Source organism: Bradyrhizobium sp. CIAT3101, from assembly GCF_029714945.1.
Taxonomy (GTDB): domain Bacteria; phylum Pseudomonadota; class Alphaproteobacteria; order Rhizobiales; family Xanthobacteraceae; genus Bradyrhizobium.
This window is the reverse complement of sequence record NZ_CP121634.1, coordinates 8,802,758-8,860,428: the sequence shown is the minus strand read 5'-3', so window position 1 is coordinate 8,860,428 and position 57,671 is coordinate 8,802,758. Positions and strand designations below refer to the sequence as shown.

The following is a 57,671-nucleotide window of genomic DNA, read 5'->3' as shown; positions in this document are numbered from 1 at the left end:
GACCGACTGTGCTGTGCGCCTCATCCTGGTAGGTGACGAGAATGAGGGCGGGTTTGAGATTCCGATTCCTATTCTGGCCATTGAGCCGATCATGGCTGGAACAGGGTGTAGTACCGATCCTGGCCTGGCATTGACCGCCGAGGCTCCGGCCTACGTGATGTACACCTCCGGGTCGACCGGCCTTCCGAAGGCCGTGGTTGTTCCTCATCGTGCTGTCAACCGTCTCGTCATCAACAACGGCTATGCGGAGTTCACCTCGAGTGATCGCGTGGCCTGGGTAGGCAATCCCGCGTTTAGCATCAGTACGCTGGAAGTTTGGGCGCCACTGCTGCACGGTTCCAGCCTAACTGTGATTCCACACACGGCTGTACTGCAGCCCGAGGTGCTGCGCACTCTGGTTCGGCGGCACCGCATCACCGTCCTGCATTTGACTGCCGGGTTGTTCAGCCGGAGCGTTGATGAGTTGGGCCCGGTGCTGGCGAGTTTGCGGTTTCTGCTAGTTGGTGGTGGCGCGGTTGATGCGGCGGCCGTGGCCCGGGTTTTGAGCCAAAGCCGACCGCAACATCTCTTGCACTGCTACGGTTCAACTGAGACGTCGACCTTTGCGACGGTCTGCGAGATCACCGCCATTGATCAGACAGTCCGACGACTCCCCATCGGCCGTCCGATCGCGAACACGCGGGTGTATCTGCTTGATGGACACGGTGCGCCGGTTCCGTTCGGCGCGGCGGGTGAGCTTTACATTGGCGGGGCGGGGGTGGCGCGCGGCTACCTGAACCGGCCCGAGCTGACCGCGGAGCGGTTCATGGCCAGTCCCTTTGTCGAGGGCGATCGTCTGTACCGCACTGGCGACCTTGCACGCTACCTGCCGGACGGCAATCTGGAGTTTTTGGGCCGCAACGATGACCAGGTGAAGATCCGCGGCTTCCGCATCGAGCCGGGGGAGATTGCGGCGCGGATTGCCGAGCACCCGTTCGTGCGCGATGCGGTGGTGGTGGCGCAGCAGGCCGGTGCCGGCGAGAAGCGGCTGGTGGCCTATGTGGTGTGCGCGCCGGAAGCTCAATCGGAGGAGCCGGACGGCGCTGGAGCTGAGTTGGCCGTCACGTTGCGCGCGCATGTGGGCGCGCACCTGCCGGATTACATGGTGCCGGCGGCGTTCGTGCGGCTGGCGGCGCTGCCGCTGACGGTGAATGGCAAGCTCGATCGCAAGGCGCTGCCGGCGCCGGACGATGAGGCGTATGCGCATCGTGCCTATGAGGCGCCGCAAGGCGAGGTCGAGATCACGCTGGCGCAGATCTGGGCCGAGCTGCTGGGGCTGGAGCGGGTCGGACGCCACGACCACTTCTTCGAACTGGGTGGCCACTCGCTCTTGGCGGTGCAGATGATCGAGCGGCTGCGGCGGCGGTCACTGCGCATCGAGGTGCGCACCTTGTTCCTCAAGCCGGTGCTGGCGGATCTGGCTGCAAGCCTGGGCCGCCATCACGAGGTGGCGGTCCCGGCCAACCTGATCAGCGAACAGAGTCCGGCGATCACGCCAGAGATGCTGCCGCTGACTGAGCTGACGCAGGGCGAGATCGACCGGATCGTCGCCACGGTGCCCGGCGGCGTCGGCAACATCCAGGACATTTATGGCTTGTCGCCGCTGCAGGACGGCATCCTGTTCCATCATCTGTTGACGACAAAGGGCGATCCGTACCTGCTGGTCTCGCGGATGGCGTTTGCGGACCGTGACCTGCTCGAGCGCTATCTTGCCGCGGTTCAGCGAGTGGTGGATCGGCACGATATCCTGAGGACGTCGTTTGTCTGGGAAGGCTTGTCGCGCCCGGCCCAGGTGGTGTGGCGCCGTGCGCCGTTGGAGGTAAGCGAGGTCGAGCTGGACGGGTCTTGCGGTCCTGGCGCCGCGCAGCTTAAGGATCGGTTTGATCCGCGCCGGCAGCGCATCGAGCTTGGCCGGGCGCCCTTGTTGCGGTTTGTGATCGCGCGCGAGCCCGGCAGTGCGCGCTGGCTGCTGCTGGAGCTGCAGCATCATCTGATCGGGGATCACACCACGCTGGAGCTGATGCATACCGAGGTCCGGGCCGTGCTGGAGGGACGCGAGCATGAGCTGGCAGCCCCGCAGCCGTTCCGCAACCTGGTGGCGGCGGTACGGCTTGGCGTGGGTGCAGACGCGCATGAAGAGTTCTTCCGGGGACTGCTGGGGGACATCGATGAGCCGTGCACGCCCTTTGGCTTGTGCGAGGTTCAGGGCGACGGCAGGGGGACCCGCGAGGCGCAGCGGATGCTGCCGCAGGCGCTCAACGTGCGGCTGCGGGTGCAGGCGCGGCGGCTGGGGGTGAGCCTGGCGAGCCTGTGCCATCTGGCCTGGGGCCAGGTGGTGGCGCGCAGCAGCGACCGCGAGCAGGTGGTGTTCGGCACGGTGTTGTTCGGCCGCATGCATGGCGGGGCGGGTGGCGACCGCGCGATGGGTCTGTTCATCAACACGCTGCCGCTGCGGCTTGACCTGGACGGGACCGGGGTCGAGGCGAGCGTGCGGACCACCCACGCGCGGCTGGCCGAGCTGCTCGTACATGAGCATGCCTCGCTGGCGCTGGCGCAACGCTGCAGCGGCGTTGCGGCGCCGGCGCCGCTGTTCAGCGCGCTGTTGAACTACCGCCACAACACGCCGGCGGCGGTCTCCGCCTCCGCAGCCGATGATGTGCTGTCCGGCATGGAATGGCTTGGCGGGGAGGAGATCACCAACTATCCGCTGACCTTGTCGGTGGAGGATTTTGGCGAGGCGCTCGGGCTGACGGCGCAGGTGGCGGAAGGCGTCTCAGCGGATCGGGTCTGCGGCTACATGCAGCACACGCTCGCGCAGCTAGCGGAGGCGTTGGAGCGGGCGCCGAACACGCCGGTGCGGGAGCTGGACATCCTGCCACCTGACGAGCGGGCGTATCTGTTGGAGGAGCTGAACCGGACGGCGGTGACGTATCCTGAGCAGCAGTGCATCCATGAGCTGTTTGAGGCCCAGGTGCGCCAGGCGCCGGATGCGGTGGCGGTGGTCTACCAGGACCAGCGCGTAAGCTATGGCGAGCTCAATGCGCGGGCCAACCAGCTGGCGCGTCATCTGATCGGGCTCGGGGTAACGCCGGACCAGCCGGTGGCGATCTGCGTTGCGCGCAGCGTGGCGATGGTGGTCGGGCTTTTGGCGATCCTCAAGGCGGGTGGCGCCTATCTGCCGCTGGATCCAGCCTATCCGTCGGCGCGGCTGCACCAGGTGCTTGCGGATGCGGCGCCGCAGCTGTTGCTGGCCGATGCGGCGGGACGATCGGCGCTGGGCGACGATGCGCTACTCGATCTGACGGTAGTGGATCTGGCGGCGGCGACGCCGGAATGGGCCAATCTGCCGGCAGCCGATCCGGACCCGCGCGCGCTCGGCCTGACCTCACGCCATCTGGCCTATGTGATCTACACCTCCGGATCCACCGGAACGCCCAAGGGCGTCATGGTCGAGCATCGGAGCCTAGCGCGTCTAGTGGCGGGGAACGACTTCGTCGAGATCTCGCCGCAGGACGTCTTTCTCAACGCATCCTCGCCGACATTCGACGCGACCACGTTCGAGCTCTGGGGGGCCTTAGCCAACGGTGCGAGTGTTGTGCTCTATCCTGAACGCTACCTCTCGACGGCAAGGCTGGCCCAGATCATCCAAGATCAAGGCATCACCATCGCCTGGATGACTGCCCGGTTGTTCGATACGTATACCGCAGAGGGGCGCGGCACTGATGGGCTGCAGCAACTGCTGGTCGGAGGCGAAGAGGTCTCCGTCACTTCCGTCAGAGCATGCCAGAAGCGACATGCGACTCTGCGGATCTCAAATGCCTACGGCCCGACAGAGAACACCACCTTCAGTCTCTGCTATCCGGTGCCTGCTGGCTTCGATGACCAGCAACGAGTGCCGCTGGGCCGACCAATTCGAAATTCGGTAGTCTATCTTCTGGACAGACACGGTGCGCCGGTTCCGTTTGGCGCGGTGGGTGAGCTTTACATCGGCGGGGCGGGGGTGGCGCGCGGCTACCTGAACCGGCCCGAGCTGACCGCGGAGCGGTTCATGGCCAGTCCCTTTGTCGAGGGCGATCGGCTGTACCGCACTGGCGACCTTGCACGCTACCTGCCGGACGGCAATCTGGAGTTTTTGGGCCGCAACGATGACCAGGTGAAGATCCGCGGCTTCCGCATCGAGCCGGGGGAGATTGCGGCGCGGATTGCCGAGCACCCGTTCGTGCGCGATGCGGTGGTGGTGGCGCAGCAGGCCGGTGCCGGCGAGAAGCGGCTGGTGGCCTATGTGGTGTGCGCGCCGGAAGCTCAATCGGAGGAGCCGGATGGCGCTGGAGCTGAGTTGGCCGTCACGTTGCGCGCGCATGTGGGCGCGCACCTGCCGGATTACATGGTGCCGGCGGCGTTCGTGCGGCTGGCGGCGCTGCCGCTGACGGTGAATGGCAAGCTCGATCGCAAGGCGCTGCCGGCGCCGGACGATGAGGCGTATGCGCATCGTGCCTATGAGGCGCCGCAAGGCGAGGTCGAGATCACGCTGGCGCAGATCTGGGCCGAGCTGCTGGGGCTGGAGCGGGTCGGACGCCACGACCACTTCTTCGAACTGGGTGGCCACTCGCTCTTGGCGGTGCAGATGATCGAGCGGCTGCGGCGGCGGTCACTGCGCATCGAGGTGCGCACCTTGTTCCTCAAGCCGGTGCTGGCGGATCTGGCTGCAAGCCTGGGCCGCCATCACGAGGTGGCGGTCCCGGCCAACCTGATCAGCGAACAGAGTCCGGCGATCACGCCAGAGATGCTGCCGCTGACTGAGCTGACGCAGGGCGAGATCGACCGGATCGTCGCCACGGTGCCCGGCGGCGTCGGCAACATCCAGGACATTTATGGCTTGTCGCCGCTGCAGGACGGCATCCTGTTCCATCATCTGTTGACGACAAAGGGCGATCCGTACCTGCTGGTCTCGCGGATGGCGTTTGCGGACCGTGACCTGCTCGAGCGCTATCTTGCCGCGGTTCAGCGAGTGGTGGATCGGCACGATATCCTGAGGACGTCGTTTGTCTGGGAAGGCTTGTCGCGCCCGGCCCAGGTGGTGTGGCGCCGTGCGCCGTTGGAGGTAAGCGAGGTCGAGCTGGACGGGTCTTGCGGTCCTGGCGCCGCGCAGCTTAAGGATCGGTTTGATCCGCGCCGGCAGCGCATCGAGCTTGGCCGGGCGCCCTTGTTGCGGTTTGTGATCGCGCGCGAGCCCGGCAGTGCGCGCTGGCTGCTGCTGGAGCTGCAGCATCATCTGATCGGGGATCACACCACGCTGGAGCTGATGCATACCGAGGTCCGGGCCGTGCTGGAGGGACGCGAGCATGAGCTGGCAGCCCCGCAGCCGTTCCGCAACCTGGTGGCGGCGGTACGGCTTGGCGTGGGTGCAGACGCGCATGAAGAGTTCTTCCGGGGACTGCTGGGGGACATCGATGAGCCGTGCACGCCCTTTGGCTTGTGCGAGGTTCAGGGCGACGGCAGGGGGACCCGCGAGGCGCAGCGGATGCTGCCGCAGGCGCTCAACGTGCGGCTGCGGGTGCAGGCGCGGCGGCTGGGGGTGAGCCTGGCGAGCCTGTGCCATCTGGCCTGGGGCCAGGTGGTGGCGCGCAGCAGCGACCGCGAGCAGGTGGTGTTCGGCACGGTGTTGTTCGGCCGCATGCATGGCGGGGCGGGTGGCGACCGCGCGATGGGTCTGTTCATCAACACGCTGCCGCTGCGGCTTGACCTGGACGGGACCGGGGTCGAGGCGAGCGTGCGGACCACCCACGCGCGGCTGGCCGAGCTGCTCGTACATGAGCATGCCTCGCTGGCGCTGGCGCAACGCTGCAGCGGCGTTGCGGCGCCGGCGCCACTGTTCAGCGCGCTGTTGAACTACCGCCACAACACGCCGGCGGCGGTCTCCGCCTCCGCAGCCGATGATGTGCTGTCCGGCATGGAATGGCTTGGCGGGGAGGAGATCACCAACTATCCGCTGACCTTGTCGGTGGAGGATTTTGGCGAGGCGCTCGGGCTGACGGCGCAGGTGGCGGAAGGCGTCTCAGCGGATCGGGTCTGCGGCTACATGCAGCACACGCTCGCGCAGCTAGCGGAGGCGTTGGAGCGGGCGCCGAACACGCCGGTGCGGGAGCTGGACATCCTGCCACCTGACGAGCGGGCGTATCTGTTGGAGGAGCTGAACCGGACGGCGGTGACGTATCCTGAGCAGCAGTGCATCCATGAGCTGTTTGAGGCCCAGGTGCGCCAGGCGCCGGATGCGGTGGCGGTGGTCTACCAGGACCAGCGCGTAAGCTATGGCGAGCTCAATGCGCGGGCCAACCAGCTGGCGCGTCATCTGATCGGGCTCGGGGTAACGCCGGACCAGCCGGTGGCGATCTGCGTTGCGCGCAGCGTGGCGATGGTGGTCGGGCTTTTGGCGATCCTCAAGGCGGGTGGCGCCTACCTGCCGCTGGATCCAGCCTATCCGTCGGCGCGGCTGCACCAGGCGCTTGCGGATGCGGCGCCCCAGCTGTTGCTGGCCGATGCGGCGGGACGATCGGCGCTGGGCGACGATGCGCTACTCGATCTGACGGTAGTGGATCTGACGGCGGCGACGCCGGAATGGGCCAATCTGCCGGCAGCCGATCCGGACCCGCGCGCGCTCGGCCTGACCTCACGCCATCTGGCCTATGTGATCTACACCTCCGGATCCACCGGAACGCCCAAGGGAGCACAGAATGAGCATCGGGCTATCGTCAATCGCTTGATTTGGATGCAAAACGCCTATGGTCTCAAGGCAACTGATGTCGTGTTGCAGAAGACACCATTTGGCTTCGATGTCTCGGCCTGGGAGTTCTTCTGGACGTTGCTTGAAGGGGCGACGCTGGTACTGGCGCCCACCGGTGCGCACAGAGATCCCGATGCACTGGTCGACTTGATCGTCAGCCACCGCATCACGACGGTTCACTTCGTGCCATCCATGCTGGTCAGTTTTCTGGATGCGAAGAGTGTTAACCGCTGCACGTCGCTGCGGCGTGTTTTATGCAGCGGCGAGGCGCTTCCTGCCGCCAGTGTGCATAAGGTTCGGCGCCTCTTGCCTTGGACGGGCCTGCACAATCTGTACGGTCCGACCGAAGCTGCGATCGACGTGACAGCGTGGAGTTGTCCGGATGAGTTTGATGGCGCCATTGTCCCGATCGGCCGTCCGATCGCGAACACGCGGGTGTATCTGCTTGATGGACACGGTGCGCCGGTTCCGTTCGGCGCGGCGGGTGAGCTTTACATTGGCGGGGCGGGGGTGGCGCGCGGCTACCTGAACCGGCCCGAGCTGACCGCGGAGCGGTTCATGGCCAGTCCCTTTGTCGAGGGCGACCGGCTGTACCGCACTGGCGACCTGGCACGCTACCTGCCGGACGGCAATCTGGAGTTTTTAGGCCGCAATGACGACCAGGTGAAGATCCGCGGCTTCCGCATCGAGCCGGGGGAGATTGCGGCGCGGGTTGCCGAGCACCCGTACGTGCGCGAGGCGGTGGTGGTGGCGCACGAGGGCCCCGGCGGCGAGCAGCGTCTTGTCGGCTATGTGGTGTGCGCGCCGGAAGCAGCTTCGAACGGGTTGGATGGAAGCGAGCTTGCGGGCGCCTTGCGTGCCCACATAAGTGCGCACCTGCCGGACTACATGGTGCCGGCGGCGTTCGTGCGGCTGGCGGCGCTGCCGCTGACGGTGAATGGCAAGCTCGATCGCAAGGCGCTGCCGGCGCCGGACGATGAGGCGTATGCGCATCGCGCCTATGAGGCGCCGCAAGGCGAGGTCGAGATCACGCTGGCGCAGATCTGGGCCGAGCTGCTGGGGCTGGAGCGGGTCGGACGCCACGACCACTTCTTTGCGCTCGGCGGGCACTCGCTCTTGGCGGTGCAGCTGTTGAGCCGGGTCTCGCTGGCCATTGGCTTCACACTGCCGCTGACCACGCTGTTTGCCAAACCGGTGCTGGCCGATCTGGCCGCGAGTATCATGGATGAGTTGAGCCGCTCCGGCGCGCAAGACCTGCCAGCCATTGTGCCGGTATCGCGTGAAGCGCCGCTTGTGCTGTCGTTTGCGCAGCAGCGGCTGTGGTTTTTGGCGCAGCTGGATCAGAGCAGTACGAACTATCACATTCCGCTCGGGTGGCGGCTCGAGGGTGGACTCGACCGCAGCGCCTGGCAGCGCAGCCTTGACCGTGTGTTGGCGCGTCATGAGGCGCTGCGCAGCGTGTTTGTCGCGCCGGAGGGCAAGCCCTGGGTGGAGCTGCTGCCGGAGGATGCGGGGCTGCCGGTTGTGGAGCACGATGTGCGGGACAGGCCGGATGCGGACGAGGCGCTATTGGGTCTGTGCATTGAAGAGGCGCGCACGCCGTTCGATCTGGCGCGTGGCCCGCTGATCCGCGGCCGGCTGATCCGGATCTCGGATGAGGAGCATGTCTTGCTGCTAACGCAGCACCACATTGTCTCGGATGGCTGGTCGCTGGGCGTGTTGGTGCGTGAACTCAGTCAGCTGTACCGGGCGTTCGTGGCCGGTGAAGGCGATCCGCTGCCGCCGCTTGCAATCCAGTATCCGGACTATGCCGCCTGGCAACGGCAGTGGCTGTCGGGCGAGCGGCTGCAGAGCCAGGCGCACTATTGGCGCAACAATCTATCTGGCGCGCCGGCCCGTTTGGCCTTGCCGACAGATCGGCCTCGGCCGGCAGAGCAGTCGTTTGCCGGGGCCAGTGTGATGGTCGTGATTGGTGCGGATCTGACGCGGGATCTGAAGCGGCTGAGCCGGCAGCATGACACGACCTTGTTCATGACGGTGCTGGCGGCCTGGGCGGCGCTGCTGTCGCGTCTGTCAGGGCAGGACGACCTAGTGATCGGGGTGCCGAGCGCCAATCGCGGTCGCCGCGAGGTCGAAGAGCTGATCGGCTGCTTCGTCAATACCCTGGCGCTGCGGCTTGACCTGTCGGGCGGGCCGAGCGTGGCGGAGCTGTTGGCGCGGACGCGACGCTCGGCCTTGGGAGCGCAGGAGCATCAGGACTTGCCGTTTGAGCAGGTGGTGGAGATCGTGCAGCCGCCACGGCGTCTTGATCACACGCCGTTGTTCCAGGTGATGCTGGCCTGGCAGAACAACGCCGCTGGGACGTTCGACCTTCCTGGGCTGCGTGTGGAGGCGGCGGCAGACGGCTTCGATCAGGTCAAGTTCGATCTGGAGCTGAACCTTTGCGAGCATGGTGAGGTCATCGCCGGGACGCTGGGCTATGCCACGGCGCTGTTCGATCAAGCGACCATCGAGCGGCACCGAGGCTATCTGCTGGCGCTGCTGCAGGCGATGGTTGCCGATGCGCGGCAAACGGTCGGGCGGATTGAGCTGCTGGCGGCCGACGAGCGGGCGTATCTGCTGGAGGAGCTGAACCGGACGGCGGTGACGTATCCTGAGCAGCAGTGCATCCATGAGCTGTTTGAGGCCCAGGTGCATAAGTCGCCGGATGCGGTGGCGGTGGTCTATCAGGACCAGCGCGTAAGCTATGGCGAGCTCAATGCGCGGGCCAACCAGCTGGCGCATCATCTGATCGGGCTCGGGGTAACGCCGGACCAGCCGGTGGCGATCTGCGTTGCGCGCAGCGTGGCGATGGTGGTCGGGCTTTTGGCAATCCTCAAGGCGGGTGGCGCCTACCTGCCGCTGGATCCAGCCTATCCGTCGGCGCGGCTGCACCAGGTGCTTGCGGATGCGGCGCCCCAGCTGTTGCTGGCCGATGCGGCGGGACGATCGGCGCTGGGCGACGATGCGCTACTCGATCTGACGGTAGTGGATCTGACGGCGGCGACGCCGGAATGGGCCAATCTGCCGGCAGCCGATCCGGACCCGCGCGCGCTCGGCCTGACCTCACGCCATCTGGCCTATGTGATCTACACCTCCGGTTCCACCGGAACGCCCAAGGGCGTCATGATTGAGCATGCGAGCACGGTGAACCTGCTGCATTGGAGCTGCGACGTGTTTGCGGCATCAGAGATCAGCCGCACCCTGTTTTCCACCTCGATCAGTTTCGATCTGTCCGTGTATGAGTGCTTCGTTCCGCTTTCGCAAGGAAGCACGCTCTACCTTGTCGAGAATGCGCTGGCGCTGGCCGAGAGGTCTTTGGATATCTCTTTGATCAACACAGTGCCCTCGGCGATCGCCGCCCTGGTTGACAACAAAGCCGTGCCGGTTTCCGCAAGCGTGATCAATTCGTGCGGTGAGCGGCTGAAGGCGGGCCTCATAGAGCAGGCCTTCGAGAGTAGCCGCGTAGAGAAGATTTATAACCTGTATGCGCCTTCTGAAACCACCACGTACTCAACCTGGATCTGCCTACTAAGGGGAGAGGCTGTCGTTGAGACAATCGGGCGTCCGATTGCGAACACGCGGGTGTATCTGCTGGATGGCTGTGGCGCGCCCGTGCCGTTCGGCGCGGTGGGCGAGCTTTACATTGGCGGGGCGGGAGTAGCACGGGGGTATCTAAACCGGCCCGAGCTGACCGCGGAGCGGTTCATCGCCAGTCCCTTTGTCGAGGGCGACCGGCTGTACCGCACTGGCGATCTTGCGCGCTATCTGCCGGACGGCAATCTGGAGTTTTTGGGCCGCAACGACGATCAGGTGAAGATCCGCGGCTTCCGCATCGAGCCGGGCGAGATTGCGGCGCGGGTTGCCGAGCACCCGTTCGTGCGCGAGGCGGTGGTGGTGGCGGCCCAGAACGGCGCCGGCGACAAGCATCTTATCGCCTATGTGGTCTGCGCGCCCGAGGCCGGCTCGGACCAGGGTGACGGAGGCGGGCTTGCGGGCGCCTTGCGGGCGCATTTAAGTGCGCGGCTGCCGGACTACATGGTGCCGAGCGCGTTTGTGCGGCTGGCGGCGCTGCCGCTGACGGTGAATGGCAAGCTCGATCGCAAGGCGCTGCCGGCGCCGGCCGATCAGGCCTATGCGCTGTCGGCCTATGAGGCGCCGCAAGGCGTGATCGAGACCGCGCTGGCGCAGATCTGGGCCGAGCTCCTTGGTGTCGAGCGCATCGGGCGCAGCGACCACTTCTTTGAACTGGGCGGCCACTCGCTCTTGGCCGTGCAGATGTCGAGCCGGCTGTCACAGGCGGTTGGGGTCGACCTGCCGCTGTCGACGCTGTTCGCAAGGCCAGTGCTGAGTGACCTGGCAGCGAGCACCGTCGAGCTGTTACGCTGCTCCGGTCCGCAAGAGCTGCCGTCGATTGCAGCCGTGTCGCGTCATGAGCCGCTTGTGCTGTCGTTTGCGCAGCAGCGGCTATGGTTTTTGGCGCAGCTGAACGAAGGCAGCACGAATTATCACATTCCGCTGGCCTTGCGACTGCGCGGGATGCTCGACCACAGCGCCTGGCAGCGCAGTCTTGACCGTCTGTTTGCGCGCCATGAAGCGCTGCGCAGTGTGTTTGTCGCGAGGCAGGGCAAGCCCCGGGTTGAGGTTCTGCCGCCAGATGCGGGACTGCCGATAGTTGAGCACGATCTGCGGGAGAGATCGGATGCGGAAGCGGCACTTTTGGACCTGCGTCATGAAGAGGGGCGCACGCCATTCGATCTTGCGCGCGGTCCGCTGATCCGCGGACGATTGGTGCGGATGTCGGACGAGGAACACGTCTTCCTGCTGACTCAGCATCACATCGTCTCCGACGGCTGGTCGATGGGCGTGCTGCTGCGTGAACTTAGCCAGCTCTACCGGGCATTCGAGGCTGGGCACGACGATCCTCTGCCGCCGCTTGCGATTCAGTATCCGGATTACGCCGCCTGGCAACGCCAATGGCTGTCAGGGGAACGGCTGCAGAAGCAGGCGCAATATTGGCACAGCGCCCTGGCAGGCACAGCCCGTCTTGTCTTGCCGACGGACCGTGCGCGGCCTGCCCAGCAGTCGTTTGCCGCGGCCACGGTCCCGATCATCGTCAATGCGGAATTGACGCGGGAGCTGAAGCGGCTGAGCCTGCAGCATGGCACGACGTTGTTCATGACGCTACTGGCGGCCTGGGCGGCGGTGCTGTCTCGTCTGGCGGGGCAGGACGATCTTGTGATTGGCGTGCCGAGCGCCAATCGGGGCTACCGCGAGATCGAAGGGCTGATCGGGTTCTTCGTCAACACGCTGGCGCTTCGGCTGGACCTGTCGGGCAAGCCGCGCTTGTCGGAGCTTCTGGAGCGGACACGGCGCACGGTGCTGGCGGCGCAGGAGCATCAGGACCTGCCGTTCGAGCAGGTGGTGGAGATCGTGCAGCCGCCCCGGGCTCTTGATCACACGCCATTATTCCAGGTGATGCTGGCCTGGGAGAACAATCCGGTTACGTCATTGGAGCTGCCGGGGCTGAGCGTCGAAACTACCGGGGAGGCGTTCGATCAGGTCAAGTTCGATCTGGAGCTGAGCCTTGGCGAGCATGGCGAGGAGATCGCCGGAACGCTGGGTTATGCAACGGCGCTGTTTGATCAGGCGACGATCGAGCGGCAGCGTGGTTATCTCCTGGCGCTGCTGCGGGCGATGGCTGCCGATGCTCAGCAAGCGGTCCACCGGATTGAGCTGCTGTCGACTGCCGAGCGCACGTATCTGCTGGAGGAGCTGAACCGGACGGCGGCGAGATATCCTGCGGAGCGGTGCATCCACGAGCTGTTCGAGGCGCAGGTGCACAAGTCGCCGGATGCGGTGGCGCTGGTCTGCGAAGACGAGCGGCTGAGCTATGGTGAGCTCAATGCGCGGGCCAACCGCCTGGCACATCACCTGATCGCTCTTGGGGTCAGGCCGGACCAGCCGGTGGCGATCGGCGTTGCGCGCAGCGTGGCGATGGTGGTCGGGCTTTTGGCGATCCTCAAGGCGGGTGGCGCCTATCTGCCGCTGGACCCGGCCTATCCGTTGGCGCGGCTGCATCAGGTGCTCGACGATGCTGCCCCGCTGCTGCTGCTGGCCGATGTGGCCGGCCGTGCCGCCTTCGGCGCGGATGTGCCGGCCAATGTGAGCGTGGTGGAGCTCGATGCTGCAGCGCCGACCTGGACCAGCCTCCCGGAAGCGGATGCTGACCCGCGCGTGCTCAGCCTGACCTCCCGCAATCTCGCCTATGTGATCTACACCTCGGGATCCACGGGCACGCCCAAAGGGGCACAGAATGAGCATCGGGCTATCGTTAATCGCCTTATCTGGATGCAGAACGCCTATGGTCTGAAGGCAACAGACGTCGTGTTGCAGAAGACGCCATTTGGCTTCGATGTCTCGGCCTGGGAGTTCTTTTGGACTTTGCTTGAAGGGGCGACGCTGGTACTGGCGCCCACCGGTGCGCACAGAGATCCCGATGCACTGGTCGATTTGATCGTCAGCCACCGCATCACGACGATTCACTTCGTGCCATCCATGCTGGTCAGCTTTCTGGATACGAAGAGTGTTGACCGCTGCAGATCGCTGCGGCGTGTTCTATGCAGCGGCGAGGCGCTTTCTGCCGCAAGTGTGCATAGGGTTCGGCGCGTGTTGCCCTGGACGGCCCTGCACAATCTCTACGGTCCCACTGAGGCCGCGATCGACGTTACATCCTGGAGCTGCCCGGCTGAGTTTGATAAGACCATCGTCCCCATCGGCCGTCCGATCGCGAACACGCGTGTGTATCTGCTTGATGGACACGGTGCGCCGGTTCCGTTTGGCGCGGTGGGTGAGCTTTACATCGGCGGGGCGGGGGTGGCGCGCGACTACCTGAACCGGCCCGAGCTGACCGCGGAGCGGTTCATCGCCAGTCCCTTTGTCGACGGCGACCGGCTGTACCGCACCGGCGATCTGGGGCGGTATCTGCCTGACGGCAATCTTGAGTTTTTGGGCCGCAACGACGACCAGGTGAAGATCCGCGGCTTCCGCATCGAGCCGGGGGAGATTGCGGCGCGGGTTGCCGAGCACCCGTACGTGCGCGAGGCGGTGGTGGTGGCGCACGAGGGCCCCGGCGGCGAGCAGCGTCTTGTCGGCTATGTGGTGTGCGCGCCGGAAGCAGCTTCGAACGGGTTGGATGGAAGCGAGCTTGCGGGCGCCTTGCGTGCCCACATAAGTGCGCACCTGCCGGACTACATGGTGCCGGCGGCGTTCGTGCGGCTGGCGGCGCTGCCGCTGACGGTGAATGGCAAGCTCGATCGCAAGGCGCTGCCGGCGCCGGACGATGAGGCGTATGCGCATCGCGCCTATGAGGCGCCGCAAGGCGAGGTCGAGATCACGCTGGCGCAGATCTGGGCCGAGCTGCTGGGGCTGGAGCGGGTCGGACGCCACGACCACTTCTTCGAACTGGGTGGCCACTCGCTCTTGGCGGTGCAGATGATCGAGCGGCTGCGGCGGCGGTCACTGCGCATCGAGGTGCGCACCTTGTTCCTCAAGCCGGTGCTGGCGGATCTGGCTGCAAGCCTGGGCCGCCATCACGAGGTGGCGGTCCCGGCCAACCTGATCAGCGAACAGAGTCCGGCGATCACGCCAGAGATGCTGCCGCTGACTGAGCTGACGCAGGGCGAGATCGACCGGATCGTCGCCACGGTGCCCGGCGGCGTCGGCAACATCCAGGACATTTATGGCTTGTCGCCGCTGCAGGACGGCATCCTGTTCCATCATCTGTTGACGACAAAGGGCGATCCGTACCTGCTGGTCTCGCGGATGGCGTTTGCGGACCGTGACCTGCTCGAGCGCTATCTTGCCGCGGTTCAGCGAGTGGTGGATCGGCACGATATCCTGAGGACGTCGTTTGTCTGGGAAGGCTTGTCGCGCCCGGCCCAGGTGGTGTGGCGCCGTGCGCCGTTGGAGGTAAGCGAGGTCGAGCTGGACGGGTCTTGCGGTCCTGGCGCCGCGCAGCTTAAGGATCGGTTTGATCCGCGCCGGCAGCGCATCGAGCTTGGCCGGGCGCCCTTGTTGCGGTTTGTGATCGCGCGCGAGCCCGGCAGTGCGCGCTGGCTGCTGCTGGAGCTGCAGCATCATCTGATCGGGGATCACACCACGCTGGAGCTGATGCATACCGAGGTCCGGGCCGTGCTGGAGGGACGCGAGCATGAGCTGGCAGCCCCGCAGCCGTTCCGCAACCTGGTGGCGGCGGTACGGCTTGGCGTGGGTGCAGACGCGCATGAAGAGTTCTTCCGGGGACTGCTGGGGGACATCGATGAGCCGTGCACGCCCTTTGGCTTGTGCGAGGTTCAGGGCGACGGCAGGGGGACCCGCGAGGCGCAGCGGATGCTGCCGCAGGCGCTCAACGTGCGGCTGCGGGTGCAGGCGCGGCGGCTGGGGGTGAGCCTGGCGAGCCTGTGCCATCTGGCCTGGGGCCAGGTGGTGGCGCGCAGCAGCGACCGCGAGCAGGTGGTGTTCGGCACGGTGTTGTTCGGCCGCATGCATGGCGGGGCGGGTGGCGACCGCGCGATGGGTCTGTTCATCAACACGCTGCCGCTGCGGCTTGACCTGGACGGGACCGGGGTCGAGGCGAGCGTGCGGACCACCCACGCGCGGCTGGCCGAGCTGCTCGTACATGAGCATGCCTCGCTGGCGCTGGCGCAACGCTGCAGCGGCGTTGCGGCGCCGGCGCCGCTGTTCAGCGCGCTGTTGAACTACCGCCACAACACGCCGGCGGCGGTCTCCGCCTCCGCAGCCGATGATGTGCTGTCCGGCATGGAATGGCTTGGCGGGGAGGAGATCACCAACTATCCGCTGACCTTGTCGGTGGAGGATTTTGGCGAGGCGCTCGGGCTGACGGCGCAGGTGGCGGAAGGCGTCTCAGCGGATCGGGTCTGCGGCTACATGCAGCACACGCTCGCGCAGCTAGCGGAGGCGTTGGAGCGGGCGCCGAACACGCCGGTGCGGGAGCTGGACATCCTGCCACCTGACGAGCGGGCGTATCTGTTGGAGGAGCTGAACCGGACGGCGGTGACGTATCCTGAGCAGCAGTGCATCCATGAGCTGTTTGAGGCCCAGGTGCGCCAGGCGCCGGATGCGGTGGCGGTGGTCTACCAGGACCAGCGCGTAAGCTATGGCGAGCTCAATGCGCGGGCCAACCAGCTGGCGCGTCATCTGATCGGGCTCGGGGTAACGCCGGACCAGCCGGTGGCGATCTGCGTTGCGCGCAGCGTGGCGATGGTGGTCGGGCTTTTGGCGATCCTCAAGGCGGGTGGCGCCTATCTGCCGCTGGATCCAGCCTATCCGTCGGCGCGGCTGCACCAGGTGCTTGCGGATGCGGCGCCGCAGCTGTTGCTGGCCGATGCGGCGGGACGATCGGCGCTGGGCGACGATGCGCTACTCGATCTGACGGTAGTGGATCTGACGGCGGCGACGCCGGAATGGGCCAATCTGCCGGCAGCCGATCCGGACCCGCGCGCGCTCGGCCTGACCTCACGCCATCTGGCCTATGTGATCTACACCTCCGGATCCACCGGAACGCCCAAGGGCGTCAGGATTGAGCATGCGAGCACCGTGAACCTGCTGCATTGGAGCTGCGGCGTGTTCGCGGCATCAGAGATCAGCCGCACGCTGTTCTCCACCTCGATCAGTTTTGATCTGTCCGTCTATGAGTGCTTCGTTCCGCTGTCACAAGGAAGCACGCTTTATCTTATCGAGAGTGCGTTGACGCTGGCGCAGACGCCCTTGGATGTCTCCTTGATCAACACAGTGCCCTCGGCGATCGCCTCTCTGGTCGATAACAAAGCCGTGCCGGCCTCGACAAGGGTCATCAATTTGGCGGGCGAGCGGCTGAAGGCAGACCTTATAGAGAAGGCTTTCGAGAGCAGTCGGGTCGAGAAGATCTGCAATCTGTACGCGCCTTCGGAAACTACGACGTACTCGACCTGGATTTGCATGCGACGGGGAGAGACTGTCGTCGAGACGATCGGCCGTCCGATCGCGAACACGCGGGTGTATCTGCTTGACGGACACGGTGCGCCGGTTCCGTTCGGCGCGGCGGGCGAGCTTTACATCGGCGGGGCGGGGGTGGCGCGCGGCTACCTGAACCGGCCCGAGCTGACCGCGGAGCGGTTCATGGCCAGTCCCTTTGTCGAGGGCGACCGGCTGTACCGCACTGGCGACCTGGCACGCTACCTGCCGGACGGCAATCTGGAGTTTTTAGGCCGCAATGACGACCAGGTGAAGATCCGCGGCTTCCGCATCGAGCCGGGGGAGATTGCGGCGCGGGTTGCCGAGCACCCGTACGTGCGCGAGGCGGTGGTGGTGGCGCACGAGGGCCCCGGCGGCGAGCAGCGTCTTGTCGGCTATGTGGTGTGCGCGCCGGAAGCAGCTTCGAACGGGTTGGATGGAAGCGAGCTTGCGGGCGCCTTGCGTGCCCACATAAGTGCGCACCTGCCGGACTACATGGTGCCGGCGGCGTTCGTGCGGCTGGCGGCGCTGCCGCTGACGGTGAATGGCAAGCTCGATCGCAAGGCGCTGCCGGCGCCGGACGATGAGGCGTATGCGCATCGCGCCTATGAGGCGCCGCAAGGCGAGGTCGAGATCACGCTGGCACAGATCTGGGCCGAGCTTCTCGGTGTGGAGCGGGTCGGACGCCACGACCACTTCTTTGCGCTCGGCGGGCACTCGCTCTTGGCGGTGCAGCTGTTGAGCCGGGTCTCGCTGGCCATTGGCTTCACACTGCCGCTGACCACGCTGTTTGCCAAACCGGTGCTGGCCGATCTGGCCGCGAGTATCATGGATGAGTTGAGCCGCTCCGGCGCGCAAGACCTGCCAGCCATTGTGCCGGTATCGCGTGAAGCGCCGCTTGTGCTGTCGTTTGCGCAGCAGCGGCTGTGGTTTTTGGCGCAGCTGGATCAGAGCAGTACGAACTATCACATTCCGCTCGGGTGGCGGCTCGAGGGTGGACTCGACCGCAGCGCCTGGCAGCGCAGCCTTGACCGTGTGTTGGCGCGTCATGAGGCGCTGCGCAGCGTGTTTGTCGCGCCGGAGGGCAAGCCCTGGGTGGAGCTGCTGCCGGAGGATGCGGGGCTGCCGGTTGTGGAGCACGATGTGCGGGACAGGCCGGATGCGGACGAGGCGCTATTGGGTCTGTGCATTGAAGAGGCGCGCACGCCGTTCGATCTGGCGCGTGGCCCGCTGATCCGCGGCCGGCTGATCCGGATCTCGGATGAGGAGCATGTCTTGCTGCTAACGCAGCACCACATTGTCTCGGATGGCTGGTCGCTGGGCGTGTTGGTGCGTGAACTCAGTCAGCTGTACCGGGCGTTCGTGGCCGGTGAAGGCGATCCGCTGCCGCCGCTTGCAATCCAGTATCCGGACTATGCCGCCTGGCAACGGCAGTGGCTGTCGGGCGAGCGGCTGCAGAGCCAGGCGCACTATTGGCGCAACAATCTATCTGGCGCGCCGGCCCGTTTGGCCTTGCCGACAGATCGGCCTCGGCCGGCAGAGCAGTCGTTTGCCGGGGCCAGTGTGATGGTCGTGATTGGTGCGGATCTGACGCGGGATCTGAAGCGGCTGAGCCGGCAGCATGACACGACCTTGTTCATGACGGTGCTGGCGGCCTGGGCGGCGCTGCTGTCGCGTCTGTCAGGGCAGGACGACCTAGTGATCGGGGTGCCGAGCGCCAATCGCGGTCGCCGCGAGGTCGAAGAGCTGATCGGCTGCTTCGTCAATACCCTGGCGCTGCGGCTTGACCTGTCGGGCGGGCCGAGCGTGGCGGAGCTGTTGGCGCGGACGCGACGCTCGGCCTTGGGAGCGCAGGAGCATCAGGACTTGCCGTTTGAGCAGGTGGTGGAGATCGTGCAGCCGCCACGGCGTCTTGATCACACGCCGTTGTTCCAGGTGATGCTGGCCTGGCAGAACAACGCCGCTGGGACGTTCGACCTTCCTGGGCTGCGTGTGGAGGCGGCGGCAGACGGCTTCGATCAGGTCAAGTTCGATCTGGAGCTGAACCTTTGCGAGCATGGTGAGGTCATCGCCGGGACGCTGGGCTATGCCACGGCGCTGTTCGATCAAGCGACCATCGAGCGGCACCGAGGCTATCTGCTGGCGCTGCTGCAGGCGATGGTTGCCGATGCGCGGCAAACGGTCGGGCGGATTGAGCTGCTGGCGGCCGACGAGCGGGCGTATCTGCTGGAGGAGCTGAACCGGACGGCGGTGACGTATCCTGAGCAGCAGTGCATCCATGAGCTGTTTGAGGCCCAGGTGCATAAGTCGCCGGATGCGGTGGCGGTGGTCTATCAGGACCAGCGCGTAAGCTATGGCGAGCTCAATGCGCGGGCCAACCAGCTGGCGCATCATCTGATCGGGCTCGGGGTAACGCCGGACCAGCCGGTGGCGATCTGCGTTGCGCGCAGCGTGGCGATGGTGGTCGGGCTTTTGGCAATCCTCAAGGCGGGTGGCGCCTACCTGCCGCTGGATCCAGCCTATCCGTCGGCGCGGCTGCACCAGGTGCTTGCGGATGCGGCGCCCCAGCTGTTGCTGGCCGATGCGGCGGGACGATCGGCGCTGGGCGACGATGCGCTACTCGATCTGACGGTAGTGGATCTGACGGCGGCGACGCCGGAATGGGCCAATCTGCCGGCAGCCGATCCGGACCCGCGCGCGCTCGGCCTGACCTCACGCCATCTGGCCTATGTGATCTACACCTCCGGTTCCACCGGAACGCCCAAAGGGGCACAGAATGAGCATCGGGCTATCGTCAATCGCTTGATTTGGATGCAAAACGCCTATGGTCTCAAGGCAACTGATGTCGTGTTGCAGAAGACACCATTTGGCTTCGATGTTTCGGCCTGGGAGTTCTTCTGGACGTTGCTTGAAGGGGCGACCCTGGTGCTGGCGCCCCCGGATGCGCACAGAGATCCCGCTGCATTGGTTGACTTGATCATCGGCGAGCGCATCACGACGGTTCACTTCGTGCCATCCATGCTGGTCAGTTTTATGGATGCGAAGAGTGTTGACCGCTGCACGTCGCTGCGGCGTGTTTTATGCAGCGGCGAGGCGCTTCCTGCCGCCAGTGTGCATAAGGTTCGGCGCCTCTTGCCTTGGACGGGCCTGCACAATCTGTACGGTCCGACCGAAGCTGCGATCGACGTGACAGCGTGGAGTTGTCCGGATGAGTTTGATGGCGCCATTGTCCCGATCGGCCGTCCGATCGCGAACACGCGGGTGTATCTGCTTGATGGACACGGTGCGCCGGTTCCGTTCGGCGCGGCGGGTGAGCTTTACATTGGCGGGGCGGGGGTGGCGCGCGGCTACCTGAACCGGCCCGAGCTGACCGCGGAGCGGTTCATGGCCAGTCCCTTTGTCGAGGGCGATCGGCTGTACCGCACTGGCGACCTTGCACGCTACCTGCCGGACGGCAATCTGGAGTTTTTAGGCCGCAACGATGACCAGGTGAAGATCCGCGGCTTCCGCATCGAGCCCGGTGAGATCGCGGCGCGGGTTGCCGAACACCCGTTCGTGCGCGAAGCGGTGGTGGTGGCGCAGCAGGACGGTGCCGGCGAGAAGCGGCTGGTGGCCTATGTGGTGTGCGCGCCGGAAGCTCAATCGGAGGAGCCGGACGGCGCTGGAGCTGAGCTGGCCGCCACGTTGCGCGCCCACATAAGTGCGCACCTGCCGGACTACATGGTGCCGGCGGCGTTCGTGCGGCTGGCGGCGCTGCCGCTGACGGTGAATGGCAAGCTCGATCGCAAGGCGCTGCCGGCGCCGGACGACGAGGCGTATGCGCATCGCGCCTATGAGGCGCCGCAAGGCGAGGTCGAGATCACGCTGGCACAGATCTGGGCCGAGCTTCTCGGTGTGGAGCGGGTCGGACGCCACGACCACTTCTTTGCGCTCGGCGGGCACTCGCTCTTGGCGGTGCAGCTGATCAGTCGAGCACAAAAAGCTGGGCTGACGTTTAGCGCTGCCGACCTCTTCCAAGCCCCTGTTCTGAGGGAGCTCGCATCGAAGATTCATTTGAAGCGACAGCCCAGCAGTCCGCAAGTGATTTCCGTTCTGGAAACGGGATCACAGCCACCTCTCTTCTTTGTTCCCACAGGATTGGGCGATTGTTCCTATGTCCTTCCCCTTGTAAAGGAGATGGACGTCGACTGTCCGGTCTATGCTTTGCCATGGCCGCATTTCGACGACGAACGTCCACTCACTCTTCAGGCAATAGCGGCGGAAGTAATGCTAGCAGCTAGAGAGATCCAGCCACATGGACCGTATCGCTTTGCTGGATACTCATCAGGGGCAATCTTGACTTACGCGATTGCTCAGCACTTAGTGAATCTGAATGAAGCTGTGTCATTCATGGCCCTCATGGATGCTGCATTACCTGCAAATCGACAAAGCTTATCGCCGACCCAAATGGCACGGGAAGTGCTGCTGGATTCTATGGAATTCTTGGAAGATGACAGTTTCCAGGTCTTAGAACGCTTTGCTGCAAACAGCTCGATTGGCCAACTGATTCAAAAGGCACAGCAAATTGGGGCGATACCCCAGGACCGCGATCTGGAAAGCCTTCTTCTGACGTATGAAAAGGCAGCGCAGTTCCAAAGGGCACTGGACTTGTATGAAGCTCCCTCTCTTGGAATCGAGATCAACCAGTTTTATGTCAACGGACCAGTCCGCGGCCGTCGTGCACGAGGTTCAATAGGTCAGAAAGCAAGTTCGCCGTTGCGGGGATGGGACAGGGTTTTGCGTGCTGAAGCCATTCACGCCGTGTGCGTTCCGGGTGACCACACGACGATGATGAACACCCCAGAAAACCGCCGAGTTCTGGCTCAATGCCTTTCGATAGCCTTGAACAATTCACCAGACCCTCGGCGGCAATCGCAGGTGCCGCCGAGCTAACGTTGTTCGGATATCGATTGGAAGCGGCGGATATTCAAGCGGTTATTGCACGTTACCTGGTTGCGCGTTGTTGCGCAGCCGAGCGGGTCTTGTGAAATCATCGTGTACCCCCGCCGCAGCATCCGCACTTCACGAGGCCAGCGAAGAGGTATCTGGGGCGGCGGCGATCGTTAAGCTTGTTCTCGCCAGGCGCTGACGGCTCGTAGGCGAGTGCCTGCTGACGTGCCTTGACCGCATCCCACGTTTCTTGATCGGCAATGCACAGCTCGGGGACTTCCTGGATTACCTTCGGATTCGGGGGTCAGCCGAGAAACGCGCTTTCCGGTATCCGAAGCGAAAGCGTGCCGGCAGAAGTCGACGTAGCGATCGGCCATGCTCTTTCCGGGCAATTGCCGGATCAGGCCCGCCTATTCTGCTGCTCCGGTGAAAGATCCGGTCGCTTGGCAGGTTCGTCCATCTAACGCTGTCGGTTAACGCCGCGCGTGCTGGCGCGGCGGGCAATCAATTCTTTCATTAACGGCAGGAAAAATGCCTTGCTGCAATGGCCGAGTGGCGGGTTGGGCTCAAGGTAGAACGACTGGCCGATGACGTCCTGATTATATTCGTCAAGAATGATCCAAAGGCGCAGGGAAGCGTCGAGGTCGGCGCGGCGTTTTTCCATCTCGGGAATTTCGACCGCAAAACGATCGAAGGAGGGCGGTCGACTGGCGATCGGAAACAGAACCAACAAGTCCTCGCCCTTTTGCCTGGCAATCCGCACGCCGACGGCCACCGGGCGGGACTTGCGGCCTTCCGTCTTCCCATGCTCAGCTTCGCGGGCGTCGAGGCTCGATCGAACATCGCAGACAGGCCAGGATCGTGCCGGTCATTATGGCGGTATGGACCAAACGGCGGCGGCTCACCAGATATGGCAGCGACCCTCGCGAACGGGCGTGCTGCCGAGGCCTGGTTGCGGAAGCTGAGATCCGTCCGTTGCCAGGCCAGAAAGCCAATCACCATTGAATTCGTTGGCCGGACTCCCTACGGGACTCGCAAGTCGCCACGTTCTCCTTGATGTCAGCTTTTTTTTGGTCGTACGCTCGCGGTAGTAGAATATTGTCTTTCGGCAGCAGTCTGGTGAAAGAGATACCTATCGATGCCTTCTTGACTGTCGTCTCGCGAACATGTGTGTGGGTGAGAGGTTTTAGGCACGCCGCAACAAACGAACCGTTTGTTGAGAATCTAGAAAAACGAGTTTCTCAGACGCAATGAAAAAGAGTTGGTCTTGGACTCGCAAGCACGTTTCCTCTCTGAGAGTATTGAGCGTCAATCAATGGTGATTGAGAGAGGGAAACGCCAATGATTTGCAGTACTCTCGTCGATGAGGCGGGAAGTTTTTGTGCGCTGGCGATTCCCTGTCGCGCGATGCGCGCGTCACTCTGTTGACGATCTCAATCGTGCCTTCCTGCGCTGACGCCGCAGATCGCGAATACATCTCTCGCTTGTAACCTGGCATCGGATCCTAGCAATCGCGTCCTTGCTCGTGAGCGGGGGCGAATGCGAGGCGCTGCCTGCTTCAAACTCCGCCGACCATTCATCGCAAGCCAATTCATGTGAGGTGACAGCATGACAACGAACAACGCCCCTATCAAATTCGCCTACTGGGTCCCGAACGTCTCCGGGGGCCTTGTCATTTCCTCGATCGAGCAGCGAACGAGCTGGGACATCGACTATAATCGAAAGCTCGCGCAGATCGCGGAGAAGGCCGGCTTCGACTACGCTTTGAGCCAAATTCGCTTCACCGCAGGTTATGGCGCCGATAACCAGCACGAATCTGTCAGCTTCTCGCATGCGCTGCTCGCCGCGACCGAAAAGCTCAAGGTGATTGCCGCGCTCCTTCCCGGGCCCTGGAACCCAGCCCTTGCTGCAAAGCAGATCGCAACGATCAGTCAGCTGACCAATGCCCGAGTGGCGGTCAACATCGTCTCGGGTTGGTTCCGTGGCGAATTTCACGCCATCGGCGAGCCCTGGCTCGATCACGACGAGCGCTACCGCCGCTCAGAAGAGTTCATCAACGCGCTGCGTGGGACCTGGACGCAGGAGAGCTTCACCTTCAAGGGCGACTTCTATCGATTCAACGACTACTCGCTGAAGCCGAAGCCGCTCGAACCGCTGCCGGAGATCTTCCAGGGTGGCTCCTCGCGCGCGGCCCGCGACATGGCGGCCCGGGTGTCCGATTGGTATTTTACCAACGGCAATACACCGGACGGTCTGACGGCACAGGTCAGTGATATCAGGGCCAAGGAAAAGACCTTCGGCAAGAATTGGCGTACGAAGATTGGTATCAATGCATTCGGCATTGTCAGGCAAACCGAAAAGGAAGCCAGGGACGTCCTACAGGAGATTCTCGACAAGGCGATTCCAGAAGCGGTGCAGGGCTTCCATCACGAAGTCCAGAATGCCGGCAATGCCAGCCCCGAGCGCGAGGGCAATTGGGCCAAGTCCACTTTCCAGGATCTCGTTCAGTACAATGATGGCTTCAAGTCTAATCTGATCGGCACGCCGCAGCAGGTCGCCGAACGCATCGTCGAGCTCAAGCGCGCCGGCGCCGACCTGATCCTGCTCGGCTTTCTGCATTTCCAGGAAGAGGTCGAGTATTTCGGCAAGCACGTGATCCCGCTAGTGCGCGAGCTCGAAGCAAGCCGTTCGCCGCACGTTCAGGCGGCGGAATAGCAGGGGGCGGGGCGACACATGAGCCTGGTTGCGACATCGGGCGGCGACGCCCTAGTCCTGGCGCGCACGCACGAGCGCGCTGCCGAGGCCGCGCGGGAGGCGGAGGCGGCGCCTCCCGCGGCCGAGGCGGCGCTGGTGGGCGGCGCCCCCGTGCCAGTCCTGCAACTTGAGGGAATCTCGCTTAGCTTTGGCGGGATCACTGCGCTCGACGGCATTGATCTTGCGGTTGCGAACGGCGAGATCCGGGCCATCATCGGCCCCAACGGTGCCGGCAAAAGTTCTCTGCTCAACGTCGTGAGCGGGCTCTACCGTCCCGATCGGGGCATGGTGCGGCTCGGCAGCGAACGGTTCACTCATGTGCCGACCTCGCGCCTTGCGGCGCTTGGCGTGGCGCGCACGTTCCAGAACCTTGCCCTGTTCAAGGGTCTGCCGGTGCTTGACAACGTCATCACGGGCTTCGTGCACCGGAGGCGGGCCGGCTTCGTGCGGCAAATCCTGGCGACGCCGCAGGCGCGTCGCGAGGAGGCCGAAAGTCGCGCGGCTTCCGAGGACGTGATCGCGTTTCTTCACCTCGACGCGGTTAAGCATCAACTCGCGGGCGGGCTCCCATACGGCGTCCAGAAGCGGGTGGAGCTGGCGAGAGCGCTTGTCGCGCGTCCGCAGCTGTTGCTGCTCGACGAGCCGCTCGCCGGCGTGACGGTGGGCGAGAAGCAGGAATTGGCGGCGCACATACGCAATGCGCGCGACGCGTACGGCACCACCATCGTCCTGATCGAGCACGATATCGGCGTCGTCATGGGTCTCTCCGATCGGATCGCGGTTCTCGACTACGGCCGCAAGATCGCCGACGGCACACCGGATGAGGTGCGGTCGGACCAGTCGGTCATCGACGCCTATCTCGGCGTGGCTCATGAGGGTGAGACGGAGCTCGTGGTCTAATGTTCAATTACCAGTTCTTCATCGAGGTTCTCGTCGGCGGGCTGTTGTCCGGCATCATGTACTCGCTGGTCGCGATCGGCTTCGTGCTGATCTACAAGACATCAGGCGTCCTCAACTTCGCGCAAGGCGCGATGCTCTTGTTCGCGGCGCTCACCTTTGTGAGCCTGATCGAGCGCGGCGTGCCGTTCTGGTTGGCCCTCTCCGCCACACTGGTGATTATGGTCGTGCTCGGCATCACCGTCGAACGCACAGTGCTGCGGCCGCTCGTCAACCAGTCGCCGATGACATTGTTCATGGCGACGCTTGGCCTGTCCTATATCATCGAGGGCGCCGCGCAGCTGTTATGGGGCACACAGGTCCACGGCCTCGATCTCGGCATCGACGACGTTCCGTTCGAAGTCGGTGGCGTCCTGATCAGTCAGTTCGACCTGTTCGCGGCGGCGATCGCGGGCACGCTGGTCACAACCTTTGCGCTGTTCTTCCGTTACACCCGAACAGGCCTGGCGTTCCGCGCGGTCGCGGACGACCAGTTCGCCGCGTTGGCGGTCGGACTCCGCCTCCCTCGCGTGTGGGCGGCGGTGTGGACCGCGGCCGGAATCGTCGCGCTGGTCGCGGGCTTGTTGTGGGGGGCGCGCCTTGGCGTGCAGTTCTCACTATCGCTCGTCGTGCTCAAGGCGCTGCCAGTGTTGGTGCTTGGAGGCTTCGATTCGGTCGCGGGCGCCATCGTCGGAGGCCTCCTGATCGGTGCAATCGAGAAGCTGGCCGAGGTCTACGTCGGCCCGTTGTTCGGCGGCGGCATCGAGGCCTGGACGGCCTATGTGGTCGCGCTCGGGTTCCTCTTGGTGCGTCCGTCCGGGCTGTTCGGACAGAAACTGGTGGAAAGGGTCTGAGCGGATGACGACAGCTGCCCACCCTGTTGCCGAGCGCCGGCTCATAGCTAATCATCTCGGCATCGCGGTTCTTCTGACCGCAGCCTATGGCGTCATTCCCTTCGCGGGCTCCGATTACCTGCTTGATGCCGTCCTGACGCCGTTCCTTGCTCTCGCGCTTGCCGCCTTGGGCCTCAATCTGCTCACCGGCTATGCCGGCCAGGTCTCGCTCGGGTCGGCCGCCTTTCTCGCGGTCGGCGCCTATGCCGCTCACAATTTCAACCTGCGTGTGCCCGAATTGCCGATCTTGGTGAGCCTTGTGGCCGCGGGCCTTGTGGCGGCGGCAGTCGGGATGGTTTTCGGCCTGCCCAGCCTTCGGCTGCGGGGCTTCTACCTCGCGGTCTCGACGCTCGCGGCGCAGTTCTTCGTGCAGTGGGCACTCACAAAGTTCGGCTGGTTTTCGAACGACAGTCCCTCCGGCGTGATCGACGCGCCACCGCTAGTAGTGGGGGGCATCACCTTTTCGGGCGCGGTCGGGCGGTACCTCTTCTCACTCACCGTCGTCGTCATCTCGACGCTGCTCGCGATCCGGCTGCTGCGCTCACAGATCGGGCGGAATTTCATTGCGTTGCGCGACCATGAGACGGCGGCAAAGGTGATTGGCGTGCCGCTGCTCCGCACCAAGCTGCTCGCGTTCGGCGTCTCGTCGTTCATCATCGGGATCGCTGGGGTACTGTGGGCCTTTGCCTACTTGCGCACCGTGGAGCCCGCCGGGTTCAACCTGGATCGTTCATTTCAGATCCTCTTCATCATCATCATCGGTGGCCTCGCCTCGATTCGAGGCGCCTTTCTTGGTGCGGCATTCATGGTCGCCTTTCCGCTCCTGCTCTCGCGCCTTGGTGCGGGGCTTCTCGGCAACATCTTCGATTCCGGCGTGCTCGAGATGAGCCAGCGCATCGTCATCGGTGCGCTCATCATTGGCCTGTTGATCGCCGAACCCCGCGGTTTGATCGCGCTCGTCGACCGCCTCACCGAGCGGATCGTGCGCCGGTTTCGTACGCCTCCCTATTTTGTCAAGTCTTGAAAAGTCCATCGAACGAAAGGAAAAACGTTATGCGTCTGTCCAAATCCCTTCGAAGTGTGGCGCTCGCCGCCGCGCTCGCCATCAGTGCCGCGCTGCCGGCGCACGCCGACGAGCAGTTCTTCCCACTGCAGAGCTATCGCGTCGGCCCCTACGCGGCTGGCGGCACCGGATTCTTCGGCGGCTTCATCGACTATCTGAACCTCATCAATATCCGCGACGGCGGCGTCAACGGCGTCAAGCTGACTTGGGAGGAGGGCGAGACGCAGTACGAGGTCGAGCGCGGCGTTGAGGTCTATGAGCGGTTGAAAAGCCATCCGGGCGTCGCCGCCTGGAATCCGCTTTCCGTCGGCATTGCCTACGCGATGATTGACCGCATCACCAAGGACAAGGTGCCGCTGATCACCGTCAACCACGGCCGGACCGATTCGACCGACGGCCGGGTGTTTCCTTACGTATTTCCCTTGCTGCTCAACCCCTACAGCGAGACGTCCGGTATCGTGAACTACATCGCCTCGCGCGAGGGCGGCGCCGACAAGCTCAAGGGCAAGAAGATCGTCGTGCTCTACCATGGCTCGCCCTACGGCAAGGAGACGATCCCGATCTATAAGCTGCTCGCCGACAAGTATGGCTTCTCCCTTGAGCAGATTGAGGTACCGCATCCCGGCAACGAGCAGCAGTCGCAATGGCTGTCGATCCGGCGCGCCAAGCCGGACTATGTGGTGCTGCGCGGCTGGGGCGTGATGAATCCGGTGGCGCTGAAGACCGCGCAGAAGGTCGGATTCCCCGTCGATCGCATCATCGGCAATGTCTGGTCGAATTCGGAAGAGGACGTCATTCCTGCCGGCGATGCCGCGAAGGGCTATGTCGCGATCACGACGCAGGCTTCCGGCGCGGAATACCCAGTGCTGCAGGAGGTGATCAAGACCGTCTACGGCGCAGGCAAGGGCAATCTCGACGACAAGAAGCGGATCGGCAGCGTCTATCACAACCTCGGCATCGTCAACGGCATCCTCAATGTCGAGGCGGTCCGGATTGCGCAGCAGAAATTTGGCAAGCGCACGCTCACTGGCGATGAGGTGCGCTGGGGCTTCGAACATCTGCAGCTCGACCCCGCGCGGGTCGAGGCCTTGGGCGCCAATGACCTGTTCCATTCCATCAACGTGACCTGGGACAATCACGAGGGTGATGGCCGCGTAACCTTCCAGCAGTGGGACGGCACCAAGTGGAAGGTCGTGTCGGACTGGATCGCACCCGACTGGGCGTTTCTGCGCCCGATCATCGAGAAATCGTCGGCTGCCTATGCCACGGAGCACAACATCAAGATCCGCACCTCCGACGACACGCCGGTCGGTCAGTAAGGGCAGCCGAGACGGCTTGGGAACGGGTAATGCCCACTCCCAAGCCTCAAGAAATCCCGGAGCATCGTAATGAGCGACCATCTTCTCGTCCTCGAAGGCCTGGCCACGACCTACAACCATGCCATTCGCGCGCTGTCGGACGTCTCGCTCAGCTTGCGCCGGGGCGAGATCGTCGCGCTGCTTGGCGCCAACGGCGCGGGCAAGTCCACGACGCTGAAAGCGGTTTCCAATCTTCTTCATGCCAAGCGTGGCCAGCTCACGGCGGGGCGCATCCTGTTCGACGGGCGCGATGCCACCACGCTCGCGCCGGCCGAGCTGGTTCGGCTGGGGCTGGTCCCGGTGCTCGAAGGTCGCCACTGCTTTCGTGCGCTCACGGTCGAGGAGAATCTGGTCACCGGCGGCATTGGAGGCGGCTTGTCGCGACGCCAGGTCGCGGCAGGACTTGAGCGCGTCTACACATTGTTTCCGCGCCTGAAAGAGCGCCGGCGGTCCGCTTCAGGGCTGACGTCGGGCGGCGAGCAGCAGATGACCGCCATCGGCCGTGCCTTGATGGCTCGCCCACGGCTGTTGCTGCTGGACGAGCCGTCGATGGGACTTGCCCCCCTCGTGGTTGAAACGATCTTCAGCACTCTGAAGGCGCTCAATCGCGAGGAGGGATTGTCGATCCTGGTCGCCGAGCAGAACTCGACGATTGCACTGCGCTACGCCGACCGAACCGCGGTGCTCGACGGCGGATCGACGGTGCTGACGGGCGACGCCGCAGACTTGCGCGGGCGCGCCGAGATAAAGGCCCTCTATCTCGGAAATCCAGAGGAGAGCGCGTCGCATCTTGCCGCGTTATGGCGCGGATCGCCAGCCGATCATGCGGCTTGAACAGTTTCATCGGACAGACAGAGGAGAATATTTATGAGCAAGGACAATCTGGCGCGTGTTGCGCAGGATCACATCTATTCTGGCCTCGACGAAGCAATCGAGAGCACGGTCAAGTTTCACGCCGAGCGCAATGACCTCGAAGGCCGGTTCCCGAGAGAAAATCTGCAGGCGTTGGCTGCGGCTGGCTGGACCGGGGTTCTCAATGAGCCGCGTTTCGGCGGGCTTGGCCTCGGCCACGGCGACTTCGCCGAGGCAGCCTATCGCCTCGGCCAGCATGATGCCTCGACAGGGCTCGTCTATGTCATGCATGTCGGCGCTGCACAGACCATCAACCTGTTCGGCAATGACGATCAGAAGGAGCGTTGGCTCAAGGCGAAGGGCGGTACGCTGCTCGGCACCTATTCGACCAGCGAGCGTGCCTCCGGAGGACATTGGTGGTACAATTTCTCGGAAGCCGGACGTGACGGTGAAAACTATGTCCTCAACGCCGAGAAGTCCTTCACGACGAGTTCGGGCCAGGCCGACTTCTACGTGGTCCAGACGCGCTCTCCCGCCGCCAAGGACCAGACCGATATCTCCTTCTTCATCGTCGACAGCAAGGTACCTGGAATCGAAGCTGGCCCGTGGGAGGCGCTTGGCGTCCGGGCAAATCACTCGGGCCCGATCCGCTATAAGGGCGTCAAGGTTCCAAGCCGCGACCGGCTCGGCGCCGAGGGACAGGGCAAGGAGATCATCTATGATGGCGTCTCGCCTGTTTACCTGATCGGTCTTGGTGCGGTGTGGGAAGGCGTGGCGAGGGGCACGCTCAATGCAGCGGTCGCGCACACCTTGAACTTCGTCCACAAGGACAAGAACAAGAGCCTGTCGGACTATCAGGCTATCCGCCAGGAGCTCGGGGCCGCAAAAGTGCTTGTCGAAACCCTGCGCCCGTGGCGCAACGAGCTCGCCGCCAGGCTGGATCAGCTGTGGCGTGCTGGCAAGCCGCAAAGCGAGGTCCTGATTCCGCTCACGGAGTTCAAGGTCCATGCCGCCGAAGTAGCCAACAAGGTGGCCGCCGCGGCGCTGACCGTGACCGGCGGTTACGGTTATCGGCGTGGGCCGATCGAACGGTCGTTCCGGGATGCCCGTGCTGCCATCGCGATGGGGCCCTCCAATGTGATTGCGCGGGACTGGATCGGAAAGTCGCTGGTCGGGTTGCCGCTTGAGCTGTTTTACGAGGGCGGAGAATAGGAAGGACGCTTCGGCGAACAGAACGTTCGCCGGCCACGGTAAACGCGTTGCCGATTCCCTTGGCCGGTCGGTATGGTTTTCGTAGACAGGCGGATCGCCTGTCTACACGTGGGAGATCGGGAGTGGGGAGCGACAATAACTACGACGAATGCGCTGCAGCGTACAGCGAAGACAACGAAAGTAATGCTTGGAACGCATTCTATGAGCGGCCAGCTTCCTTGCATTAGCCGGGGACGTCCGAGGTCTGCGCGTGCTCGATGCAGGCTGTGGCGCAGGTGCCGATGCAGCTGCTCTCATCGCCAAAAGGTGCACAGGTCACTAGGATCAACAAGAGCGTAGCATTGCCGGCTATAGCCAGGAATCGGCTTGGGCCAGACGTGCCACTCGAGCAAGCCGATCTGAGCGCGAGGCTCGCATTTGAAGATGGCTCATTCGACCTCGTGCTCGCCTCGCTCGTCATGCACTATCTCCAGGACGGCCGCCCTTGACCGAATTCGATAGGTTGCTGTCTCAGGAGGGCGTCTCGTGATGTCCACGCATCATTCGTTCATGGATCATGTGCTGGCACAAAGGGACAACTACTTCGAAACCTACGAGTTCGCTGACGAACGGAAGAAGGGCGGTCGCACGATCCGAACGAAATTCTGGCATAGACCCCTACATGCCACGGTCGACGCTCTGATCGAGGCAGGTTTCGCAATCGAAGCGATCGGTCAGCCGCAGCCCCTTTCGCAAGCCCGTGATCTCTTTCCGGAAGCGTAGGAAACGCTCACGACCAAGCCGCGATTCATCTTTTTTCGTCGCTCGCTCGCCGACGTCCGGCGCCTGAACGTCGCCTGCCGTGCCGGCGACCTTGCGCCTCGGCAAGACTTATCCTTGAGCCCAATGGGCGGTACCATGGGTTCTACGGAGCTGACGAACGAGAGTTCGAGGAGCCGCGCGCACTCGGGGCGGCTTACCGAGATTCGGCTTCGGCGCGAGCAGGGCTCGATCGGCACGCCTCCTGTACAGCAAGTAGTTTTTCTCCCCTCTACGCCGCGCCCCTACGCCGGCTGAATACTTGTTGAACTGACCCGTTTACTGCCTTCTCTACTCATCCCGGTCGTCGATCGCATTTTGCGATTGATGCTCGGCGGGGGCGGTCGTGGCGGTTACGGGAGCAGCGACCCTCAAGATGCTCGAATGACGTACCGATGCAATTGCGGGGCATCTCTGTCGTGGCCCCACCAGTATGGATATCTGGCGTCTCCGATGAACGCCGAGCGGTCGAACTTGCTCGCCTTTTCTTGTGCGACGGATTGAGCCTTGTCGTAGCCGTCGGCCGCGCCGCCGGGACCGATGATCCTGGGCGCCGAGGTCTTCCCCGACCGGCCAGGGCCAGATCTCTTCGTTAGCAACGAGCATCGATACCTTCTCGGGTCGAGGTTCAGTTACAATTGTCGACCCTATCAACGGGTCGTTAATAATTTCGTTACTGTTGAATAATTGCCATAACTAGCTGATCTATCGATATTAAATGTCACTTCCTTGGCTGTTCTTATGTCGTCGAACGGTGACATTTTGTATTGTTGCCGTTCGACGACATTTTTGACTGTCGTCGAACGCTGACATATGTTAATGTAAGCGAACGACGACATTTGGGCTTGCCATGCTGATACGAACATCTACCGATCTCGGAGCTATCATTCGAGACAGGCGCAAACGGCTCAAGCTCGATCAGTCGAGCTTCGCGAAGCGTATTGGCGTCAGCCGGCAGTGGGTTATCGAAGTCGAACACGGTCACGCGCGCGCCGAACTCGGCTTGGTGCTCCGCGCTCTTGACGCTCTCGGCATCCGCCTGGATGCGGCCAGTGAACCGCCTCACAGCCGCGGAGCAGAAAAGTCTGCCGTCGATATCAATGCCATCGTGGCAAAAGCCAGGAAGAGCAGGCCATGACAAACGAACTTGTCGCACTGCTGGATGGCAAGGAAGTCGGTCGCGTGCGTAACGACGCGCGGGGCCGGCTTACCTTTGTCTATGACAGCGCTTGGCGCGAAGCGAGGGACGCATATCCGATTTCGCTTTCCATGCCGCTTGCAGCCGAGCAACACGGCCCATCAGTCGTTCAGTCATTCCTTTGGGGACTTCTACCGGATAACGAACACGTTCTCGATCGCTGGGCCAAGAAATACCAGGTCTCCGCCCGCAACGTGTTTGCCCTGATCTCCCATGTTGGCGAGGATTGTGCAGGCGCCATTCAGTTCGTCACGCCTGAACGTCTGGAAGTCTTGCGGAGTGGTGCCGGTGACAACGTCGAATGGCTCACGGAAGCAGACGTCGCAAAGCGTCTGAAGATACTGCGCGAAGATCACGCTGCGTGGCGATTGCCGCGCGATACCGGACAGTTCAGCCTCGCCGGAGCCCAACCGAAGACGACACTCCTTTGGCAAAACAACAAATGGGGGCTGCCATCTGGACGCATTCCGACCACGCACATTCTGAAACCTCCGACCGGCCACTTCGACGGCCACGCGGAGAACGAACACATCTGTCTTAATCTCGCACGCAACCTCGGTTTGCCCGTTGCTGAAACCAAGGTTATGCGCTTTGGAGATGAAATCGCAATCGTCGTCGCACGCTATGACCGGCAGCTTAGCGGCAATGCCGTTGTTCGCGTCCATCAGGAAGACATGTGCCAGGCTCGCGGCATCATGCCAACCGAGAAATATCAAAATGAGGGTGGTCCATCCCCCACAGATATCATCGAACTCCTTCGTACCCATTCCACAAATAGTGTGGATGACATCGACACATTCATCGATGCCCTTGGCTTCAATTGGCTCATCGGGGGCACCGATGCGCATGCCAAGAATTATTCGCTGTTGCTCGCCAGCGGCCCTACGGTGCGGCTCGCACCGCTCTACGACGTCGCCAGCATTTTGCCCTATGACGATGTCGAGCTCCAGAAAATGAAGCTCGCGATGAAGATCGGCGGCGAATACAGGATGAGCCAGGTCAGTCTACGTGACTGGCAGAAGTTCGCTCGTGAAACCCGCTTCGACGCCGGCAAGGTTGTTGCCGGCCTCAATTCCATGGCCGAGCGGCTCCCTGACCACGTAACCGACATATGTGCTGCCGCGCAGGCCGAAGGGCTCGACAATGCCATCATCAAGCGTCTGGCCGACAAGCTGGTCGAGCGAGCAAAAGACTGCCGACGTATCCTGAACGGTGCCTAACGTTTGCGTGAGCACGAAGATGGGCGGAGCGCGTCTGGTGAAGGTTGACGGCTCCGGTACGCTGTCAGGGCCCATGACAGTTCCTGTATTTCTTGCCGCTTCCACACCAGCAGGGGTCATTAGCGCCGGGCATGCGTACGCCCGCGAGCTCGCGCTCCCTTTCGACTGCCTCTGAGAGGATCGCGTATTTCCGCGCATTCATCCGCGCTACGTCACCTTGAAGCTCACCATACTCCGGTGTTCCTTTCGCGGGGACATCGACGGCAACAGGAATGACGCGCGAATAGGTCCCGTCGGGTGTTATGTAGGCAAGCACCGTAAACGTGTGCGACTGCCCTGCCATTATCGCGCCGGCTTGCGCTTTCGCGCGAAGCATCTTCATGTCCGGCAGATATCCTGTGCGTTGCAGCCACACGAAAAGCGGCGGATCGTCACCGATCTGAAAATAGCGGCTTGCATGTTGCGGCAGGCTGGTGCGCACCTGCGCAAGCATGTCCGAGAAACTGTTGCGCGATTCCTGGCCGAAATTGCGAATATGACTTGCGATCGAAAGCCATCCTCTTTCCTTCGTTGCTTCCAGCGCATCGAGAAGCCGTTTTGCCTCTTCGGGATACCGCCTGCACAGGCGGCGGTTTCTCGGCAAATTCGCCATCGGCAAAATAATTGTCGACGGGCTCGCTCTGCCCGTCCCAGCAGATCAGTTCCGTGTTGTCGTTGAGTTGCGCGCGCAACGTCCAATCAAACCGGTTCTTGGTCAGATACGCTCCGAGATGATCCATTTCATCAAACAGGATCGCCTGTGGAATTCCGGCCACAGCCTGCCGAACTTCCAGATAGTGCAACAGCTCGCCTGCACTCGGAAGGAAGCGTCGCAGAACAAACAGATCGTCGATGGAGAGCGAAAGGAACGGGTGATGTCCCAGGATTGGCCCGGCGTCAGGGAAAAGTTTTGCAAGCGATGCGTAGGGAGAAAATGATTCGACAGTCAAACCAATAGGAAGCACGAGGCGAAAATCCGTTAGGCGGATGCGCTCTACTTCCGTATACCGGCCGGCTTCGCGCCTATAGATGGGGACCTCGTCTGCTGACGCGAGATACTGCAAGAAGCGGCGGCATTGATCGTGAGCCTTCACGATAAGGTCGTGTATTGAACGACCATGACGATCAAAGTCCGTTGCAGGTGACGCAACGGTCGCAGCTGCCCCGGCTTTGGCTTCGACCAGCAACAACGCATCATCGATCCGGACAAGCAGGTCGTTCTCAACCCAATGGCCCTTGTCAGGGTAGGGGTACCAAACCTAGCGATGTACCGCCGCGCTGTCCAGTTGCTTTGCCAGCACGCTCTGAAACGCCGTCTCGCCCATATCCTTCTGCCGCGTTTCAAATGCCTTCTTGTACTCCGGTCTGCGCTGCAAGAGATTCCAGAGCAAGGCGCGATAGGCGGAATCGCGAACGAACGCCTGATCGGCCGCGAAAAAGTCACCGTCGAGCTTGATGAGCGGCTTCATCCGCGCCGGCAAGGTACGAAACGGAGTGCCCGACAGCGGGCCCGGGGCGAAAAGGTCGTGATGGGCGCCGCGCTCGAAGGCAAGGTCCTCCAGCAATGAAGCCGGCAAGTCGGTATGCCTGCTGAGATTGCAATTACCGCCCCTGAACAAATCCATATAGACGTCTTTTGCCGCCTCCAGTTTTTCCGGCTGATCGCTCTGCCATTGATCGAGGACCTGCTTCTGCGTCAGCCCCTGTTCCACCTCGGCTTTGGCGGCGGCCTCCATCAGGACTTCCATGCGATCAACCGCATCAGCGTGTCCTCCTGCCCGCGAGTTCACCGCCGCCTGAATTCCGGCAGCGACTTCCGCGGCCCCGATGCCGTAAGTTTCCCGCAGGATCTGATCATGCGGTTCAAGAACGAACCCGTAGAATTCTCCTTCCAACCCGCCATAGCGGTTTCCGCGCATAAGGACCCAGTTCGACAGCACGGATTGCAGAATCAGGCCCGTCCGCTCACCAAACATGCCGCCGTCAGCACCGACGGCTCTGAAGAGGCAAAAGAGCATTGCCGTGGTACGAAGCTCTTCCGCGACCTTGAAAATCTTCGCGACGGTTTCTTCCTTGAATGCGCCTTCGCCGCCGGGAGCAAAACTCGCCAGGACCGCGTGCACATATTCCAGCACAAATTGAACCGTGTTCATCTCGGCGCGGTGGCTCGCGCGACCATTGCCATCGGCGAACATCCCAGCCACCGTCGTGGTGCTCCAGATGTAGTCCAGCAGTTCGCGGGGCGGCAGACTCAGAATCAAGGACTGGAGCTCTCTCGAAAGCCTTTCCATGTCCGCGCGGCTTCTCTCTTCGCTGCGCAGGCGCTCCTCTTCGCTCATGCCGGCAATTGCCATATTTGACCTTCCCACCGGGGCCGCCAAAGGAGTTGAGGATTGTCGCCAAGCCGGCCAAGCACGTCAACCGAGAATGGAAAGATAAGTCGCTCGCCCAGAGCCCTTCATATCGCGCCTCATCGCGCCAGATCATCAAGTACCGCGAGCGCTTCCGACATTTCCGATGCCACCCTACACCTGAAATCGCTTGCAAGCCCGTGATGCTTCAGTTCGAGCAGCGCCTTCAATGGGCCTTCCGTGAAAAAGGCCTGACAATATGCGATGGCGGCGCTCGCATGGTTGAAATCACAAATATCGTTTCCGACGAGGCGACGTCTCTTGTCCCATCGGATGGTAGGGTGGAGGCACGCCTCGATGTACAGTGTAGGAAGGTTATGACGCAGGCCGGATTTCGCTTGCAGTCCGTGAAACAGTACGTTTGCGCACATTTGCCGTGCGCGCTTCCATTCATCACTATTGGAAGATGGCGCGGCATAACCTTGCTTCACCGCCATCTCCATCATGATGTCGGCTGCCGTATCGGCGCAGAGATCGGCCACGCCGCCAAGCTCATTGGTCAAAGCCCTGCTGGAAGCTTTTGAGTTCGGCTGCATGTTCAATATTCCCGGCGTTGAGCTTGTCCGCAATGTCACCGAGCCGTGACTCGAACGGCAGTGGAGTAGTCCCCAGCATATCGACCATCTTCGCAAGGTCGATCGTCCACATCTTGTCGAAAAACGCCTTTTGAACGGCAAGCTCCGTCGCGCCATCGAACGCCGTTTCGGTTGGATGCAAGAGGCCGAGCACATAGGGCAGCTTCGTCCATACGAGATATCTCAGTGGATGAAGGTCTTCGGCATTCCGGGTCGTCGAATAGAAGAAGTGCGCCAGCTCGGTTGCCACCCGTTCACGCTGGCTGAGCAACGAGACGCCAAGGCTCAGTTCATCAATCAATCCAGCCGTTCGCAAGCGCGAGGATGGATCGGACTGTTTCAATAGCTCCAGGAAAACGGCTTCGCTGATAGGGCAAAAGACTTTCCCGCTCTTCACGGCGTTCCGAAGTAACGCGAGGAGCTGCCCACCAGGGCTAGCGCCGTCACTGGCAAGCAAGGCATTTCTCAGAAGCAGCCAATAGCGCACATCCAGATAGACCGCGTGCCCGCCTACGAGTGCTCGTCCCAACCCAAAAATACAAGACTTTATGTGCCGATCGATCGATATGTCGGGGTGCCGACTATGCTCTTCTATGTTCATAGGCTCTTCTCCGTCGGCGGGAAAACCGAACGGCGGCGGATGCACTGTCGTATGCTCTCACCACCATGCGAGTTTGCCGTAGTCTTCGAACTTGCGCACGAACGAAAAGTGGACGTATCTGGCGCGGTCGTCGCGGTGCGGGCAACGAAGACGAAGGTCACTAATATTCTTCGTGGGCCCGGCAGGACTCGAACCTGCAACCAGACCGTTATGAGCGGCGGGATAATGGCCGCCGTCGTTGATTTTTCTGCGCTTTCCGAAGAACTCGACCACGTTCGTTGCGCTTATGGCGTAGAGTGTCAAAGATCTTCATCGTTAGCGAAATTTTCCCGAAGTCGAGTGGTTCGTTCTGAGACGACATTTTGGCCACTACTACTTTGCGATGATAATCCACGAAAAGATTGACCATGAATCCCGAATGCGAACAGCATCGGGTCCTTGCCCCGCTGGGCATACCATTGGGAGTTGAATTTAAAGTCATGGCGTTTCCGATCGAGGAGGTTAGCTGAGACACAATCTCCTCAGATAGAAATGCAATTCAAAAGTCGAAGCGTTTCCCCAAAGCGTTCTACAATTCAAACGGATCGCCACCCGGCAGCGGATCGCGAACGCCGCCCGGCTTCCGTCGCGCCATCAGATCAAAGGGATCTCTGCCACCCGGGAGTGGATCGCGCATGGCGGCCAGCGTCGTCAAAAACTGCCCGGCATGTTCTAGCAACGCAGCATGAGCCGTGGCGGCGTTCGAACCGGCTGCGCCACCCGGCGTGCTGGGAGTACCCCCTGGCATCATCTCCTTGCGATACTCGCTGCGGTGTAATGTTCGAACTTCGACCTCTTGAAAATTGATCTCCTTGGGGCCGGAGCTGAAGACTTCCCGGGCAACAGCGCCATTACTCACCACCTGGTAGCCGTTCTGCAGTGTCTGGAATGGCCTGGAAACCTTTTGCAGATGGTCGAACCGGGTCGACATCGGCTCGTGCCAGGATTCGAAAAAGGACGGGTAGACGAAATCGCTTACCGCCACGCCGTCGATCACATATTCTTCTTCTTCGACAGCGTCGCAGACCTCATAGGCGTAGAACCGGCCATTGCTGGCCTGTGCCCACATCTGGGCGCCTGGATCGATCAGCATTTCAAGTAGCTCGTGGGATGCCGTGACGCTGACCTTCTGCTTGGCGGCAATCGTGGTCTTGACGAATACTTTCGAGACCGGCTGCCCGTCCTTAGTCAGGTTGTGATAACCCATCGCGTCCGCAGCATCGGAATCATCCAGAAACACGATTTGCCACTCATTCGGTTTGGGTTTGTCGGTGACATAAAGCGTGGCGGGGTATCCCCAAATCGGGACGAAGTCGCGCTGCAATTGCTTGTCCAGCGCCGAGACCAGCCGACGCAAGTCGATTCCGAGAGGGACCGTCGCCAGATTGACGAAAGCGATCGTAGGAAATTTGCCTTGATTGGCTGCGGGCGGTTTCGCCATACCAGAACTCCGTTGAAATAACTTTCAGGTTAAAGGGAAGAGGTGCGTGCTTGCCCAGGGCATTCACTCAAAAGGGCGACAGTTGAACGAGGCCGCAGTTCAAAAAGGCGACGACTCAAAAGGACTACAACTCAAAGGGATCGCCGCCGGGCAGCGGGTCCTTGACGCCTCCTGTCGCCTTCTTCCGCCCCGTCTTGGCCGGCGCCCTTGCGGCTTTCGCCTTCTTCGTGCCTTTCTTTGCCGGCTTGGCGCGACCCGGCGAGGATTTCCTCGTCTTCAAGGTACGTTTGGCCATTGCTGAGCTCCTCAACTAGCGAGAGCGGACCAACTGGAATTCCCGACTCTTTTGCTGATCCACCATAGTGACGGCAAGCTCCTTCGCAGAGCTGTTGCCAACATCTGCGGTGAGCGTGTTAAAAATCTGGGCGTTGCGCACGGATCGGGAAGCCGTTGTGCCGCTGTCGGCCACCGCAACGCCAAAGCCTCGCTGTCGTGAAAAAAGATATCCGCGAAGCGAATTTAGTGATGCCGATACTTTGGAATCGAGCGCGAGCCCGACGGTGACGACATGCGTATCCATCCGCGTCAATGTTCCGGAGAGCGAGGCGTCCGCGACCTGTAGCCCAGAGCCTACTGGATTGAACACGACCTTTGCCGGATTCACGGAGCCATCGATCGTGGTCGTGAAGGTCAATTTGTCGGCCATCGCCGGCGGGCCGCCTGCGCCTGGCTTGGCCTGCTGAGCCTCCAGGGCGCCAAACAGGGATAGATTGAAGAACGTCAGTACCATCTCATCGACTCCGATGCGGCCAGCGACGGGATAAATAAAGTTGGCCTCGACTAGGTGCTTGTCGCAGTAGCGCACACCTCGAACCAGCGTGTTGATCTTCAACAGTTCGCCAAACGTGTCCGTCACCGTGAATGTTCGCTGGTTGCTCCGCGAGCGATTTGCATCGCCACCTAGTGCGGCGGTGAATTTGGGCGACCACGGTCCAAGCAAATTTACCGATGTGCCCAGATTATTCGTCTCGCTCATGGTGAGGTCGAAGTTGTAGGCGACCGCGGCGGTGGTGATTACCTTGTAGAGGTCTCTGTACCGGGCGTAGTCTGGCCCGACAAAAAGGTCTGGACTGAAGTTACTGATCCATTCTGGATCGGCGTCGTACTTGCCCAGGATACGCTGAGCCATCGCGTCGTCGCCTGCCTCCGCTTCCCTTCTCAGCTCGCGAACTATGATATCGATAGCGGCCGCGCGCGTTTCGCAGCGGATTTGCCGAACAATGTGGTAGGTGTTAACGCCCGTCACATCTTCGGGCAGTGGATGGATCGAACAAGCCGGCAGCAACAGCGCTGCCGCGACCGTGGCGAAAAACCGGATACACATAACGCGCCCCCGTCCAAATAAAATCAAAGATCAATAAAGTCAGACAGTACCCCGTTTGATTGTATGCACACTCTGGTTGATTTGTCTGTCTGATTCTCGTCCTTCCTGGCGAGAATCTTAATGAGTCGGTTGCCGGAGGACAGGCTTTAGTTCGGTTCGATCCCCGACAACGAGCCGGCCTGGTTTCGGCGACGAAGTTACCGCATCAAACTTGGTGTCTGTACCGCGGCCATGAGCGGCAGCGTTGCATTGCGCGCCCGTTGAGTGTCCTTCCCAAGGCGGGAGAAAACGGTCTGGGAGCAATGTTTTTTGCCGGGCTCGGCAACCAACGTCCTAGCGCGTTAGAGCGGCTTGGCCACAATACTGAAAACCGGAGAGTTGGCGGGGCTTGATGGAAATGGTCCATTCGTTCGAAAGCCCCGACAGACTTGCGCATGTTGCCGTTCAATAGGGCTGTCCTCGCGAGTCGAGGCGCCTTGGTCCTTGTCCGCGAAGCCACTCTTGGATGCCTTCCCCAATTTTGCGCAGCGCGAAGGAGATCCGAAGGTTCCCCCGGTGATAAACGTCCTGACCACTCGGATAGGCGGGCGGCGAGCGAAGCACGTTGATCTTCGACGAATGCCCATTTTCAGGCGGACAGCGCTGGGGGGCAACCGGCAAGCCATTGATTGTGCTTGACCCGCAGCTGACTCTTAATCAGCGGGTCCCAGGTTCGAGCCCTGGTGCGCCCACCAAAATCCCAGACAAAACAATGTCTTAAGAAGTCGCCTCACGGGAGCCGATCAACGGCTTTGGCTTGGGTCGCGCCTGGGTCATGCAGATGAGGCAGTCGTATTCTTTTCCCCACTTCGGCGGTCAATTTTCCGCCGTGGCAAGGATTAGATTGCCGACGCAGCTTGCGGCGCAAAAGCGATGACCATTGATTGCCGGAGATGCCGCCTGACTTGTGGGGCGTTATTCGAGTCCTTGATGGACGCGCGTGTTCAGCCTGGGCGCTGACGGCGATTCGGCCCGCGTTTTTTGAATGCGCCGGGCCGGTCCATCACTTGAGACCGTGGACCAGCGGTGCAAACAAATTGGCCAGATCCCTGTCATCAAAGCTCTCACGCTCCGGCGTCGGCATCGATGATCGTGACGGAGAAGGCGCGGTTTCGGCCTTCAAACCGATTTCCGCAATGCGTTCGTGTACCACGCTGATCGCCCTCTTCAGCTCGTCGTCCGGGATCGCGAAACGGCGGCCGAAGCGTTCGATCGTCTTAATATGGTCCCTGAGTTCCGATTCCGCATCGAGACCCTCGACGAACGATTGAACATCCCGAATATGGTCTGCGATTGCGTCCCTGGCGGCGTCGGCTACGCGTGGGCTGAAAGACGTTCGTCTCGCGTCGATCTCATCCCATATGCTCTCCAGGTCGTCCGGCATCATGTGGCCGCCAAGCATTTCGGTCAGACCTTCCTCGAGCCGATTGACCAGCGCAGGCCGATCGTCCAACCCGTAATCGTCCTGCTGGTCGGAAAGTTCGAGCAGCAGCTTGACAAGGCGACGACCGTCTCCCCACGCGTCGAAGTGGCCCACACGTTGCGTTGCCAGGGCGAGCGCAAGCTGCTCGAACTGCGCGTCACCCGAACAGGCGCGCCAGGTCAGCAGAAGCGAGATGCGTTCTGCATCACCTATGTCGTGATATTCCCACGCGTTGGGCGTTGTTTGTGACGGTATCCATCTGGGGAGCTCGTGGAAGCGAGTGGCAAGCGGGAGGAAGCATCGCGCCACTTGGATATGTCGCTGCGGGCTCCAAAGCTTGTCGATGCGAACATAGTCCCACAGACGGCTGGCCCAGTCGGCCTTCTGCGCGGCTGAGGCGAAGTCACATATCAAATCCACGTCGTCAAGACGATCGGAAAGATAGTCGCGAAGGGATGGATTGATGAAGCTAACGCGTCTGTCTCTTATCGCGATGTAACCTCCCTCCAGGATCCGCAAGGATTCCTCGAAGTCACTGGAATCGTGCGGTACCGCATATTTGCTCGAGACGAACTGATGCAGCCCATTGAAGATCACCCGTAGCTCGTCGATCAGGACGCCGTAGTCCAAGCAAAAGAAGAGGCTGTAGAGCAGATGTTGGCATTTTCTCGGGATGTGGGAGCGAAAGGACACGTCCCAAATCCGTTGAGGGTTGTCCAGAGACTTAATGAATTCGGCGGGATAGTCGTCTGCGCCGACAGCTCCCACTTGCACGCCGTCTGTCATCGCTTCGATGATCCGCGGATTGTAGTTCTTGTGGTCAACGATTCTGGGAACCGCCCCTGACGACCATAGGGCGCGGATGTGGTCGAACGAGATATTCGAGACCAACAGGTGATTATACAGGATCCGTGCTTTGATCCGTCGCGTGTAGAGACCGACATCCAGAACGTATTTGACGATATCAAGGCTCTTGTCGGCGAGACGTTCCGAGACCCGCCGCGCCTCATCGAAGATGGGCGCGCGCGTGGTCAGGACGAATCTGGCGTTTGACGACGTGCGAACCCTCTTGAGGAAGCGTGCAAGGTCGGAGTCCTTGGCGGCAAGGGCGCGCGTATCGAGTGCAGCCGTGCCGAGGAAGTCATCGAAGAAAAAATTCTGCCGTTGCGTGTCGTGCAACTTCGCAAATCCATCATCGAGACTTCTGACCACCACATATTCCCAGCCCTCGACGATGTAGGCGAATGAAAGCATTTCGGCGAGCGTTGTCTTGCCGACGCCTGGCGGACCGGAAATGATGACGACGTGCCCGGACTCCAGCTTGTCGCGTGCCTCCCGGAAGCTTGGATTTGGAGCGTAGACGCGGACCTTGTCCTCGATTTCCCCGCGAGACAGTGCCGTGACAACATGGTTTGCGGCATTGACCATTCGATCAAGTACGGCCGCTGACGATAGCCAGAGCTTAATGTTCGCCTGTTCGATGTCCGGATATTTTCGAAGCAGCCCGTTGAGATCCTCCGGGCCGAGGATATCGTCCTCGTTGCGCAGGGCGGGGCCGATCAATTGCGCGAGCTCACCCTTGCCGCCTGGCGTGAAACCGAACGACGTCACGAGGACATAGCGGTCCGGCCCCAGACTATCGATTGCCGACCGCGAGCGTCGCAACGCAGCTTTCAAGTCGGAGAACGATGAGCCAGCATAGTGCTTGGCTTGAAGAATCATCGTCCCGGACGCAGCGCTCGCATTTCGTCCATCAATCCCGCCATCGGGGCCGGGGCAGAACGCCTCAAAGCGACAGCCGAGCTCCCGGCCCACGAGATCGCGGGCCAGGTCTTCGAAATCGAGATAGGAAAGGTTGCGAAAGTCGTAGGCCATTCGCGACTAGAATTTTCCCCGCGCAGCCATGGAATAGTCGTGCCAACAAAGCGTCGAATCAGTGATCTTGGTGATGATTCCGTGCTAGTCGGTCTTAATGCAACCGCTTTCCTGAGGCGGCCGCAAGCTTAATTTCAACGATCGCCGAGAGCCGGTCAATGCTCGCAAGGATTCGGTAGCCAAGCCGCAGCGCACTTCTCGCGCCGATGCCGATGCCGGGGCACGCGTCGCTGTCGTTCGCAAGGCCCGCGGCGGATGCCGGATGTTAGGGGAAAAGATATGAAGCTCGTACGTTTGCGGCTGAGCAATTTCAGGTCGTTCAGCGCGGACCAGACGGAAATAGCTCTGGATGATCTGACGTTCTTGCTTGGCCCGAACGGGGCGGGGAAGACGGCTGTTCTGCAAGCGCTCGCGCGGATGTTCGGCTTCGATCCGGCGCAGCGCAGGGTGCGGAAATCGGATTTCCACGTTCCCCACGATGAGAAAACGGGGCGGGGTCCGGCGCAGCGTGAGCTTTGGATCGAAGCTGATTTTGAATTTCCCGAGCTGGCAGGCGACGAAGGTGATGGCGAGGACGCCCCCGCCGTGCCGGGCAATTTTGCTCATATGCAATTGATTGGGGTGAAGGGACCGGCGCAGGTGCGGTTCCGGCTGTTTGCCAAGATCGACCTTGACGACGATATTGAGGAGAGTTTCACGTTCGTGATCAAAACGGACGACGAGGGGTGTCCCTTGGAAGAGGGAAGGGTGGCGAAACACGACCGCAACGCCATCCAGGTCCATTATCTTCCTGCGCGTCGTGATCCGGCGGAGCACATTTCCTATTCGGCCAACGCGCTTTTGGGACGGGCGCTGCGCGCGGCGAACTGGGCGGGAGAGCGTGACAAGGTTTCGAGCTTGACGTCGGAGATTAGCTCAACCCTTGCAGAAAACGCCGCTATCGAAGGGATGACGACGGCGTTGACGGAACAGTGGGGCAGCTTGCACAGCGGCAACTATCTCGCTGATCCGTCGATCTCGTTCAGCAACAGCGAGCTGGAAAAGCTTCTGCGCCATCTCAGCGTCGGCTTCACTCCGGGACACGGCGAGCAATTCGTCGATTTTTCGCGACTGAGCGATGGACAACAATCAATCCTGTATCTGTCAATCGTGCTTGGGATGCGTGACGTCGGTGCCAAAGTCCACAGCGGGGAATTGGCCGAGGCGTTCGACATCGACAAGCTGAGGCCCGCCATCTTCACGCTGATTGCGATAGAGGAGCCTGAGAACAGCTTGTCGCAACACTATCTCGGGCGCGTCGTCAGGGCTATGGAGCAGTTCGCGACCGGTCGGGACGCTCAGGCGTTGCTTGCGACACATTCGCCCTCGTTGATGCGTCGTGTGCCGCCTGAGAACATCCGGCACATGCGGTTGAACAAGCGCCGCGAAACTGTGGTCAAGCGCATCGAGCTGCCCGAAGATCAAGAAGCGCTCAAGTTCGTTCGCGAGGGCGTTCAGGCGTTTCCGGAGCTCTATTTCTCGCGCTTCGTCATTCTCGGAGAGGGCGATAGCGAGGAAGTGGTGTTGCCGCGGCTGCTCGCCGCCAAGGGAATCCTGGCCGATGACGTGTCGATATCGGTCGTGCCTTTGGGCGGGCGACACGTCAATCATTTTTGGCGTTTGCTGCATGGGCTCGGCATTCCACACGTCACACTCCTGGATCTGGATTTGGCGCGCTATCAGGGAGGTTGGGGCCGAATAAAATATGCGGCAACGCAGCTGCTTGCCTACAGCGACGTTGCCAAAGCCGGTTTCAAGGAGGCCAAGGTCAATTCCATCCCGAAGTGGGACGCGAAGCATGGCCTGATGGTGGACGATGTCGGCTGGTTCGCGCGTCTGGAAGAGCACGGGGTGTTTTATTCATCGCCCCTGGATCTCGATTTTCTCATGTTGATGGCCTACTCGTCGGCATATGACATGGGCGATGACGAGCTGGAGAAGCCTGACGAAGTCGCACTCAAGGCGGTTCTTGGGAAAAAGCGCGATATCGTCGGCAAGCAATACACGGATCAAGAACTCAAATACTTCGATGCTTACAATGCGCGCTTCAAGCTGGGCAGCAAGCCGGCGTGGCACATTCAAGCAATGGCCAGCCTGCACGACCAGGAGCTCCTGGACGACATGCCGGAGATGCTGAAGCGACTGTTCGCGCGCGTTGCCGAGGATCTGGAGGCTTTGCCTGAATGATCGAAGCTGACGCATGGTCGCCTGCAGACAATCTCAAGCTCGAACCGAATGCCTTGCTTGCGGCGAAGGAAATCGAACTAAACCTTGCCCTGACTGCGGGCCCTGGCGCCGGCAAGACCGAGATGCTCGCCCAGAGGGCGGACTTCCTGCTGCGCACCGGTACTTGTCGCTATCCCAAGCGCATCCTTGCAATCTCCTTCAAGGTGGACGCGAGCTATAATCTGAAGGCAAGGGTCAGAAAGCGCTGCGGGTTCGAACTTGCAGCGCGATTCGATAGCCACACGTTTCACGCCTTCGCCAAGCGCATCATCGACCGTTTCCGGTTGGCGCTTACCGGCCGTGACGCCCTCGATCCGGACTACAGCATTGGACCAGCCCGCATCCAAAGGCAGTCGATCACTTTTGGAGACATGGTTCCACTGGCGATCACGATAGCCGAGAAGAGCGAAATTGCCAGAAACGCAATTCGAAAGACCTATAGCCACGTCTTTCTCGACGAATTTCAGGACTGCACAGCAGAGCAGTACAAGCTGATTGAAACCTGTTTCCTCGGTACGCCCGCGCGCCTTGTTGCCGTCGGCGATGCCAAGCAAAAGATCATAGGCTGGGCCGGCGCGGTAGATGGTATCTTTGGGACTTATGCTGAAGACTTCAAGGCAAAGACCCTGAACCTCTACCAGAACTTTCGATCCGCGCCGCGACTTCGGCGCATGCAGAACGCGATGGTCCGCGTCATGGACGCCGCGGCGGCGCTCGAGGACGAGGAACTGGAGGGCGATGAAGGCGAGATTGAAATTCTTCGATTTCAAGATGCCGGTGAAGAGGCCACACACCTCGCCAACGCAATCGGTGACTGGATCGATAGCGAATCTATCGAGCCGGCAGAGATCGCGGTGCTCGTCAGTCGACAGCAAAACCTCTACTGCCGCGAGCTCCGTGCGGCGCTGGCGGAACGAAGCATCCCGTTTCGACAGGAAGATGAAACGCAGGATCTTGCCGCCGAACCGGTCGCGGGCTTGATTGTCGATTTTCTTCAGGTCGTCAGCGGCCGCGCGGCGCCTGCGGCCTACAGGCGGCTTCTCGAGATTGTCGCGAGCGACGCCCGGGATGACGACGAACAGGAACATCGCGCGCGCTCGCGGTGGCATGGTTTCGTCGATGACGCCCGTCAGCGGATCGCCAGCAGCGAGGTCAACCTGGCTGATAAAGGTGAAGTCGGGAAATTGGTGGAAGAGTTAATTGCCGCGGTGGGACGGGATGCCGTGGCCGCGCTTTCAGCAGATTATGCGCAAGGCGATCGACTAAACCAGCGAATTGCAGAAACCGCAAAATACATATCGGAGCAATTGCAGGGCGGAGTCGATCTGTCGGCTGCACTCTCATCGTTTTCAGCAGAGCGCGCGGTCAGGATCATGTCGATACACAAGAGCAAGGGACTGGAGTTCGAACGTGTTATCGTCCTGGGCGTAGAAGAGGAGACATTCTGGGGGGATATCGAGGCAGAGCGGTCGGCGTATTTCGTGGCAATTTCCCGAGCCAAGAAAAGGCTCTCTCTCACCGTCTGCGAATATCGCGAGAGGCCAAAGGGAGCGAAGCGTTGGGACGAGGAGCGGACGGCTCATGCCGAGTTCCTTGGCTATGCAGAGGCCTACTCCTGATCCCAGCGCTGAAGTGAGGGGTAGATATCTCTTCGTATGTCAGGCGTTGGCGCTCGCATCACGCTGCACCCATCGAACGTCCCCCGACGTCATGTAGACGACTGCACCCCTTTCGGCGCCAATCAATTCGAGATACTCGAGCAGTTGGCTCGCATATGCCTCATGGTCCCTACTCGAGGGGGCAACATCGCTCTTCCAATCGAATGCAGCGACAGGCTTTTCAGCTTCGAACGCGATGGCGTCGGCTCGTGCGGACACAAGAATCGTATCGGATCGCACACCATAGAGCGGAATTTCTGCGCTCATCTTTACGATATAGGGCTGCAACGGTTTAAGCAAAAATGTGCGCATTGCAGTCGACGCCATTTCGTTCGGATCAGGAGGGAGCGTATCGACGGTGATGGCCTCTTGCGTCAGGCGCGCGGCCCGCTCGGCCAGATCCGCAAGGTCAGGAGCAGCCAATCCAGTAAGCAATTCCTCCATCAATTTATGGAGGACAATCCCGCGTAGCGCGCCGGCACCGATGATGAAGGTTCCAAGGTCTGCGCTTCCCTCGCTTGCGCCAACGTCAATCGTTGCGCGATCAAGCAACTCCCGATCGATGTCGGCACGACTGGGGCGGCGCCAGGTGATCTTCGGATTCGACTGCTCGATGCGCTCGCGCTCATTGGCAAAGACCGAGGCTGATTGAATGTTCGGGGCGGCGGCAAGTCGCGGTTCCCGACGTTGAGGCGGTGGAGGTTCTATCTCGGCAAGCTCCGATTGACCCAGATCGAAGAACTTGGCCCAGCCAGCGTCGGGTGTCCAGCTGGGTGCGGGAAGGACGAGAAGATCAAGAGCGCGCGTGCAAGCGACGTAAAGCAACCGCTCTCGCTCGTCCGCCGATTCCGCCCGGTCGGCCGCGATCGCTGATCCAAGGGTGCTCGAGATGATGTCTCCAAGCGTCCAATGCACGCTGTTGTCGTCGGAGCGATGGAAGAAATGGTCGTCGCTCTCCGGCATCGTCAAAAAGTTGACCGGGATGACGATCGGCCATTCGAGACCCTTTGCCTTATGGACGGTCACGATGTCGATGCTGCTACCTTGATAGTCGGGCGGAGCTTCGTCGGTCGCCAGTTCCGAGTCCCATTCGGAGCTGAGATCGATAGCGAGTTGCTTGAGGCCGCGGACGTGGTAGCTGCGCGTGCGCTCGAGGAGGACACTGATGTTACCAAGGGCGCGGGCTTGTTGATCGGAACGGCGACCGGCAGTATTCGGAACAATGCGAAGCAGTTCAACGGCTTCCGACAGCAGCGCGTGGGGGGTCGTTCCGCGTCGCTTGCGCCACAGGTCCTGCAGGCCGCTCATCACATGATGCGCGACGGGGTGCTGCACATGTGCCAGATTTGTATGCAGGTTGAGGAAGGTGCTTTCACCTTTCTCTTGCAAGGCATGGGTTATATTGAGAAGCTCCTGCTCGGTGATGCCAACGAGGGGGCCACGGAGAACCGCTCCGAGAGCGAGGGTATCGCGGCTGTCGGCTAATGCACGCACGAGAGCGACGAAATCCTGGGTTTCTTGCCGCCGATAAAGATTCTTTCCCGCCTGAGAAGCGACCGGCAGGCCCTTGTCCTCGAGCGCTCGTTCGTATCGCCAGAGCTGCGTCCGCCGAGGGACCAAAAGCGCGATGTCGCCCGGCTCGGCGCGCGCGATCTCGCCGCTAGAGCGGCGTACCCACACATTGCCGACCAGGCTGGCGCAAAGATCGGCAACGGCTTTCGCTTCGAGGTCGCGGATCGGATTTACGAAGCTGTCCGCGGGAACGTCATAGGTCAGTTTTGCGATACTCTGAATCCGGCCTGGATCCTCGACGACGGTCGATTTGAGTGAAGCATAGCCACCTTGCTGCCTTGCCAGCCGGTCCTCGAAGGTCCGATCAACGTGCTTGAGGATGCTCTCCCCGGAACGGAAATTGGCCGTGATTTGGAGCACATTGCCCGGATATTGGGTTTCTATGGCCGAGCGTGCCCGCAGGTACGATTTGAGATCGGCACGGCGAAAGCGGTAAATCGCCTGTTTGGGATCTCCGACTATGAAAAGCGCTCCGGGTCGAAGTTTGCGAGTGTCCCACGAGTCCGAGGTGCCTGGTTCGCCAGCGATGAGAAAGAGTATTTCTGACTGCAGAGGGTCGGTGTCTTGATATTCATCAATGAGAATGTGCTGGTAACGCGCGGCGACGGCTGCGCGTACCTTCTCATTCGAGCGCAGCAGATTGCGGGTTCGAATAAGGATATCGTCGAAATCGAGGACCGCGGCATTGCGCTTGAACGCCTCGAAGGCATCGATAAGCGTGTCTGTCTCGCCGAAGAAGCGGGCCAAGAGCGTGTCGGCAATCGCTCCCAGCGAATCGGCAAAGAGAGCGGCGCACCGCTCATAGTGCTGTTGGCATTCCGCCGAGAGCCGGCCAGCGTCGGCTTTGCCTGCGGACCGGTTCCATTGATTGATGCGGCTCTTGTAGCGGGCGAGTGTGTGCCCTCCACGGGGGAGCAGGGCAGCACTCTGGGGATGCACGAGCGTCCACAGCTGCGAAAAGTCGAGCGCGCCTGAGGATGCCGGCTCGAGCACATTGACCAGAGCTTCAAGTGAACCCACGTCCTCAACAGCGTCATTCGGCGCGGCCACGCGAGCGATCCAACGCCGAAAGTCGCCAACGGCATCCATGAGATCATGGATGGTGTCGGCATAACGCGGCGGAGCCAAGGGGCGAGCTTCGGGATAGGAGCGGCGAAACTTGGCCAGTGAGTTGAGGGTTTTCACGGCCAGTGTCGGATCGTGAGCCGCCATGACGACGATGGGGTCGTTTGGCTGTGCATCATAACCGAGCCGCTCGTTGAGCCAGGTGTCGAATATGGAGGTGAAAGCGAGGTCAGTCTGGTCCGCGTCCATGACGACCGCGCCCGGGTCAATTTCGGCCTCGATCGCATAGCTTTGGAGAACGTCGAGACAGAAGCTGTGGATCGTCGACGCCGTGATTTCACCAAGCCGCGGTCGCGAGCTCAAGAGCGCCTCGGCTTGCTCCTCGCTCAGAGGGCGTCGGCGAAACGCTGGCTCCAAGTCCTTGGGAATAGCGCCATTAACGAGCATGCCCGCGAATTTGTCGACGCGCGCGCGAAGCTCCGCCGCAGCGCGCTCCGTAAAAGTGATCGCGGCGATGCTCGGGGGACTGCGACCGGCAGCAAGTAGCATCGCGACCCGCCCCGCAAGCAACGAAGTCTTGCCCGTGCCGGCCGACGCCTCGATCAGAAGCGTTGCGCCAAGATCGGTGAGTGCGCGGCCGCGCTCCCTGTCATCAGCGGTCGACTTCACTTCGTCCCCCAATAGGCAGTGAGTTCCCTGCCGGCTGCTTCACGAATGGCGCTGCTTTTGCGATCGACATAGGTGCTCGTTGCTGGAAGGGCGATCTTGCCGAAGCGGTCGGGCATTGCCGCCACGCCTGGATAGACGATGCCAGCTTCAAGGGTGCTACGCGCCAGCACCACCCAGGCCGTAACCAGATCGACGAACCCGTCCGGGTTCTTGAGCGTTGAGGCGATGATCGGGGGACGAAGAAAGATCAGACGGGCTATCAGAGGCTTTGTGTCTGGCAGCAATTGACGGCACGCCAGGGAATAGAGCACGCGCTGCAGCTCGGCACCGCCGTCGACGTTCATAAGGTTGGGCGCCTTTGGCTTCTGACCAGTCTTGTAGTCAGTGACCCGCACAGCCGCAGCGGCCGCCCTCAGATCGAGCCGATCTATCGTTCCGCGAATGCGAATGTCCGTACCTGGCAGGATGACGGGTCGGGATGGGTCCCATGGGAGGGAAGCTGGCGGATCTGCCTGGCGAACCTCGCCGCCGAAAGGTACTTCAGTCCATGAGCGCGTTCCGGCCTCCGAAAAGTTTTCGAAGGTCAAGCCAGCCAAGCTCATTTCGGCCGCCTGCCTCACTGTATTGGTCCAAAGGACCGGCGGTGGCACGTTTGTGGCCAAAGGCCAGCTCTCCGTCACGTGAGCGGATGCGATCGCGAGAGCCTCCTCGATTTCGTGCCTGGCAGCCACGGTGAACCCGGGCTGGGGTTCGAGTTGATCGACGGCGCGGCGGAGGAGTTCGTGAACCAGCCGGCCCATGTCATCCGCTGGCAGCACAAGCGCACGTTCTTTGTGGATCAAATCACGCCAACCCAGGGCGTAATACCAGACGTAAGCGAGGGGATCGCGGAGCAGTCGGGACAGTGACGTGGGCGATTGAGGTCTGGATAATAGCGTCAACAGCAAGGGATGATCTCGCCGCACCAGTCCGTCGTGAGGCGTGAGGGTTCGCGAGTCCCAATTGGACCAGGCGGCCATTCCTGAGCAAATAACCTGATCCGCGCGTCTATCCTGCGGCCGAGCAAGGAGGCGGTCGGCTTCAGTCAGCGCATGATGAGACTGCCGGTCGCGGGAAAGGATGTCGACATCCCCGGCCAAGTCCATCAAGGCGCTCGGGCCAACGCGCTTGCCTTCGCTGGTGAGCCTGCCGGTGGAAAGAACGACCTCTTCGGCGGAGGCCAGAACGATGGCGAGGCTCCGGCGATCGGCTGCCTCCAATGGATCCGGGTCGACCAATGCGGTCGGGATCACGTAACTGGGGAGTATCGGATCCAGTCCGCTCGTCCGGGGCCATCCACCCGTCGTCAGGCCCATAAGCCATACGAAGCGGCGCGGTGCTGCCGCAAGCTGATCGACCGTGCACCAGGTGACGGAATTCGCAGGATCCCGTTCTTCGGCGACACGCAAGCTCTGAAGCGAGAACATCAGTGCTGAAGCCGGTGCCGACCGTAATGCTTCATCCCAAAGCCAGCGCGAGCGGCCGCGGAGCAGGAGACTGCCCGCCTGTTCGGCGGCATTTGGGCCGTTTCCGATCAGCTTGAGGAGGGGCATCAGGATCGATGCGATTGCAGGATGAGGTGCGAGGGCTCGCTCCCAATCGGAAGCAGTCGAGAGGGCGGCTTCGCTAGACACAGGCAAGACATCGGGAAGGTCGTCCAGCGCCGTTCCCTGGTTGGCAACCAGAGCAATGAGGCGTCGCACGCGGGCCTGACTTAAGCCGCCCTGCAGCACATCAGCAAGAGCCGCACACCGTTGCCCGTCCCGTGTCGCAAGTGCCGGTCGGCCGTGCATGAAACACACGGGTAAGCCAGAGGCGGCAGCAAACGAGAGCACATAGTCATCCCAAGAACTTGGCGCCGTCGCGGCGATTGCGATGTCGGATGCGTGGGCGCAACCGGAAGCGAGGACTTCTCGGGCCCATCGCATGGCCTCGAGGGCCTCATGTCGCGGATCGGCGCAACTCACGGCGCGCCGTCTTCCATCTCCAGCGGCGGCCCGCCGCTGTGTCCCGTTGAACCAGTCAGAATCGCAATGGGCGGGCGCCTCCCACTCAATCGGAATGACACCAAGCAGGTCATTGATCAGAGGACGCCAAATGGGATCCATGGCGTGCATGCCCTCGATGCGGAGCGATCCGACCACGCGAGGGGCGTCGCCAATCCTGGTGCGGGCTAGATCACACAGATCGGATGGGAGACGTTCTCCGGCTTGCAGGTGACGCCGCACGGAATCTTCAATCCGTGCCAGATCTCGGATGCGAGGATGTTGCGCATTCGGGCCCGACCGCAGGTTGAACCCCGAACGCCAAACATTCTGCAAACTTCGAAGTAGGGCACGGGTTATTCCGGGAAGTCCAGCGATGGGTGCCATGTCCTCGAGCAGGTGGGACTCGCCCAGAGCGGCGCGAATGCCATTCTCAATGCTATCGCGCGATGCTGGCCGCAGCAGCCCGCCGGCAAGGCGCGCTGCCAGCAAGGAGGGCGTCATAATCTGAAGGCCGAGTTCTCGGCCACGGGCCGCCGCTGCGCGCCGCATCGCGAAAGCAAGACGCCCCTGGACGAGGACGCTGTGGAGAATGTGACCCATGGTCATGTCAGTCGTCGATACTCAGCTTGAGCGACTTCATCTTTGCATTTCTAGCCGTGCATCAGAAACGAGAGCATGGATATGCAGCTTCGAGCCAAGTCGTCGAGCGTTAGCTTTCAGAAACAGCTCGGCCCATCCTCGACAAGACGAGCATCCTATGACGCTTGCGAATCGACTCTAGGAAGGCGAAGCGGATATCTTCTGTAGATCTTGAGCGCTCCCATGTTTATCCACCTCGCTTGCGCCGCCGGCGCAGAGCTTGCTCAAGCAACAGTGACAATTTCGGCTGTCTCGATGTCGTGAGCGGGGCTCTGACTCTTGCAAGCATCATGACCAGCGCGAACGTCCCATGGTCCCGGTATATATCAGGCAGCAAGCAAGCTCATGAAGGAAGGGGCGCGTCGCCCGCTTTGCTCGCGGCGGCGTAAGGTCGCTATCTAGGGCCCCTTCTTTGCCTCCGGGGGCGGTGCGAGTTTGGCGACATTCGCTTCCAGCGTTTTCGTGCAACGGATCAGTTCGGCCAACAGCTCCCCGTCGATTTCGGTGCGGCCTTCATACTCCGCCAGATTTCGCTCGTTATGTGCCCGGATGAAAATTTGTATGTCGGCCTTGTCCGTGCCGACAGTGTGGACCAGCGTCTGAAACACAGTGATGCGGTCCTCAGAACGATAGCCCTCCCGGCGGAGCGTGGCTGCAGCCAGTCGATGCGCGGCGCCGTAGGCTAGGTCAAACTGGCTATAAGTCTTCGTTTTGCGCATCGCGCAGCCGTGTCTTTGCCGCGCTCAGCATGCCATCGTATTCAGATCGCGATGGTGGCTCGTCCTTGAGTTTCTCGATCTTTACGAGATTGTCGAGCTCGGGTTTGCTCATGTTTGAAGGGCTCTTTCCGATCCCACGATGAAAACTTTTGGTTGCGTGCTGATTCGTTGAACGAAGGAGTCGTTGCGAGAGACTTTGCGCTGCCAGTCTTGGCGCCTGAGAAAGAGCGGATTCACCTTGCGATGTAGCTTGCTCTCGGCGCCCTGCAACGCCGTGTACAGATCACTGTAATCGAGATCGTCGCCGATCACCATCAGATCAATGTCGCTCGCCGCCGTGTCCGAGCCTTTCGCGACTGAACCGAATACAAACGCCGCTTGTATCTTGTCGGCGTCAGGTCGCAGCGCTTCTGCCAATGGTCCCGCCAATCCCACCGTTTTCAACACGAGGCTCTTCAGTTCGCCGAAGACTGGAGAATCGGGATTGGCTCGATAATGTTTTTGATTTCCGATCCATTGAACCGTGACGAGGCCGCTATCCTGCAGTCGGCGCAGCTCACGTTCGACCGCACCCGTTCCGGAGTCGACGGTGCGAACGATCTCTGAAGTGTAGAAGCTTCGGTCGGGCTGGCCGAAGATGAGTCCGAGCACGCGCTGCTGCACGTTCGAAAACAACGCGTCCGAGAGGTTCGTTGGAGTACCTGTCATTCCCATATTGGGGAGGATGCAACCCAATATGGGTTCTGTCAAGAAATCTTAAAAACCGCGCTATATCAATAGTTTGGTCTCAGGCGAGCGGCTGCATGCAGCTCTGCCGAAGAAGACGCGGGCGCGAACGCGTAAGCTGGCACACGACGGTCTTGCCGCTCAGAGTTGTCGTCGAGTTCGCTTATCTCGTGCAGCGAGATGCGCGGCAAACGGCTCTTTTGATCCTGCGCCGCACTTCGGTCTCCGGAAACGTCAGCCTCTGAAAGAAGCTCAAAGTCCTGCCGCTCTTGTCGGCGAGAGCGTAGGCGGCTTCACCCATTCCCCCTCGATCCGCCTTGCTCCATCTTGATGGCGACGTTGAGGTCGCCGAGATCATCAATTTCGGTGAGATAGGAGCCGAACACGCGCACCTCCGTGACATAGTGGAGGATCTCGCCATCGTTGTTGATCTCTTGCGCGCCGCAGCCTGGTTACCTTCCGCTGCACGACCAATTTAAACCGCGCTCGAGACCAAGAACAAGGATTGGATCGACTTCTCCTTCGCCAAAGGTGGTGAGCCGTCAACGAGAGACATTTCGAAGAACGAAATGACCTGTGACTACAACTAACGACTACCTTCAAAGTGTTCTAAGTCTTATTCGCCCTGCGCTTTTCGCCAATGCATCCGAAGGTTGCTAATGCGCTAAGACGTTGGTTTCTCTGAATTATTGGCCGGAGCCAGTCAAATGCAGAGAGCGCGGATCGGCTGCCCATGGTTCGACAAATCTGACCATTTGCGCGTTGCTGGGCTGTGCCGATTGATGCCGTGGAGTTATTGGCGAACGACATCCTCACCATTCCGGTGTCGAAGTCGAACTGGGCGCCCGACGACGTCAAGCAGGAGATCGACAACAACTGCCAGGGCATCCTGGGCTACGTCGTGCGCTGGATCGACCAGGGCGTCGGCTGCTCCAAGGTGCCCGACATCCACGATGTCGGCCTGATGGAAGACCGCGCCACTTTGCGCATCTCCAGCCAGCATCTCGCCAATTGGCTGCACCAGGGCGTCATCACCGAAGCGCAGGTGATGGAATCGCTCAAGCGCATGGCCGTCGTCGTCGACAAACAGAACGCCGGCGATGCGATCTACAAGCCGATGGCACCCACCTTCGACGGTGTCGCCTTCAAGGTCGCCTGCGACCTCGTCTTCAAGAGGCGCGAGCAGCCGAACGGCTACACCGAGTACATCCTCACCGCGCGCCGCCGCGAGGCCAAGGCGGTAAGTCGGCCGAATTCTTGCGTGACGTACTCTTAGGGCTTATATGCGATCTTGTGGAACGTGACGTCAAAGCATCCTACCGAAACCGCTTAAGCCTTATCCAGAGCGAAGTTCGCGTGTTGTCGGAAATGGTGGATAGCGACCATTGCCGCATCGAAATTGTCACTCGCATTTCGGCCGTTAGAGCGGCGCTTCGGCGTGTCGAAGAGAAGCTTCTGCGGGCGAGCTTGGCCCATTGCGCGGAGCGCGCTATCCGCCGTGACAATGGATCCGATCGGCAGCGCAAGCTTGCAGAATTGCTGGAAGTTGTGAGCTGGGCAAGCAAATGAGCTCAGTCGCGCAGACGTGTCATTATTGTGGAGTCTAATATGCCTGATCGACATGTCGATGGGTGCATCTATTGCGGAAACCCAGGCCCATATACGGCCGAGCACGTGGTCTCGGCCGGGCTAGGCGGAGACGACAACACGTGGCTCCTGAAAGACCTCGTCTGCGGTGTCTGTAACACCGACATTTTTTCAAAGCTCGAAACCAAGTTCCTGCGCTCGTCCGGCGCGGCCTGGGCCCGGCTATTTCTTCAGGAGAAGGGCAGGGGATCGGGCAAGAAGGCCTCCAAGCCGGGAGTCGATGCCGATCTGACATATTTTCATGAACCGAGCAGCGGACGTTTACTCGTTGCGCGCTGGGTGACGGGTGGGCAGCCAATCACGTTGCCGCAAATCATCGCAAGATTGCTGGATAACGGCGACTTCGAGCATGCCGTGACAGGTGGGGACACAACGGAAACAACCGAATTCCTGCGCGAACTAGCGGAGTTGCTACAGCTCGATCAGATCGAAATCATCGAAAAGCAGAGCAGCGGAAGCAAGACCATCTTTCTATCGATGCCCGTGACCTGGGACGGACGCTTCTACGTGGCCGGGCAGCAGCAAGCAGTGGCAAAAGTACCAAAGCCTTGCATTTGGTACGAGGAGCGCGTCCGGCCAGCAATGGTCGATCCGAACGCCATACTGCCTTCTGCGATCTTCAAAAGGCCAGAAGGGCAGATCGTATGCCGGGTGCCCGCACCGCGAAGCGTTGCAACCCTGTTGAGCCTCCTGCGACGCTTTCCCAGTGTTTGGCAGCCGTCGGTTCTGCCGGATAAAGTTGAAAAGGTCGACGGTCCCGACATTCATTCC

Annotated in this window: 30 protein-coding genes, 1 tRNA gene and 2 pseudogenes (2 of these 33 running past the window's edge); 17 read left to right on the top strand and 16 right to left on the bottom strand. The window is 61.5% G+C overall.

The features are described from left to right. A protein-coding gene (locus tag QA645_RS40940) for a non-ribosomal peptide synthase/polyketide synthase (protein ID WP_349253162.1) crosses the window boundary here: on the top strand, positions 1 to 21,805 show its 3' portion. The gene continues 1,136 nt to the left of window position 1, outside the view; the window shows 21,805 of its 22,941 coding nt (coding positions 1,137–22,941); the start codon falls outside the window, past its left edge; the stop codon is at positions 21,803 to 21,805. Between the two features lie 457 nt (positions 21,806 to 22,262). Here QA645_RS40940 and QA645_RS40935 read toward each other — a convergent pair whose 3' ends face one another. Next, the gene (locus QA645_RS40935) at positions 22,263 to 22,577 is read right to left on the bottom strand and encodes a hypothetical protein (RefSeq protein ID WP_283046671.1); all 315 of its coding nucleotides are present in this window, start codon (positions 22,575 to 22,577) and stop codon (positions 22,263 to 22,265) included. 833 nt (positions 22,578 to 23,410) lie between these two features. On the opposite strand from QA645_RS40935, the gene sfnG reads away from it, so the two are divergent. The 10 genes and pseudogenes from sfnG to QA645_RS40885 all read left to right on the top strand — a co-directional run bounded on the left by sfnG (position 23,411) and on the right by QA645_RS40885 (position 34,086). Then, the gene (gene sfnG / locus QA645_RS40930; protein WP_283046670.1) at positions 23,411 to 24,517 is read left to right on the top strand and encodes a dimethylsulfone monooxygenase SfnG; all 1,107 of its coding nucleotides are present in this window, start codon (positions 23,411 to 23,413) and stop codon (positions 24,515 to 24,517) included. Positions 24,518 to 24,535: 18 nt separating this feature from the next. Beyond that, entirely contained in the window at positions 24,536 to 25,456 is a 921-nt protein-coding gene (locus tag QA645_RS40925; RefSeq protein WP_283046668.1) for an ABC transporter ATP-binding protein, read from the top strand. Continuing rightward, positions 25,456 to 26,346, top strand: coding sequence for a branched-chain amino acid ABC transporter permease (locus QA645_RS40920; protein WP_283046666.1), 891 nt, complete (start codon positions 25,456 to 25,458; stop codon positions 26,344 to 26,346). Before QA645_RS40925 ends, QA645_RS40920 begins: the two co-directional genes overlap by 1 nt. 4 nt (positions 26,347 to 26,350) lie before the next feature. Next, positions 26,351 to 27,409: a branched-chain amino acid ABC transporter permease gene (locus tag QA645_RS40915; protein WP_283053593.1), complete on the top strand. Its 1,059-nt coding sequence runs from the start codon at positions 26,351 to 26,353 to the stop codon at positions 27,407 to 27,409. A 29-nt stretch (positions 27,410 to 27,438) separates the two neighbouring features. After that, on the top strand, positions 27,439 to 28,767 hold the full coding sequence (locus QA645_RS40910; RefSeq protein WP_283046665.1) for an ABC transporter substrate-binding protein: 1,329 nt from the start codon (positions 27,439 to 27,441) through the stop codon (positions 28,765 to 28,767). A gap of 69 nt (positions 28,768 to 28,836) precedes the next feature. Next, positions 28,837 to 29,640, top strand: a complete 804-nt coding sequence (locus QA645_RS40905; RefSeq protein ID WP_283046663.1) for an ABC transporter ATP-binding protein — start codon at positions 28,837 to 28,839, stop codon at positions 29,638 to 29,640. A gap of 33 nt (positions 29,641 to 29,673) precedes the next feature. Further along, positions 29,674 to 30,870 carry an acyl-CoA dehydrogenase family protein gene (locus QA645_RS40900; RefSeq protein ID WP_283046662.1) on the top strand — a complete coding sequence of 399 codons (1,197 nt, stop codon included), beginning with the start codon at positions 29,674 to 29,676 and terminating at the stop codon, positions 30,868 to 30,870. A gap of 122 nt (positions 30,871 to 30,992) precedes the next feature. Then, a pseudogene (locus QA645_RS40895) lies at positions 30,993 to 31,632 on the top strand (methyltransferase domain-containing protein). A gap of 886 nt (positions 31,633 to 32,518) precedes the next feature. Continuing rightward, a complete protein-coding gene (locus tag QA645_RS40890; RefSeq protein ID WP_283046660.1) occupies positions 32,519 to 32,806 on the top strand; it encodes a helix-turn-helix domain-containing protein in 288 nt (95 codons plus the stop codon). Next, on the top strand, positions 32,803 to 34,086 hold the full coding sequence (locus tag QA645_RS40885) for a type II toxin-antitoxin system HipA family toxin (protein WP_283046658.1): 1,284 nt from the start codon (positions 32,803 to 32,805) through the stop codon (positions 34,084 to 34,086). Before QA645_RS40890 ends, QA645_RS40885 begins: the two co-directional genes overlap by 4 nt. A 64-nt stretch (positions 34,087 to 34,150) precedes the next feature. Here the strand turns inward: QA645_RS40885 and QA645_RS40880 are convergent, their stop codons facing one another. From QA645_RS40880 to QA645_RS40840, 9 genes are all read right to left on the bottom strand, one after another. After that, complete coding sequence (locus QA645_RS40880; RefSeq protein ID WP_283046656.1) at positions 34,151 to 34,567, bottom strand: SEC-C domain-containing protein; 417 nt, start codon at positions 34,565 to 34,567, stop codon at positions 34,151 to 34,153. Continuing rightward, positions 34,518 to 35,312: a hypothetical protein gene (locus QA645_RS40875; RefSeq protein ID WP_283046654.1), complete on the bottom strand. Its 795-nt coding sequence runs from the start codon at positions 35,310 to 35,312 to the stop codon at positions 34,518 to 34,520. Before QA645_RS40875 ends, QA645_RS40880 begins: the two co-directional genes overlap by 50 nt. A 72-nt stretch (positions 35,313 to 35,384) precedes the next feature. Further along, the gene (locus QA645_RS40870) at positions 35,385 to 36,479 is read right to left on the bottom strand and encodes a hypothetical protein (protein WP_283046653.1); all 1,095 of its coding nucleotides are present in this window, start codon (positions 36,477 to 36,479) and stop codon (positions 35,385 to 35,387) included. Positions 36,480 to 36,595: 116 nt separating this feature from the next. Then, on the bottom strand, positions 36,596 to 37,072 hold the full coding sequence (locus tag QA645_RS40865; protein ID WP_283046651.1) for a hypothetical protein: 477 nt from the start codon (positions 37,070 to 37,072) through the stop codon (positions 36,596 to 36,598). After that, complete coding sequence (locus QA645_RS40860) at positions 37,029 to 37,712, bottom strand: hypothetical protein (RefSeq protein WP_283046649.1); 684 nt, start codon at positions 37,710 to 37,712, stop codon at positions 37,029 to 37,031. The genes QA645_RS40865 and QA645_RS40860 overlap by 44 nt, the downstream gene beginning before the upstream one ends. A 57-nt stretch (positions 37,713 to 37,769) precedes the next feature. Further along, complete coding sequence (locus tag QA645_RS40855; protein ID WP_283046647.1) at positions 37,770 to 38,015, bottom strand: hypothetical protein; 246 nt, start codon at positions 38,013 to 38,015, stop codon at positions 37,770 to 37,772. Between the two features lie 265 nt (positions 38,016 to 38,280). After that, positions 38,281 to 39,192 (bottom strand): hypothetical protein, encoded by a 912-nt coding sequence (locus QA645_RS40850; protein WP_283046645.1) that lies wholly within the window; start codon positions 39,190 to 39,192, stop codon positions 38,281 to 38,283. Positions 39,193 to 39,316: 124 nt separating this feature from the next. Next, positions 39,317 to 39,487 carry a hypothetical protein gene (locus QA645_RS40845; protein WP_283046643.1) on the bottom strand — a complete coding sequence of 57 codons (171 nt, stop codon included), beginning with the start codon at positions 39,485 to 39,487 and terminating at the stop codon, positions 39,317 to 39,319. A 15-nt stretch (positions 39,488 to 39,502) separates the two neighbouring features. Beyond that, entirely contained in the window at positions 39,503 to 40,576 is a 1,074-nt protein-coding gene (locus QA645_RS40840; protein ID WP_283046641.1) for a hypothetical protein, read from the bottom strand. A gap of 645 nt (positions 40,577 to 41,221) precedes the next feature. On the opposite strand from QA645_RS40840, the gene QA645_RS40835 reads away from it, so the two are divergent. Continuing rightward, positions 41,222 to 41,310, top strand: a tRNA-Lys gene (locus tag QA645_RS40835). Between the two features lie 308 nt (positions 41,311 to 41,618). Here the strand turns inward: QA645_RS40835 and QA645_RS40830 are convergent. Continuing rightward, on the bottom strand, positions 41,619 to 43,913 hold the full coding sequence (locus tag QA645_RS40830) for a restriction endonuclease (protein ID WP_283046639.1): 2,295 nt from the start codon (positions 43,911 to 43,913) through the stop codon (positions 41,619 to 41,621). A 279-nt stretch (positions 43,914 to 44,192) separates the two neighbouring features. On the opposite strand from QA645_RS40830, the gene QA645_RS40825 reads away from it, so the two are divergent. Both QA645_RS40825 and QA645_RS40820 read left to right on the top strand, forming a co-directional pair. Next, positions 44,193 to 46,139 (top strand): AAA family ATPase, encoded by a 1,947-nt coding sequence (locus tag QA645_RS40825; protein WP_283046638.1) that lies wholly within the window; start codon positions 44,193 to 44,195, stop codon positions 46,137 to 46,139. After that, positions 46,136 to 47,797: an ATP-dependent helicase gene (locus QA645_RS40820; protein ID WP_283046636.1), complete on the top strand. Its 1,662-nt coding sequence runs from the start codon at positions 46,136 to 46,138 to the stop codon at positions 47,795 to 47,797. The genes QA645_RS40825 and QA645_RS40820 overlap by 4 nt, the downstream gene beginning before the upstream one ends. A 39-nt stretch (positions 47,798 to 47,836) precedes the next feature. Here the strand turns inward: QA645_RS40820 and QA645_RS40815 are convergent, their stop codons facing one another. The 5 genes from QA645_RS40815 to QA645_RS40795 form a co-directional block, all read right to left on the bottom strand. Then, complete coding sequence (locus QA645_RS40815) at positions 47,837 to 51,142, bottom strand: UvrD-helicase domain-containing protein (RefSeq protein ID WP_283046634.1); 3,306 nt, start codon at positions 51,140 to 51,142, stop codon at positions 47,837 to 47,839. Next, positions 51,139 to 53,289, bottom strand: coding sequence for a PD-(D/E)XK nuclease family protein (locus QA645_RS40810; protein WP_283046632.1), 2,151 nt, complete (start codon positions 53,287 to 53,289; stop codon positions 51,139 to 51,141). Before QA645_RS40810 ends, QA645_RS40815 begins: the two co-directional genes overlap by 4 nt. 917 nt (positions 53,290 to 54,206) lie before the next feature. After that, positions 54,207 to 54,527 carry a hypothetical protein gene (locus tag QA645_RS40805; protein ID WP_283046630.1) on the bottom strand — a complete coding sequence of 107 codons (321 nt, stop codon included), beginning with the start codon at positions 54,525 to 54,527 and terminating at the stop codon, positions 54,207 to 54,209. Next, positions 54,505 to 54,639, bottom strand: coding sequence for a hypothetical protein (locus QA645_RS40800; RefSeq protein WP_283046628.1), 135 nt, complete (start codon positions 54,637 to 54,639; stop codon positions 54,505 to 54,507). The genes QA645_RS40805 and QA645_RS40800 overlap by 23 nt, the downstream gene beginning before the upstream one ends. Beyond that, positions 54,636 to 55,235: a nucleotidyltransferase domain-containing protein gene (locus QA645_RS40795; RefSeq protein ID WP_248889801.1), complete on the bottom strand. Its 600-nt coding sequence runs from the start codon at positions 55,233 to 55,235 to the stop codon at positions 54,636 to 54,638. Before QA645_RS40795 ends, QA645_RS40800 begins: the two co-directional genes overlap by 4 nt. An 820-nt stretch (positions 55,236 to 56,055) precedes the next feature. On the opposite strand from QA645_RS40795, the pseudogene QA645_RS40790 reads away from it, so the two are divergent. The 3 genes and pseudogenes from QA645_RS40790 to QA645_RS40780 form a co-directional block, all read left to right on the top strand. Further along, a pseudogene (locus QA645_RS40790) lies at positions 56,056 to 56,529 on the top strand (malate synthase G); the annotation flags it as partial. Between the two features lie 17 nt (positions 56,530 to 56,546). Continuing rightward, entirely contained in the window at positions 56,547 to 56,822 is a 276-nt protein-coding gene (locus QA645_RS40785) for a metal-sensing transcriptional repressor (protein WP_283046625.1), read from the top strand. Between the two features lie 39 nt (positions 56,823 to 56,861). Continuing rightward, a protein-coding gene (locus tag QA645_RS40780; protein WP_283046624.1) for a hypothetical protein crosses the window boundary here: on the top strand, positions 56,862 to 57,671 show its 5' portion. Its footprint extends 441 nt past the window's final position; only the first 810 of its 1,251 coding nucleotides appear in the window; its start codon is at positions 56,862 to 56,864; its stop codon lies off the right edge, out of view.

Excerpts from the sequence above, each read along its gene's own strand:
- sfnG (WP_283046670.1), top strand. The coding sequence starts at position 23,411 with ATGACAACGAACAACGCCCCTATCAAATTCGCCTACTGGGTCCCGAAC.
- QA645_RS40925 (WP_283046668.1), top strand. The coding sequence starts at position 24,536 with ATGAGCCTGGTTGCGACATCGGGCGGCGACGCCCTAGTCCTGGCGCGC.
- QA645_RS40920 (WP_283046666.1), top strand. The coding sequence starts at position 25,456 with ATGTTCAATTACCAGTTCTTCATCGAGGTTCTCGTCGGCGGGCTGTTG.
- QA645_RS40915 (WP_283053593.1), top strand. The coding sequence starts at position 26,351 with ATGACGACAGCTGCCCACCCTGTTGCCGAGCGCCGGCTCATAGCTAAT.
- QA645_RS40910 (WP_283046665.1), top strand. The coding sequence starts at position 27,439 with ATGCGTCTGTCCAAATCCCTTCGAAGTGTGGCGCTCGCCGCCGCGCTC.
- QA645_RS40905 (WP_283046663.1), top strand. The coding sequence starts at position 28,837 with ATGAGCGACCATCTTCTCGTCCTCGAAGGCCTGGCCACGACCTACAAC.
- QA645_RS40900 (WP_283046662.1), top strand. The coding sequence starts at position 29,674 with ATGAGCAAGGACAATCTGGCGCGTGTTGCGCAGGATCACATCTATTCT.
- QA645_RS40890 (WP_283046660.1), top strand. The coding sequence starts at position 32,519 with ATGCTGATACGAACATCTACCGATCTCGGAGCTATCATTCGAGACAGG.
- QA645_RS40885 (WP_283046658.1), top strand. The coding sequence starts at position 32,803 with ATGACAAACGAACTTGTCGCACTGCTGGATGGCAAGGAAGTCGGTCGC.
- QA645_RS40870 (WP_283046653.1), bottom strand. The coding sequence starts at position 36,479 with ATGGCAATTGCCGGCATGAGCGAAGAGGAGCGCCTGCGCAGCGAAGAG.
- QA645_RS40865 (WP_283046651.1), bottom strand. The coding sequence starts at position 37,072 with ATGCAGCCGAACTCAAAAGCTTCCAGCAGGGCTTTGACCAATGAGCTT.
- QA645_RS40860 (WP_283046649.1), bottom strand. The coding sequence starts at position 37,712 with ATGAACATAGAAGAGCATAGTCGGCACCCCGACATATCGATCGATCGG.
- QA645_RS40850 (WP_283046645.1), bottom strand. The coding sequence starts at position 39,192 with ATGGCGAAACCGCCCGCAGCCAATCAAGGCAAATTTCCTACGATCGCT.
- QA645_RS40845 (WP_283046643.1), bottom strand. The coding sequence starts at position 39,487 with ATGGCCAAACGTACCTTGAAGACGAGGAAATCCTCGCCGGGTCGCGCC.
- QA645_RS40840 (WP_283046641.1), bottom strand. The coding sequence starts at position 40,576 with ATGTGTATCCGGTTTTTCGCCACGGTCGCGGCAGCGCTGTTGCTGCCG.
- QA645_RS40830 (WP_283046639.1), bottom strand. The coding sequence starts at position 43,913 with ATGGCCTACGACTTTCGCAACCTTTCCTATCTCGATTTCGAAGACCTG.
- QA645_RS40825 (WP_283046638.1), top strand. The coding sequence starts at position 44,193 with ATGAAGCTCGTACGTTTGCGGCTGAGCAATTTCAGGTCGTTCAGCGCG.
- QA645_RS40820 (WP_283046636.1), top strand. The coding sequence starts at position 46,136 with ATGATCGAAGCTGACGCATGGTCGCCTGCAGACAATCTCAAGCTCGAA.
- QA645_RS40810 (WP_283046632.1), bottom strand. The coding sequence starts at position 53,289 with ATGGATCCCATTTGGCGTCCTCTGATCAATGACCTGCTTGGTGTCATT.
- QA645_RS40805 (WP_283046630.1), bottom strand. The coding sequence starts at position 54,527 with ATGCGCAAAACGAAGACTTATAGCCAGTTTGACCTAGCCTACGGCGCC.
- QA645_RS40800 (WP_283046628.1), bottom strand. The coding sequence starts at position 54,639 with ATGAGCAAACCCGAGCTCGACAATCTCGTAAAGATCGAGAAACTCAAG.
- QA645_RS40795 (WP_248889801.1), bottom strand. The coding sequence starts at position 55,235 with ATGACAGGTACTCCAACGAACCTCTCGGACGCGTTGTTTTCGAACGTG.